47 protein-coding genes, 1 pseudogene and 1 riboswitch are annotated in these 55,548 nt (G+C 76.1%); of the genes and pseudogenes, 23 read left to right on the top strand and 25 right to left on the bottom strand.

Annotated elements, in window-relative coordinates; genetic code table 11:
- Positions 1–325: 325 nt before the first annotated feature.
- Positions 326–4,060: pseudogene (gene pulA, locus VER05_RS05025) on the top strand (pullulanase-type alpha-1,6-glucosidase); the annotation flags it as partial.
- A gap of 63 nt (positions 4,061–4,123) precedes the next feature.
- Positions 4,124–5,353: an ROK family transcriptional regulator gene (locus VER05_RS05020; RefSeq protein ID WP_324844296.1), complete on the top strand. Its 1,230-nt coding sequence runs from the start codon at positions 4,124–4,126 to the stop codon at positions 5,351–5,353.
- A gap of 12 nt (positions 5,354–5,365) precedes the next feature.
- Here VER05_RS05020 and VER05_RS05015 read toward each other — a convergent pair whose 3' ends face one another.
- Genes VER05_RS05015 through VER05_RS05005 form a run of 3 tightly spaced genes read right to left on the bottom strand, consistent with a single transcriptional unit; the run spans position 5,366 to position 7,013 of the window.
- Entirely contained in the window at positions 5,366–6,370 is a 1,005-nt protein-coding gene (locus VER05_RS05015; protein ID WP_324844295.1) for a zinc-binding dehydrogenase, read from the bottom strand.
- Positions 6,367–6,594: a helix-turn-helix transcriptional regulator gene (locus tag VER05_RS05010; protein ID WP_324844294.1), complete on the bottom strand. Its 228-nt coding sequence runs from the start codon at positions 6,592–6,594 to the stop codon at positions 6,367–6,369. The genes VER05_RS05015 and VER05_RS05010 overlap by 4 nt, the downstream gene beginning before the upstream one ends.
- Complete coding sequence (locus tag VER05_RS05005; protein ID WP_324844293.1) at positions 6,588–7,013, bottom strand: hypothetical protein; 426 nt, start codon at positions 7,011–7,013, stop codon at positions 6,588–6,590. The genes VER05_RS05010 and VER05_RS05005 overlap by 7 nt, the downstream gene beginning before the upstream one ends.
- Before the next feature lie 232 nt (positions 7,014–7,245).
- Between VER05_RS05005 and VER05_RS05000 the strand changes: the two genes are divergently transcribed.
- The 6 genes from VER05_RS05000 to VER05_RS04975 all read left to right on the top strand — a co-directional run bounded on the left by VER05_RS05000 (position 7,246) and on the right by VER05_RS04975 (position 16,273).
- Positions 7,246–8,604 carry an extracellular solute-binding protein gene (locus VER05_RS05000; RefSeq protein ID WP_324844292.1) on the top strand — a complete coding sequence of 453 codons (1,359 nt, stop codon included), beginning with the start codon at positions 7,246–7,248 and terminating at the stop codon, positions 8,602–8,604.
- A complete protein-coding gene (locus VER05_RS04995) occupies positions 8,604–9,533 on the top strand; it encodes a carbohydrate ABC transporter permease (RefSeq protein ID WP_414647555.1) in 930 nt (309 codons plus the stop codon). Before VER05_RS05000 ends, VER05_RS04995 begins: the two co-directional genes overlap by 1 nt.
- The gene (locus tag VER05_RS04990; protein WP_324844291.1) at positions 9,533–10,438 is read left to right on the top strand and encodes a carbohydrate ABC transporter permease; all 906 of its coding nucleotides are present in this window, start codon (positions 9,533–9,535) and stop codon (positions 10,436–10,438) included. Before VER05_RS04995 ends, VER05_RS04990 begins: the two co-directional genes overlap by 1 nt.
- Positions 10,439–10,513: 75 nt before the next feature.
- On the top strand, positions 10,514–13,612 hold the full coding sequence (locus VER05_RS04985) for an alpha-mannosidase (protein ID WP_324844290.1): 3,099 nt from the start codon (positions 10,514–10,516) through the stop codon (positions 13,610–13,612).
- 309 nt (positions 13,613–13,921) lie between these two features.
- A complete protein-coding gene (locus tag VER05_RS04980) occupies positions 13,922–15,028 on the top strand; it encodes a thioredoxin domain-containing protein (RefSeq protein ID WP_324844289.1) in 1,107 nt (368 codons plus the stop codon).
- Positions 15,029–15,037: 9 nt separating this feature from the next.
- Positions 15,038–16,273, top strand: a complete 1,236-nt coding sequence (locus VER05_RS04975; protein WP_324844288.1) for a VanZ family protein — start codon at positions 15,038–15,040, stop codon at positions 16,271–16,273.
- A gap of 40 nt (positions 16,274–16,313) precedes the next feature.
- On the opposite strand, the gene VER05_RS04970 is transcribed toward VER05_RS04975, so the two are convergent.
- On the bottom strand, positions 16,314–17,648 hold the full coding sequence (locus tag VER05_RS04970; RefSeq protein ID WP_324844287.1) for an FAD-dependent oxidoreductase: 1,335 nt from the start codon (positions 17,646–17,648) through the stop codon (positions 16,314–16,316).
- Between the two features lie 114 nt (positions 17,649–17,762).
- Between VER05_RS04970 and VER05_RS04965 the strand changes: the two genes are divergently transcribed.
- Positions 17,763–18,200: a DUF3017 domain-containing protein gene (locus VER05_RS04965; protein WP_324844286.1), complete on the top strand. Its 438-nt coding sequence runs from the start codon at positions 17,763–17,765 to the stop codon at positions 18,198–18,200.
- 69 nt (positions 18,201–18,269) lie between these two features.
- Here VER05_RS04965 and VER05_RS04960 read toward each other — a convergent pair whose 3' ends face one another.
- Positions 18,270–19,424 carry an MIP/aquaporin family protein gene (locus VER05_RS04960; protein WP_324844285.1) on the bottom strand — a complete coding sequence of 385 codons (1,155 nt, stop codon included), beginning with the start codon at positions 19,422–19,424 and terminating at the stop codon, positions 18,270–18,272.
- A 208-nt stretch (positions 19,425–19,632) separates the two neighbouring features.
- Between VER05_RS04960 and VER05_RS04955 the strand changes: the two genes are divergently transcribed.
- The 3 genes from VER05_RS04955 (at position 19,633) to VER05_RS04945 (ending at position 23,022) form a co-directional block, all read left to right on the top strand.
- Positions 19,633–20,850, top strand: a complete 1,218-nt coding sequence (locus VER05_RS04955) for an NADP-dependent isocitrate dehydrogenase (RefSeq protein WP_324844284.1) — start codon at positions 19,633–19,635, stop codon at positions 20,848–20,850.
- 95 nt (positions 20,851–20,945) lie between these two features.
- Complete coding sequence (locus VER05_RS04950; protein ID WP_324844283.1) at positions 20,946–22,190, top strand: ROK family transcriptional regulator; 1,245 nt, start codon at positions 20,946–20,948, stop codon at positions 22,188–22,190.
- A 46-nt stretch (positions 22,191–22,236) separates the two neighbouring features.
- Entirely contained in the window at positions 22,237–23,022 is a 786-nt protein-coding gene (locus tag VER05_RS04945) for an ATP-binding cassette domain-containing protein (RefSeq protein WP_324844282.1), read from the top strand.
- 10 nt (positions 23,023–23,032) lie between these two features.
- Here the strand turns inward: VER05_RS04945 and VER05_RS04940 are convergent, their stop codons facing one another.
- The 3 genes from VER05_RS04940 to purU all read right to left on the bottom strand — a co-directional run bounded on the left by VER05_RS04940 (position 23,033) and on the right by purU (position 24,849).
- Complete coding sequence (locus tag VER05_RS04940) at positions 23,033–23,344, bottom strand: hypothetical protein (protein WP_324844281.1); 312 nt, start codon at positions 23,342–23,344, stop codon at positions 23,033–23,035.
- A 97-nt stretch (positions 23,345–23,441) separates the two neighbouring features.
- Positions 23,442–23,921, bottom strand: coding sequence for a nucleotidyltransferase domain-containing protein (locus VER05_RS04935; protein ID WP_324844280.1), 480 nt, complete (start codon positions 23,919–23,921; stop codon positions 23,442–23,444).
- Positions 23,922–23,976: 55 nt separating this feature from the next.
- A complete protein-coding gene (purU, locus tag VER05_RS04930; RefSeq protein ID WP_324844279.1) occupies positions 23,977–24,849 on the bottom strand; it encodes a formyltetrahydrofolate deformylase in 873 nt (290 codons plus the stop codon).
- Positions 24,850–24,985: 136 nt separating this feature from the next.
- Between purU and VER05_RS04925 the strand changes: the two genes are divergently transcribed.
- From VER05_RS04925 to VER05_RS04915, 3 genes are all read left to right on the top strand, one after another.
- The gene (locus tag VER05_RS04925; RefSeq protein WP_324844278.1) at positions 24,986–25,492 is read left to right on the top strand and encodes a GNAT family N-acetyltransferase; all 507 of its coding nucleotides are present in this window, start codon (positions 24,986–24,988) and stop codon (positions 25,490–25,492) included.
- Between the two features lie 71 nt (positions 25,493–25,563).
- Positions 25,564–25,651, top strand: a riboswitch (ZMP/ZTP riboswitch).
- Positions 25,652–25,715: 64 nt separating this feature from the next.
- Positions 25,716–27,005, top strand: a complete 1,290-nt coding sequence (gene glyA, locus VER05_RS04920) for a serine hydroxymethyltransferase (protein ID WP_324844277.1) — start codon at positions 25,716–25,718, stop codon at positions 27,003–27,005.
- Between the two features lie 13 nt (positions 27,006–27,018).
- The gene (locus VER05_RS04915; RefSeq protein WP_324844276.1) at positions 27,019–27,897 is read left to right on the top strand and encodes a bifunctional methylenetetrahydrofolate dehydrogenase/methenyltetrahydrofolate cyclohydrolase; all 879 of its coding nucleotides are present in this window, start codon (positions 27,019–27,021) and stop codon (positions 27,895–27,897) included.
- A gap of 406 nt (positions 27,898–28,303) precedes the next feature.
- Here VER05_RS04915 and VER05_RS04910 read toward each other — a convergent pair whose 3' ends face one another.
- Both VER05_RS04910 and VER05_RS04905 read right to left on the bottom strand, forming a co-directional pair.
- Entirely contained in the window at positions 28,304–29,020 is a 717-nt protein-coding gene (locus tag VER05_RS04910; RefSeq protein ID WP_324844275.1) for a cysteine hydrolase family protein, read from the bottom strand.
- Positions 29,017–30,573: a purine-cytosine permease family protein gene (locus VER05_RS04905; RefSeq protein WP_324844274.1), complete on the bottom strand. Its 1,557-nt coding sequence runs from the start codon at positions 30,571–30,573 to the stop codon at positions 29,017–29,019. Before VER05_RS04905 ends, VER05_RS04910 begins: the two co-directional genes overlap by 4 nt.
- 111 nt (positions 30,574–30,684) lie before the next feature.
- Here VER05_RS04905 and VER05_RS04900 point away from each other — a divergent pair, with 111 nt between their 5' ends.
- Positions 30,685–31,494 (top strand): phosphotransferase family protein, encoded by an 810-nt coding sequence (locus tag VER05_RS04900; protein WP_324844273.1) that lies wholly within the window; start codon positions 30,685–30,687, stop codon positions 31,492–31,494.
- Positions 31,495–31,545: 51 nt separating this feature from the next.
- On the opposite strand, the gene VER05_RS04895 is transcribed toward VER05_RS04900, so the two are convergent.
- Positions 31,546–32,355 carry an ABC transporter permease gene (locus VER05_RS04895; RefSeq protein WP_324844272.1) on the bottom strand — a complete coding sequence of 270 codons (810 nt, stop codon included), beginning with the start codon at positions 32,353–32,355 and terminating at the stop codon, positions 31,546–31,548.
- Entirely contained in the window at positions 32,352–33,269 is a 918-nt protein-coding gene (locus VER05_RS04890) for an ATP-binding cassette domain-containing protein (protein WP_324844271.1), read from the bottom strand. Before VER05_RS04890 ends, VER05_RS04895 begins: the two co-directional genes overlap by 4 nt.
- Before the next feature lie 86 nt (positions 33,270–33,355).
- Here VER05_RS04890 and VER05_RS04885 point away from each other — a divergent pair, with 86 nt between their 5' ends.
- Positions 33,356–34,618 carry a helix-turn-helix domain-containing protein gene (locus VER05_RS04885; protein ID WP_324844270.1) on the top strand — a complete coding sequence of 421 codons (1,263 nt, stop codon included), beginning with the start codon at positions 33,356–33,358 and terminating at the stop codon, positions 34,616–34,618.
- A 58-nt stretch (positions 34,619–34,676) separates the two neighbouring features.
- The gene (locus tag VER05_RS04880) at positions 34,677–35,489 is read left to right on the top strand and encodes an exodeoxyribonuclease III (RefSeq protein WP_324844269.1); all 813 of its coding nucleotides are present in this window, start codon (positions 34,677–34,679) and stop codon (positions 35,487–35,489) included.
- A 27-nt stretch (positions 35,490–35,516) separates the two neighbouring features.
- Here the strand turns inward: VER05_RS04880 and VER05_RS04875 are convergent, their stop codons facing one another.
- Positions 35,517–36,755 carry a hypothetical protein gene (locus VER05_RS04875; protein ID WP_324844268.1) on the bottom strand — a complete coding sequence of 413 codons (1,239 nt, stop codon included), beginning with the start codon at positions 36,753–36,755 and terminating at the stop codon, positions 35,517–35,519.
- Between the two features lie 67 nt (positions 36,756–36,822).
- Entirely contained in the window at positions 36,823–38,136 is a 1,314-nt protein-coding gene (locus VER05_RS04870; protein ID WP_324844267.1) for an MFS transporter, read from the bottom strand.
- A gap of 57 nt (positions 38,137–38,193) precedes the next feature.
- Between VER05_RS04870 and VER05_RS04865 the strand changes: the two genes are divergently transcribed.
- Complete coding sequence (locus tag VER05_RS04865; RefSeq protein ID WP_324844266.1) at positions 38,194–38,733, top strand: winged helix-turn-helix domain-containing protein; 540 nt, start codon at positions 38,194–38,196, stop codon at positions 38,731–38,733.
- Between the two features lie 25 nt (positions 38,734–38,758).
- Here the strand turns inward: VER05_RS04865 and VER05_RS04860 are convergent, their stop codons facing one another.
- From VER05_RS04860 to VER05_RS04825, 8 genes are all read right to left on the bottom strand, one after another.
- Entirely contained in the window at positions 38,759–39,961 is a 1,203-nt protein-coding gene (locus VER05_RS04860; protein ID WP_324844265.1) for an ABC transporter permease, read from the bottom strand.
- On the bottom strand, positions 39,958–40,746 hold the full coding sequence (locus VER05_RS04855) for an ABC transporter ATP-binding protein (protein WP_324844264.1): 789 nt from the start codon (positions 40,744–40,746) through the stop codon (positions 39,958–39,960). The genes VER05_RS04860 and VER05_RS04855 overlap by 4 nt, the downstream gene beginning before the upstream one ends.
- Positions 40,743–41,768, bottom strand: a complete 1,026-nt coding sequence (locus VER05_RS04850; RefSeq protein WP_324844263.1) for a secretion protein HlyD — start codon at positions 41,766–41,768, stop codon at positions 40,743–40,745. Before VER05_RS04850 ends, VER05_RS04855 begins: the two co-directional genes overlap by 4 nt.
- A gap of 257 nt (positions 41,769–42,025) precedes the next feature.
- Positions 42,026–43,288, bottom strand: a complete 1,263-nt coding sequence (gene galK / locus VER05_RS04845; protein WP_324844262.1) for a galactokinase — start codon at positions 43,286–43,288, stop codon at positions 42,026–42,028.
- Between the two features lie 5 nt (positions 43,289–43,293).
- Positions 43,294–44,109, bottom strand: coding sequence for a DeoR/GlpR family DNA-binding transcription regulator (locus VER05_RS04840; protein WP_324844261.1), 816 nt, complete (start codon positions 44,107–44,109; stop codon positions 43,294–43,296).
- Between the two features lie 70 nt (positions 44,110–44,179).
- The gene (locus tag VER05_RS04835; RefSeq protein ID WP_324844260.1) at positions 44,180–45,346 is read right to left on the bottom strand and encodes an Mrp/NBP35 family ATP-binding protein; all 1,167 of its coding nucleotides are present in this window, start codon (positions 45,344–45,346) and stop codon (positions 44,180–44,182) included.
- 49 nt (positions 45,347–45,395) lie between these two features.
- Complete coding sequence (locus VER05_RS04830; protein WP_324844259.1) at positions 45,396–45,959, bottom strand: DUF1003 domain-containing protein; 564 nt, start codon at positions 45,957–45,959, stop codon at positions 45,396–45,398.
- The gene (locus VER05_RS04825; protein WP_324844258.1) at positions 45,952–47,292 is read right to left on the bottom strand and encodes a magnesium transporter MgtE N-terminal domain-containing protein; all 1,341 of its coding nucleotides are present in this window, start codon (positions 47,290–47,292) and stop codon (positions 45,952–45,954) included. The genes VER05_RS04830 and VER05_RS04825 overlap by 8 nt, the downstream gene beginning before the upstream one ends.
- A 161-nt stretch (positions 47,293–47,453) precedes the next feature.
- Here VER05_RS04825 and VER05_RS04820 point away from each other — a divergent pair, with 161 nt between their 5' ends.
- Positions 47,454–48,206 (top strand): general stress protein, encoded by a 753-nt coding sequence (locus VER05_RS04820; RefSeq protein ID WP_324844257.1) that lies wholly within the window; start codon positions 47,454–47,456, stop codon positions 48,204–48,206.
- A gap of 60 nt (positions 48,207–48,266) precedes the next feature.
- Here VER05_RS04820 and VER05_RS04815 read toward each other — a convergent pair whose 3' ends face one another.
- Positions 48,267–49,835 (bottom strand): aminopeptidase P family protein, encoded by a 1,569-nt coding sequence (locus VER05_RS04815; protein ID WP_324844256.1) that lies wholly within the window; start codon positions 49,833–49,835, stop codon positions 48,267–48,269.
- A gap of 88 nt (positions 49,836–49,923) precedes the next feature.
- On the opposite strand from VER05_RS04815, the gene VER05_RS04810 reads away from it, so the two are divergent.
- The 3 genes from VER05_RS04810 (at position 49,924) to VER05_RS04800 (ending at position 52,422) form a co-directional block, all read left to right on the top strand.
- Positions 49,924–50,766: a PHP domain-containing protein gene (locus VER05_RS04810; RefSeq protein WP_324844255.1), complete on the top strand. Its 843-nt coding sequence runs from the start codon at positions 49,924–49,926 to the stop codon at positions 50,764–50,766.
- Complete coding sequence (locus tag VER05_RS04805; protein WP_324844254.1) at positions 50,763–51,386, top strand: MarC family protein; 624 nt, start codon at positions 50,763–50,765, stop codon at positions 51,384–51,386. Before VER05_RS04810 ends, VER05_RS04805 begins: the two co-directional genes overlap by 4 nt.
- Before the next feature lie 160 nt (positions 51,387–51,546).
- Positions 51,547–52,422 carry an oxygenase MpaB family protein gene (locus VER05_RS04800; protein ID WP_324844253.1) on the top strand — a complete coding sequence of 292 codons (876 nt, stop codon included), beginning with the start codon at positions 51,547–51,549 and terminating at the stop codon, positions 52,420–52,422.
- Between the two features lie 270 nt (positions 52,423–52,692).
- Here the strand turns inward: VER05_RS04800 and VER05_RS04795 are convergent, their stop codons facing one another.
- Both VER05_RS04795 and VER05_RS04790 read right to left on the bottom strand, forming a co-directional pair.
- Positions 52,693–54,435, bottom strand: coding sequence for a DEAD/DEAH box helicase (locus VER05_RS04795; protein ID WP_414647554.1), 1,743 nt, complete (start codon positions 54,433–54,435; stop codon positions 52,693–52,695).
- 299 nt (positions 54,436–54,734) lie between these two features.
- The coding region (locus VER05_RS04790) for an MFS transporter (protein WP_324844252.1) at positions 54,735–55,548 on the bottom strand (814 nt) is incomplete at its 5' end.

Genomic DNA, 55,548 nt, shown 5'->3' with positions numbered 1-55,548 from the left:
AGCCGGGCGGGTCGGTCCGGGACGAGGAGGTCGTCGCCGCGGCCGCCGCGGCCGGCGTGACGCTCTACCTGACGGGCACCCGCCACTTCGCGCACTGACGCGCGGGCGGTCCCGCACGAGGCCGACGGTTTCCGACCGCGCCTCCCGAGATCTCGGGGGGCCGCGCCGGAAGCCGTGGGCCTCGCGTCGTCGTGGGCGCGGTCAGTGTCGTGCAAGTCGTTGCAGCGCCTTTCTGCAAGCCGATACAGTCGCTGGTAGCCGCGCTGCTGAGCCTCACCCCCGACGATGGAGTCCTGTGATGACGCACGCCCGCAGGCGCCCTTCCGTGGCGCCCCGGACACCCCTCGAACCCCGCGGCGCCCGGCGCGGCGTCCTGGCCCTGCTGGCCGCCGGAGCGCTGCTCGTCTCCGGCGCGCCGACGGCCGGGGCGGACGACCTCGCCGACCCCGGCGACCCCGCCGCCGCCGACCCGCCCCCCGCGATCACGTCCGTGTCCGTGCCCGGCAGCCACAACACCGCCATGGGCTGCACCGGCGACTGGCAGCCCGACTGCGCCGCGGCGCAGCTCGAGGAGCGCGCCGACGGCGTCTGGCAGGGCACCTTCGCGCTGCCGCCGGGCGACTACGCGTACAAGGTCGCGATGGACGGCACCTGGGACGTGTCGTACGGGCTCGGCGGCGTCGTCGGCGGCGCCGACGTGACCTACACGGTCCCGGGCGACCCGGCGGGCGCGCCCGTCGACATCACGTTCTACTGGGACCCGGTGTCCGGCGACTTCCAGAACACCGCGCAGGGCCCGGTCGTCACGCTGCCCGGCTCCTACCAGGCCGCGGCCGGCTGCCCCGGCGACTGGGCGCCCGACTGCCTCGCCACCTGGGCCAAGGACCCGGACGGCGACGGCGTGTACGCGTGGTCGACGACCCGGATCCCGGCAGGCTCGTACCAGGTCAAGGTCGCCCACGGCATGTCCTGGGACGTCAACTACGGCCAGGGAGGCGCGATGGGCGGGGACAACTACACGTTCGCGACGTCCGACGGCGAGCAGGTGTCGTTCGCGTACGACGTCGCGACCCACCTGCTGGAGATCACCGTCGAGAACCCGCCGCTCACCGGCGTCGGGCAGCAGCGGGCGCACTGGGTGCGGGGCGACCTGCTCGCCTGGCCGCGCGACCTGCTCGGCGGCGCCGACCCGGCGGACCTGACCTGGGCGCTGCACCACGCGGCCGAGGGCGGCATCGGCGTGACCGACGGCGCCGTGACCGGTCCCGCCGGCGCCGGCGAGGTCCCGCTCACCCACGACCCCGCGGGCCTGCCCGCCGACGTCCGCGCCGACTTCCCGGCGCTCGCGGGCGCGGTGGCGCTCCGGGTCGCCCCGGGCGCCGACGCGGCCGCGCTGCTCGCCGGCGAGGTCCAGGTGTCCCAGGCGGGCGCCGACGGCCTGACCGCGCTCACCGGCGTCCAGGTCCCCGGCGTGCTGGACGACCTGTACGGCGCGGCGGCCGACGCCGACCTCGGCACCACCTGGGCCGCGGGCGCCCCGACGTTCCGGCTGTGGGCGCCGACCGCCCGCGAGGTCACGCTGCTGACCTGGGCGCCCGGTGCCGACCTCGGCACCGCCCCGACCCGCGTCGCCGCCGACCGCGCCGCCGACGGCACCTGGTCCGTCACGGGCGACCCCGCCTGGGCCGGCGTCCGCTACCAGTACGAGGTCGAGGTCTACGTGCCGGCGACCGGCCGGGTCGAGACGAACGTCGTCACCGACCCGTACGCCGTGGCGCTGACCGTGAACTCGACGCACGCCGTCGCGGTCGACCTGGCCGACCCGGCGTACCGCCCGGCGCTGTGGGCGGACACCGCCCAGCCGGTCGTCGAGCGGGCCGTGGACCACACGATCTACGAGCTGCACGTGCGTGACTTCTCGATCGCCGACCAGACCGTGCCCGCGGCCGAGCGCGGCACCTACCTGGCGTTCGCGCGGAACTCCGACGGCACCGCCCGGCTCCGCGAGCTCGCCGACGCCGGGCTGACGACGGTGCACCTGCTCCCGACGTTCGACATCGCGTCGATCGAGGAGGACCGCACTCGGCAGGCGACCACCGGCGACCTGACCGGCTTCGGCCCTGCGGGCACGGAGCAGCAGGCCGCGGTCGGCGCGATCCGCGAGCGGGACGGCTTCAACTGGGGCTACGACCCGTGGCACTTCACCGCGCCCGAGGGCTCCTACGCCACCGACCCGGAGGGTGGCGCCCGCGTCGCCGAGTTCCGCACCATGGTCGGCGCGCTGCACGAGATGGGGCTCGGCGTCGTCCTGGACCAGGTGTTCAACCACACCGCGGCGAGCGGCCAGGACGCGAAGTCGGTGCTGGACCGGGTCGTCCCGGGCTACTACCACCGGCTCGACGGCACCGGCCAGGTGCAGACCAGCACCTGCCAGAACGTCGCCACCGAGCACGCGATGGCCGAGAAGCTCATGGTCGACTCGGTGGTCACCTGGGCGCGCGACTACCGGGTCGACGGCTTCCGGTTCGACCTGATGGGCCACCACTCGAAGGAGAACATGCTGGCCGTGCGGGCGGCGCTGGACGCGCTGACCGTCGAGGCGGACGGCGTCGACGGCTCGGCGGTGTACCTGTACGGCGAGGGCTGGGACTTCGGCGAGGTCGCCGGCAACGCGCTGTTCGAGCAGGCCACGCAGGGCCAGCTCGGCGGCACCGGGATCGGCACGTTCTCCGACCGGCTCCGGGACGCGGTGCACGGCGGGTCGCCCGTCGAGGGCTCGTCGATGTTCACCCAGGGCTTCGGCACCGGCCTCGCCACGGACCCGAACGGGCAGCCGGCCCAGCTCGGCGACGCGTCGACGGTCAACACCGGGTCGGCCGCGGAGTTCGCGGACCTGGGCCTCGCCACCGACGTCGTGCGGCTCGGGCTCGCCGGCAACCTGCGGGACTACGAGCTGACCACGCACACCGGCGAGGTGCTGCGCGGCGACGAGGTCGACTACCGCGGGGCGCCCGCCGGGTACGCGGACTCGCCGGAGGAGGTCGTCAGCTACGTCGACGCGCACGACAACGAGACGCTGTTCGACCTGCTGACCATCAAGCTGCCGCAGAGCACCTCGATGGACGACCGGGTCCGGATGAACACGCTGTCGCAGGCCACCGCCGCCCTCGCGCAGACCGTGACGTTCTGGCACGCCGGCACGGACCAGCTCCGGTCCAAGTCGCTCGACCGGGACAGCTACGACTCCGGCGACTGGTTCAACGCGATCGACTGGACCGGCCAGGACAACGGCTTCGGCCGCGGCCTGCCGGGCGCGTGGGCGAACCAGGAGAAGTGGGACGAGATGCGTCCGCTGCTCCAGGACGCGGCCCTGAAGCCGTCCGCCGCGGACATCGCGAGGGCCCGCTCGGCGGCGGACGACCTGCTGCGGCTGCGGTTCTCGACGCCGCTGTTCCGGCTCGGCGACGCCGACCTGATCAAGCAGAAGCTCACGTTCCCGGACGCCGGGGCGGACGCGACCCCGGGCGTGATCGTCATGCACGTGGACGACACGGTGGGCCCGGACGTCGACGCCGACCTGGACGGGCTGCTGGTCGTGTTCAACGCGTCGCCCGACGCCGTGACGCAGGAGCTCCCGGGTCTGGCCGGCGCGGCGTACGCGCTGTCGCCGGTGCAGGCCGCGGGGGGCGACGACGTCGTCCGGACGACGACCTGGGACGCCGCGAGCGGGACCGTCACGGTGCCCGCGCGGACCGTCGCGGTGCTGGTGCAGGCCGCCGACGGCGCGGCGCCGGTCGACCCCGGCCCGGGCGCGCCCGGCACGCCGGGCGACGGCGACCCGGCCGGCGACCCGGGCGCCCCGGGCGCCGACCCGGCCGGCGGCGGCGACCCCGCGGCGGCCGGCACCGGCGGCGACGTCCTCGCCGTCACCGGCGCGCACCTGCTGCTCGGCCTGCTCGCGGCGCTCGCCGCGGTCGGCGGCGGCACGTGGCTCGTCCGCGCGCGGGCCCGGGCGGCGGCGGCCGCCGGGCGCGAGGGGGCGGCCGACCGTCTGCCATGATGCGACCAGCCGACCGGGGCGCGACGTCGCGCCCCGGTCGCCCGGTGGACGGACGGAGGCACGATGCGTCGCGGGACCAACCTGCCGCGGATGGGCGACTTCAACCAGACGGTCGTGCTCGACGTGGTGCGCCGCGCGGGCGGGGGCCTCGCCCGCGCCGAGGTCGCCCGGCGCACGGGGCTCTCTCCGCAGACCGTGACCAACGTGGCGCGCCGTCTGCTCGACCTCGGCCTGGTGGTCGAGGAGGGCGAGGCGGCGCGCCGCGGCCCCGGCCGGCCCGGCACGCTGCTGCGGCTCGACGCGGGCAGCCGGTTCGCGGTCGGCGTGCACCTGGACCCGGCCACGATGACCTTCGTGCTGCTCGACCTGTCGGGCGCGGTCGTCGCGCGGGCGCAGGTGCCGACCCCGGTCCCGGAGGACCCGGAGGCGGTCGTCGCGGGCCTCGTCGCCGAGATCGAGGGGCTGATCGCCCGCGCCGGCGTGGACCGCGACCGGGTGCTCGGCGTCGGCATCGCGGCGCCCGGGCCGATCGACGTCGACGCCGGCGTGGTGCTCGACCCGCCGCACCTGCCCGGCTGGCACGACGTCCCGCTGCGGGACGCGGTCGCCGAGCGCACCGGGCTGCGCGCGGTCCTCGACAAGGACGTGATCGCCGCCGCGAGCGCCCACCTGTGGCACCCCGGCGAGCACGCGTCGGACTTCGTGTTCTTCTACCTCGGCACCGGCGTGGCCACCTCGACCGTGCTGCACGACGAGGTGGTGCGCGGCGTGTCCGGCAACGCGGGGGAGTCGGGGCACCTGGTCGCCGACCCCGACGGGGCGCGCTGCTGGTGCGGCCGGCGCGGCTGCCTCGGCGCGGTGCTCCGGGCGGAGGCGCTCGCGGAGCAGGGCCGGGCCGCGGGCGTCGACCTGCCGGGCTGGGGCGACGGCACCGACCCGCGCGCCGTCGACGACGCGGTGACCGCCCTGTGCGCGGCCGCCGACGCGGGTCACCCGGGCGCGCGCGCGGTGCTGGCGCTCGCGGGCCGGCGGGTCGGCATGGCCGCGGGGGTGCTCACGGACCTCCTCGACGTCCCGGCCGTGCTGGCCGGCGGCCCGCTGTGGGACCGGATCGCCCCGCACGCCGCCGCGGCGCTGGCGGAGGAGATCGCGGCGCACGTGGTCCCGGGCGGCCACGCGCTGACGGTCGCGTCCTCGGCGTTCGGGGCGCAGGTGGGCGCGGTCGGCGCGGGGTGCATCCTGCTGGCCCGCGCGTTCACCCCGCGGCCGACCGACCTGCTGCTGGTCAGCTGACGGGCGCCCGCGTCAGCCGACCGTCAGCACCACCTTGCCGCGCGCGGCGCCCGACGCCACGTGGTCGATCGCGGCGCCCGCCGCCGCCAGCGGGAAGGTGCGGTCGAGCACCGGTGCGAGCGCGCCGTCGGCCAGCAGGTCCCGCAGGTGCGCGAGGTCCGCGGGGTTCTCCCGGGACACCACGCTGCGCAGCCGCTGCCGGACCCACGGGTCGAGCGCCGCGGCGCGCGCCTGCCGGGCGAGCCCGCCGCCCACGACCCGGCCGCCGCCCTCCGCGCCGACGAGGACCAGCGACCCGCGCGGCGCGAGCAGCCGGCGCAGGTCGCGCAGCGGCGTGAGGCCACCGGTCACGAGCACGGCGTCGTACCCGGACCCGAGCGCCGCCGCGCCGGCGGACCGGTCCACGACCGCCTCCGCCCCGGCCGCGGCGAGCGCGTCGGCGAGCCCGGCCCGGGCCGTCGCCGCCGTGACCCGGGCGCCCGCCAGCACCGCGAGCCGCACCGCCAGCGTCCCGACGCCGCCCCCGGCGCCGAGCACCAGCACCCGGGACCCCGCGCCGACCCGGCCGGCGCGCAGCGCGTGCAGGGCGGTCGTGCCGCTCGTCGGGACCGCCGCGGCGACCTCGGCCGGCACGTGGTCGGGCAGCGCGGCGAGCCGCCGCTCCCGCGTGACGGCGACCTCGGCGAACGCGGCCCGCCCGCAGCCGAGCACCCGGTCGCCCGGCCGCAGGCCCGCCACGTCGGGCCCCACCGCCGCCACGGTCCCCGCGAGGTCCAGGCCGATGCCGGGCTCGCGCGGCGCGCGCAGCCCGGTCACCAGCCGCATCACCGACGGCAGCCCCGTCGCCAGGTGCCAGTCGCCCATCGCGACCCCGGCGGCCGCCACCCGCACGTGCACCTGGTCGCCCGTCGGCGGCGGCAGCGTGCGGTCGGCCACCCGCAGCACCGCCGGGTCCCCGTACCGCTCCCGCACGACCGCCCGCACCGTCGACCCCGTCCTCCCCGCCACCGTCGTCATGACCCTCCTCCGTCCGGCTCGTACGCGAACACCTCGTCGATGGACCGCCCGAGCGCGCGGGCGATCTGGAACGCCAGCTCGAGCGAGGGGGAGTACCGGCCCTGCTCGACGGCGATGACCGTCTGCCGGGTCACGCCCAGCACCTCCGCCAGCTGCGCCTGGGTCAGCCCCCGGTCCGCGCGCAGCGCCCGGATCCGGTTGGTCACGGCGGTCGGCCTCACCACGGGCCCACCCCCCGGCGGAACGCCACGAGCCGCGCGGCGGCCGACAGCAGGGCCGACAGCACGAACCCGAGGTAGAGCGCGTTGGCGATCCAGAACCAGTCCGCCTCGAGCAGGGCGAGCACCAGGCCGCCCAGCCCGCCGAGCACGAGGAACGACTGCCCCACGCGCTCGCCCATCCGCTCGATCTCGCGCTCCCGCTCGTCGCGCACCGCGCGGTCCCGCGACGTGGCCCCGAGCACCATGCCGGCGACGATGCCCGCGAGCACCGCGCCGCCGATCGAGGCGAGCATCGGGCCGGCGTACGCGACCTCCGTCAGGGGGCCGCCGGCCGCCCGGGACAGCACCACCGCCAGGTACGTGCCGTACCCGAGCACGGCGATGACGCCGTACGCCCAGGTGTTCTTCTCCTGGAAGGACATGGCCCCTCGCTCCCGTCCGCGTGCCTGATGTCAAAGATGTTTGACATCGCGACCGTACGGCCGCGCGGCGCGCCATGTCAAACATCTTTGACATCACGTCGGCCGGCGCGGCGACGTCACGGTTGCATCTCGGGACGAACCGGACTCTTGACACGAATTCATCCAGACGTTGTAGTTATCGGGTCCGGGGCAGCGCCGCCCGGGGCCGTGCACGTGGAGCAAAGGAGCATCCATGCGTCTGCAGAGGACCGTCATCGCAACCGGGGCCGTCGTCGCGCTCGGTCTCACCGCCGCGTGCAGCAGCGGGGGTGGCGACAGTGCCGCCGACGACTCGACGATCACCGTCGCGTACCAGAAGACCGCGCAGTTCGTGCAGCTCGACGACCTGCTGCAGAAGGCCAAGTCCGAGTACGAGGCCGCGAACGACGGCATGACCGTCGACCTGGTGCCGATCGAGGCCGAGCAGGACCAGTACTTCACCAAGCTCGCGCTGATGAACGGCTCGGCGGACACCGCGCCGGACGTCATCTACGAGGACACGTTCCAGATCCGCTCGGACGCCGCCGCGGGCTACCTGCAGCCGATCGACGAGTACGTCGAGGCGTGGGAGGACTGGGACCAGTTCCCGGACACCGCCCGGCAGGCCGGCCTCGGCGACGACGGCAAGGTCTACGGCGTCTCGATGGGCACCGACACCCGCGGGCTCTACTACAACAAGGACCTGTTCGAGCAGGCCGGGCTGCCGACGGACTGGCAGCCCGAGAGCTGGGACGACATCCTCTCCGCGGCCCGGACGATCAAGGAGAAGCTGCCCGACGTCACGCCGATCAACGTCTACGCCGGCAAGGCCGCGGGCGAGGCCACGACGATGCAGGGCTTCGAGATGCTGCTCTACGGCACCGACGACGAGCTGTACGACGCCGACAGCCAGAAGTGGATCACCGGCTCGCAGGGCTTCACCGACTCGCTGGCGTTCCTCGAGACGATCTACGGCGAGGGCCTCGCCCCGTCGCTGGACATCGCGCTCGACGCGTCGGTCGGCGCCCGCGTCGCCACCGAGCTGCTGCCGCAGGGCAAGCTCGCGATGGCGGTCGACGGCTCCTGGCTGCCCGGCGGCTGGATCACCGGCGACAACGCCTGGCCCGAGTGGGAGGACACCCTGGGCATGGCGGCCATGCCGACCCAGGACGGGCAGGAGCCCGGCTTCACCTCGATGTCCGGCGGCTGGACCCTCGCGGTCGGCGCGCACGCCGGCGACCCGCAGGCGGCGTTCGACTTCATCGCCACCGCGCTGAACAAGGAGAACTCGCTCAAGTACGACACCGAGAACAGCCAGATCGCGGTGCGCACCGACGTCGCGGAGGACCCGGAGTACCTGGGCTTCAACCCGTCGTTCGAGTTCTTCAGCTCGCTGGTCGACTACACGCACTTCCGCCCGGCGACCCCGGACTACTCGCAGATCTCGTCGAACATCCAGGTCGCGGCGGAGTCCGTGGCGACCGGGCAGGCCACCGCGGAGGAGGCGGCGGCCACGTACGACGAGGGGCTCGTGTCCATCGTGGGTGACGACGCGACGCAGGCCGCCGGCTGATGACGGCCGCCACGCCGGCCCTGCCGGCGGCCGGGGGCGGGTTCCGCCGCCCCCGCCGCCGGCCCGGCCGGACCGCGCTGCGGCTGCTGCCGCTGCTGCCCGCGGTCGCGCTCATGCTCGTGTTCCTGGCCGGTCCGGTGCTGTGGTCGTTCTACGGCTCCCTGACCAACCAGGCGCTGACCGGCTACAAGGCGGCGAACCCCGAGTTCGTGGGCCTGGACAACTACGCCGAGCTGCTCACCGACGACGGGTTCTGGAAGGCCGTCGTGCTGACGGTCGTGTTCGTCGGGGCGTCGGCCGTGATCGGGCAGAACGTGCTGGGCATGGCGCTCGCGCTGCTGCTCCGCGCCGCCGCCAGGCCGCTGCGCGCGGTCGTCTCGGCGCTGGTCGTCGTGGCGTGGGTGCTGCCGGAGATCGTCGCGGCGTTCGCGCTGTACGCGTTCTTCTCCACCGACGGCACGCTCAACCAGGTGCTGGGCTGGTTCGGGCTCGAGGGTCCGACCTGGCTCATCTCGGTGCCGATGCTCGCGGTGATCCTCGCGAACATCTGGCGCGGGACCGCGTTCTCGATGATGGTCTACGGCGCCGCGCTGTCCGAGGTGCCGCCGGACGTCACCGAGGCCGCCGCGATCGACGGCGCCACCGGCCCGCAGCGGTTCTTCCGGATCACGCTGCCGATGATCCGCCGGTCGATCTCGACCAACCTCATGCTCACGACCCTGCAGACCCTCGCGGTGTTCACCCTCATCTGGGTGATGACCGGCGGCGGGCCCGGCACGGACTCCTCGACGCTGCCCGTCCTGGCCTACCAGGAGGCGTTCAAGTTCGCGCAGGTCGGCTACGGCACGGCGATCGCGACCGTGACGCTGCTGGTCGGGGCCGTGTTCTCGATCGTGTACATCCGCGTGCTCAAGCCGGAGGTGGACTGATGACCGCGCTCACCGCCCCCACCGCGCCGGTGGCGTCGTCGGCCCGCCGGCGGGGCAACCGCCCGGTGCCGTCGGTCGCGTCGCCCCGGCGGCGCACCGGCCGGCTGCTGGTCACGCTCGCCCTGGTGCTGGTCGGCATCGCGTTCCTGGTGCCGCTCGCGTGGATCGTCCTGGCGTCGCTCGACCCGGCGGCGACCGTGTCGGTGAAGCTGCCCGAGTCGATCACGACGGACAACTTCACCGAGATCCTCACCTGGGAGGCGACGTTCCGGCCGCTGTGGAACTCGCTGGTGCTGTCCCTCGGCACCGGGGTCGTCACCGTGCTGGCGTCGGTGCTCGCCGCCTACCCGCTGTCCCGGTACCAGATGCGGTTCCGCAAGCCGTTCCTCTACTCGATCCTGTTCGGCACCTGCCTGCCGATCACCGCGATGATGGTCCCGGTCTACGCGCTGTTCGTGTACCTGGGGCTGCTCGACTCCGTGCCGGGCACGATCTTCTTCCTCGCCGCCACGTCGCTGCCGATGGCGATCTGGATGACCAAGAACTTCATGGACTCCGTCCCGGTGTCCCTGGAGGAGGCCGCCTGGGTCGACGGCGCCGGGTCCATGACCGCGCTGCGCCGGATCGTCGTCCCGCTGATGCGCCAGGGCATCGCCGTGGTGTTCATCTTCGTGTTCACGCAGGCGTGGGGGAACTTCTTCGTCCCGTTCGTCCTGCTGTTCTCGCCCGCCAACCAGCCCGCCGCCGTCGCGATCTACAGCTTCTTCGGCACCTACGGGACGGTCGCCTACGGCCGGCTCGCGGCGTTCTCGATCCTCTACTCCGTCCCCGTGCTCGTGCTGTACCTGCTGGTGCAGCGGTTCTCCGGGGGCTCGTTCGCCATGTCCGGCGCCGTGAAGGGCTGACGCCGCCGCGCCCCGGCGCAGCGCCCCGCGCCCCGACCCCGACCCGATCACCGCACGCCGTCAGGAAGGTCCACCATGCCCGTCGAGCACTCCGCCGCCGTCGTCCAGCGCGTCCAGCGGTTCCTGCACGAGCGGCTCGCCCCGGCGGTCGTCGCCGGCCGCGCGCCGCTCGACGTCACCGCCTGGACCGCGCCGGGGGAGCCGGTGCCGTTCGCCGAGGCGACCGCTCAGGCGTACGCCGCCGCACCGCCCGGGACGCCGTGGGGCGCGCCGTGGAGCACGACGTGGTTCCGGATGACCGGCGACGTCCCCGCGGGCTGGCTCGGCTCCGACGAGGTGCGCGCCGGCCGGCACGCGGTCGAGCTCGCGATCGACCTCGGGTTCACCACCACCCAGCCGGGCTTCCAGGCGGAGGGCCTCGTGCTGCGGCCGGACGGCGTCGCGGTCAAGGGGCTGTCCCCGCGGAACCAGGCGGTGCCGTGGGCCGAGCCGCGGGTCGACGTGTACGTCGAGGCGGCGGGCAACCCGGACGTCGGCAGCAGCACCTGGTACGGGCCGACACCGCTCGGCGACCCGCTGACCGCCGGCACCGACCCGCTGTACGCGCTCCGGTCCGCCGAGGTGGTGCTCCGGGACGTCGAGGTGTGGGAGCTGTGGCAGGACCTGCTCGCCGTGCTCGGGCTGGTCGAGGTCGTCGACCCGGCGTCCACCCGGTACGCCCGGGCGGTGCGCGCGCTGGACCTGGTCGTCGACGCGGTCGACCCGGCGGACGTCGCCGGGACCGCGGCGGCCGGGCGGGCGGTGCTGCGGCCGGTGCTCGACGTCCCGGCCGCGCCGGGCGGGCACCGGGTGCTGGCGACCGGGCACGCGCACATCGACTCGGCCTGGCTGTGGCCGGCGCGGGAGACGGTGCGCAAGTGCTCGCGGACCTTCGCCAGCGTCGTCGCGCTGATGGACGAGCGGCCGGACTTCGTGTTCGCGTGCTCGTCGGCGCAGCAGTACGCGTGGGTGGCGGAGCGGCACCCGGAGCTGTTCGAGCGGATCCGCGCGAAGGTGGCCGCCGGCCAGTTCGTGCCGGTGGGCGGCATGTGGGTCGAGTCGGACACCAACATGCCCGGCGGCGAGGCGCTGGCGCGGCAGATGGTCGAGGGCAAGCGGTACTTCCTCGACGAGCTCGGCGTCGAGACCGAGGACGTGTGGCTGCCGGACTCGTTCGGCTACACCGGCGCGCTGCCGCAGATCGTCCGCGCCGCCGGGTCGCGGTGGTTCCTGTCGCAGAAGCTGTCCTGGAACGACACCAACCGGATGCCGCACCACACCTTCCACTGGGAGGGCATCGACGGCTCCCGGGTGCTCGCGCACTTCCCGCCGGTCGACACCTACAACTCCGACCTGTCGCCGAAGGAGCTCGCGCACGCCGAGCGGAACTTCGCGGACAAGGACGTCGCCACGGAGTCGCTGGTGCCGTTCGGCTGGGGCGACGGCGGCGGCGGGCCCACGCGCGAGATGCTGGCGGCGGCGGACCGCGCCCGGTCGCTCGGCGGGCTGCCGGAGGTCGAGCTGGGCTCGCCGAACGCGTTCTTCGCGCGGGCCGAGGCGGAGCTGGCCGACGCCGGCGGGCCGCCCGCGGTGTGGTCCGGCGAGATGTACCTGGAGTACCACCGCGGCACGTACACCTCGCAGGCGCGGACCAAGCGCGGCAACCGGCGCAGCGAGCACCTGCTGCGCGAGGCCGAGCTGTGGGCGGCCACGGCGTCGGTGCGGACCGGGGCGGCGTACCCGGCCGAGGAGCTGCGCGCGCTGTGGCGGGTCGTCCTGCTGCACCAGTTCCACGACATCCTGCCCGGGTCGTCGATCGGCTGGGTCTACCGGCAGGCGGAGGAGGCGTACGCCGACGTCGAGGCGCGGGCCGGCGCGCTCGTGGACGCGGCGCTCGCGGCCCTCGTCGGGGAGGGGGACCGGACGGTGCGGCTGAACGCGGCGCCGCACGCGCGGGACGGGGTGCCGGCGCTGGGCGGTTCCGTGGCGTCGGACGACAGCGCGGCGGGGCCCGGCGCCGGGTCGGTCGAGGTGCTGCGCGAGGGCGACGCCCTGCGGGTGCGGACCGACGCGCTCGACGTGCGGCTCACGCCGGGCGGGCAGCTCGCGTCCGTGCGGGACCTGGCCGCGGGGCGCGAGGCCGTGGCGCCCGGGCACCTGGCCAACCTGCTGCAGGTGCACCGCGACGTGCCGCGGCAGTGGGACGCCTGGGACATCGACGCCGAGTACCGGCGGACCGTCGAGGACCTGCTCGACGCCGACACCGTCGAGGTCGTCGCCGAGAAGCCCGACCGCGCCGTGGTCCGCACCTCGCGCACCCTCGGCGACTCGACGATCGTGCAGGAGCTGACCTTCCGGCCGGGCACCCGGGCGGTCGAGATCGTCACCGAGGTCGACTGGCACGAGCGGCAGCGGCTGCTCAAGCTCGCGTTCGGGCTGGACGTGCACGCCGACCGGTCCGCCGCCGAGACCCAGTTCGGCCACGTGCACCGCCCGACGCACACCAACACGTCCTGGGACGAGGCGCGGTACGAGATCTGCGCCCACCGCTGGCTGCACGTCGGCGAGGCCGGGTACGGGGTGTCGGTCGCCAACGACGCGACCTACGGCCACGACGTCACCCGGGCGGTCGGCGAGGACGGCGGCACCGCCACGGTGGTCCGGCAGTCCCTGCTCCGGGCGCCGCTGTTCCCGGACCCGGAGGCCGACCAGGGCCGGCACCGTTTCCTGTCCGTGCTGCACGTCGGCGCGGGCATCCCGGAGGCGGTCGTGGACGGCTACCGGGCGAACCTGCCGGTGCGCGAGGTGCGCGGCGGCCGGGACGTCGCGCCGCTGGTGGTCGTCGACGGGCCGGGGGCGGTCGTCGAGGCCGTGAAGCTCGCGGACGACGGGTCGGGCGACGTGGTCGTGCGGCTGTACGAGGCGCACGGCGGGCGGGCCCGGGCGACCGTGACGGCGGGGTTCGACGCCGCCGGGGTGGCCGAGGTGGACCTGCTGGAGCGCGAGGTCGAGCCGCGGGCCGTGGTGCCCGGGGCCGGCGACGGGGCCGCTGGGGCGGCCGGGGCGGCGGGCGCGGCGGTCGCGCTCGACCTCCGGCCGTTCCAGCTCGTCACCCTCCGCTTCCGCCGGGCCTGACGGGGGCGGCGGCCTCGCCGCCCTCGCGCCCTGCCGCCCTCCCTCCCACCCGCCCGCTGCGCCGAGATAGGGCCTCCGCGCCGAGAGAGGGCCCGCCGCGGCCCTATCTCGGCGGAGGGGTCCTATCTCGACGTCGGCGCGCGGCGGCGGGTCGGCGCGCGGGCGCGGGGCGGGCGTCGGACGCACAGGTCGCGCCCAGGTGCGGCCCAGCGTCCCGGCAGGTCCGGGCGGGAGCGTCGGCGCAGGTGGGCGCGGCGCCGCGGGTGCGGCGGCGCGCCCCGACGCCCGACCCCGCACAGGAAGCGACCGATGAGCTCACGACCCCTGGCCCAGGAGAAGCTGCCCAAGAAGGACCGCAAGGCGCTCGCCCGGGAGCTCGCCCGCCTGGAGCGCGAGCGCCAGGCGCAGCGCCGGCGGCGCAACAAGCGGCTCGGCTGGGCGGGAGCCGGGACGGCCGTCGTCGCCGTCGGGGTGATCGCGGCGCTCGCGGTGCAGGCGTCGGTCCGCGCCGGGCAGGTCGGGCCGCACAACATGCTGTCCGACGGCCTCGTGCTCACCGGCGACGGCAGCGCGGTCGCCGCGAGCCGCACCAGCGCGCTCGACCCGGGGGAATCGCCGGTCGCGACCGTCGTGGACCGGAGCAGCGGCGTGCTCGACCTCGTGCTGTACCTGGACTACCGGTCGCCCGAGGCCGAGACGTTCTGGGCCGCGAACTCCGCGTCGATCGAGCAGTGGGTGACCGCGGGCTACGCGACGCTGGAGATCCACCCGCTGGCGCTGCTCGACGGGGCGACGGTCGGCACGGGGTCGGGCGCGTCGGCGTCGGCGTCGGCCGCTCCGTCCGCCGCCGCGTCCGCCGCGCCGTCCGCGTCCGCCGCGCCCACCGCCGACGGCTCGCTGCTGGGGACGATGCAGACGACCGGCGACTACTCGGCCCGCGCCGCCGGGGCGCTCGCGTGCGTGGCGGACACGGCGCCGGACAGCGCCCTCGCCGTGCACGACGCCCTGCTCGCCGCGCAGCCCGACCTGGACGAGGACGGCCTCGCCGAGGACGACCTGGTCGCGCTCGTGCAGAACGCCGGCGTCACCGACGAGGCGGTGGCGGACTGCGTCACGGGCGGCGACTTCACCGACTGGGCCCAGGCGGCGACGACCCGGGCGGCGGAGTCCGTGCCGTACGACGTCGGCAGCGTCACCACCAGCCCGGTCCTGCTGGTGGGCGGCCAGGAGTACACCGGCGACCTCGGCGACGCGGACGCGCTCCTCGCGTTCATCGAGGAGGTGAGCACGCAGCTCGCGGCCGAGGCGGCGGAGGCCGAGGCGTCGGCGTCGCCGAGCGCGTCCCCGACGGAGTCGCCCGCCGCGGGCGCGTCGGAGGCGCCGTCCGCGCAGGCCACGGAGCCGACCGCCCCCTAGCGTGGGGGCATGGACCGCTGGACCTGGCCCGCGTGGGTGGGCGTCGTGGGCGGGGTCGCGGCCTTCGTCGTGCTCCTCGTGCCCGTGCTCGTCGTGCAGAGCCGGCGGTACGGCCGGCTGAGCGGCCCGAGGCTCCTGGGCGCCGCGGCCGTCGCGGTCTACGGCGTCGCGCTGCTCGCCTACACGCTGCTGCCGCTGCCGTCCGGCGACCTCGCGGCCTGGTGCGCGCGGTACGGCGTCGGCGGGCCGCAGCTGCGGCCGTTCCAGTTCGTCGCCGACATCCGCCGGGACACCGCGGGCCTGGGGCTCGGCGCCACCCTGCGCAGCGCCGCGGTGCTGCAGGTCGCGTTCAACGTCCTGCTGTTCGTGCCGTGGGGCGTGCTCGCCCGCCGCTACCTCGGCTGGGGCGTGCTCGGCAGCACCCTGTCGGCGGCGGGCGCGTCGCTGCTGGTCGAGACCACGCAGACGACGGGGATCTTCGGCCTGATCGGCTGCGCGTACCGGCTCGGCGACGTCGACGACCTGCTCACGAACACGCTCGGCGGTCTGGTCGGGGCCCTGCTCGCGCCGCTGGTGCTCGGCTGGATGCCCCGCTCGGGCGACCTGGCGGCCGGGCGGGCGCTGCCGCGGCCGGTCACGTCGGCGCGCCGCTGGCTCGGCATGCTGGTGGACGCCGCGCTGGTGACGCTCGTCGGGTACGGGATCACCGTGGCCTACCGGGTGCTGCTCGTGGCGACCGGCCGGCCGGTCCCGGTCGACGGCGACCCGGTCGAGCTGCTCGTCGGCACGGTGCTGCCGGTCGCGGTGCTGCTCTGGCTGCCGCCGCTGCTCGGGAGCGGGGCGTCGCTCGGGCAGCGCGCGATGTGGCTCGAGCCACGGTGGCGGCGGGCCGACGGCACGGCCGGGCGCGGGCCGCTCGCCGCGCGCGCGGCGCGGGGCGCGCTCGGGGCCGGGCTCTGGGGGCTGCTGACCGTGCTGGCGGGGCTGCCGGACGCGTGGCCCGGGGGTGCGGGCGCCGGCGCGGGCGGGGTGATCGGCGTCGTCGGCGCGGTGGCCGCGGTCGCGCAGCCGGTGCTCGTCGTCGCGTGGGTGCTGGCGGTGCCGTGGAGCCGGGGCCACCGCGGGCTGTCGTACGCGCTCACCGGGGCGGAGCTGGCCGACGCGCGGGACGGCGCGGGCCGCGCGGCGGGCCCCGGCCCGGGCGCGGGCGAGGTCGGCGTGCGCGCGGGGGACCGGCTCGGCTGACCCGGCCGGCTCGCCCCGCGGCCGCTCGGCCCGTGGCGGCTCAGCCCGCCAGGGCCTTCGCGAGCGGCACGGCGGGGTCCGCGGCCCGGGCGCGGTCGAGCACCGGCAGCGCCGCGCCCGCGAGCAGCCGCCGCGCGCCGCCCACGTCGCGGGGGCGGTCCACCGCGAACACCGCCGTGAGCGTGCCGGTCCCCGGGGCGAACCACAGCGCGGTCCAGCCGTCCTCGCCGGCCGGGTCGCCGCGCAGCACGACGTCGTCGTCGGCGCCGGGCAGGCCGTAGAGCGCGAGCTCGTGCCCGAGCTGCGTCGAGAACACGTACGGCGCGAGGTCCGCCTCCGCGGCCTCCCGGCCGAGCAGCCCCGCGACCGCGACCGCCGGGCCGCGCAGCGCCGCGTCCCAGTGCCCGCCGGGCACCCAGCCGTGCCGGGCGGACCGGCGCCGGGCCGCGTCGCCGACCACCCGCGCCCGCCACGACCCGCCGACCGGGGCGTGCCGCTCGTCGACCGGCACCGACCCGTCCGGGTCGAGCGGCAGCGCGCCCGCCAGCCAGCCCGTCGCCGGGCGCGCGCCGATCGCCGCCAGCACCGCGTCCGCCGGCAGCACCGTGCCGTCGGCCAGCCGCACCGCGCCGGGCTCGACCGCCGCGACGGCCGCGCCCGTGCGCAGCCGCACGCCCGCCCGGGCGAACCAGGGGGCGGTGAGCGCGCCGACCCGCCCGCCCAGCGCCGTCATCAGCGGGGCCTCGCGGGCCTCGACGACCGTGACGTCGACGCCCGCGGCCGCGGCGACGGTCGCCACCTCGGCGCCCACCCAGCCCGCGCCCACCACGACGAGCCGCCGGGCGGCGGGGTGCGGGCCGGGGTCGCCGGACCCCGCGGCGCCGGGGGCCGCGAGCCCGTGCGGGAACCCGAGCGCCGCGCGCAGCCGCTCGGCGTCCGCGGCGGTGTGCAGCGTCAGCGCGTGCTCCCACGCCGGTGGCCGGACGGCGGCGGCCCCGGTCGCCGCGACCACCGCGTCCGCGGCCACCTCGCCGTCCGCCGTGCCGACCCGCACGCCGTCGTCGTCCACCGCCAGGCCCGTCGCCGGCGTACCCAGCCGCACGTCGTCCGCGGCGGCGAGCGCGTCGGCGCCGAGCTCGTCGGCCAGCCACGCCGGCGCCGGGCGGTCGAGCAGGTGCTTGGACAGCGGCGGCCGGTCGTACGGGGCCACCTGCTCGGCGCCGAGCAACGTCACCCGGCCGTCGAAGCCCTGGGCCCGCAGCTCGAGCACCGTGCGGGCGCCCGCGATGCCGGCGCCGACCACGACGACCGAGCGGGGCGCGCGCGGCGGGCCGGGCGTGGCGGGACGGGCGGCGACGGGTCCGGCAGCAGGCACCCGGCCACCGTAGCCTGCGGCGACGCGGGGCGGCCCGGCGGCGAGGGGCGGGCGCGGTAGCCTCGTCGGTGACGGTGCGCGACCCCTCGACGCACCGCGGGGAGGGAGACGCGCGTGAGCCAGGACGGGGCCGTGACGCCCGCTGCGCCGACCGCGTCGACCGGTCCGGCGCCGGCCGCCCCGTCGGCCGCGCTCCCGCCGCTGACCCCGCCCGCCGACCGTCCGTCGCCCGAGGACGAGCGGTTCGGCCCCGACGGCGAGCCGCTCGACCCGCGCGCCATCGCCCGCGCCTCGCTCGCCGCCGACCGGAACTGGTCGCTGTGGGTGATCGTGGGTGCCGTGCTGTTCTGCGTCGCGCTCGCGCTCGCCGCCGGCACGCCGACGGGCGCCCTCGCGCTGGCCGGCTTCCTCGCGTGCTGCGCGGTCGTGCGGGCCGTCGTCCGGAAGTCGCCGGCCGCGCTCGTCGTGCGCCGGCGCGCGGTGGACGTGCTGACCCTCGGCGGGCTCGCCGTCGCGATCGGCGTGCTCTCGCAGGTCGTGCCCTCGCCCTGATCGTCCCGAGGACGACGCAGGGGCGGCGACCCGACCGGGTCGCCGCCCCTGCGCGGGAGCGTGCGGGCGTCAGCGCGCCGGCTGCACCTCGACCTCGACCTCGTCGATCTCCAGGTCCTCGTCGAGCAGGTCGTCGTCGGCCGGGGCGGTCGCGAACGCGCGGTACAGCAGCGCGGCGAGCGCGGCGCCGACCAGCGGCGCGACCCAGAACACCCAGATCTGGCCCCAGGCCCACGACTCGGAGAAGATCGCCGCGGCGGTCGAGCGGGCCGGGTTCAGCGAGCCGCCGGTGACCGGGTAGGCCACGAGCATGCCGAACGCCACGGTGAGCCCGACGGCGAACGCGGCCTGCTGGCGGGTCCGGCCGCGGCGGTCGGTGGCGCCGAGGTACACGCCGACGAGGATCGCGGCGAGCACGCCCTCGAGCAGCAGCGCGGCGACCATGCTGAAGCCCTCGCCGTTCGTCGACTGCGCGATGGGGGAGTGCGCCCCGTAGCCGTTGGCGGTGCCGCTGAAGAACGTCCGCTCGTTGCCCTCGAGCGCGGGCAGCGACGTCGCCGTCACGAACAGCACGGCGGACGCCAGCGCGCCGCCGACGAGCTGCGCCAGCCAGTACGGCACCAGGTGCGCCCACGGCGTGCGGCCGGCGAGCGTGCTGCCGAGCGTGATCGCCGGGTTGAAGTGGCCGCCCGACACGTGCGACACCGCGACGAACGCCGCGATGGTGCCGAAGCCGAAGCCGAGCGCGATGCCCACGGCGCCGGCCCCGCTGACCGAGGCGAACAGCGCCGCGCCGACGCCCGCGAGGACGACGACGAACGTGCCGAACAGCTCGGCGCCGAGGCGGGCCACCAGCGACGGGCCGGTCAGGGTGGCGCGGACGGCCTCGATCTCGATCTCGTCCTCGTCCGCGACGACCGCCGAGGCGGTGCCGTAGCCGCTGGCCGCGCCGTACCCGACCGGGATCGCGGCGGGGGCCGGCGCGGCCGCGGGGGCCGGGGCGGCGGTGGGGGTCGCCGGCGTGGCGGCGGGCGCCCCGGCGTTCGGGGCGGGGGCGCTCGCCGGGCCGGGAGCGGGGACGGCCGCGCCGGCGGGCGGCGCGGACGGCGTCGGGGTCACGGGGGAGCCGGCGGCCGGGGCCGCGGCCGGGGTGCCCTGCTGCGAGTCGGTCGCGCCGGTGGGCGCGTCCGGGGCCTCGTCGGGCTCGGGCTTGTCCTGCGACATGATCATCCGTTCGTCCGGGTGCGATGACGGGCGCGGGCCGCGCCGTACGGCGGCCCCGCACCGGGTCCGACCTGCGGGCGCGCAGCGCGCAGCCCCGGTCGGGCACACAGATCGAGCATGCCACCGATCGCTGTGCGTCGCCTGGATGCGCCCCCTACCCGGCCGCGCCCGCCCGCGAAGTCTCTCGACGTCAAGTAATCTGGCCCGCATGGCGAAGATCAAGGTGGTTGGACCGGTCGTCGAGCTCGACGGTGACGAGATGACGCGGATCATCTGGCAGTTCATCAAGGACCGCCTGATCCATCCGTACCTCGACATCGACCTGCGCTACTACGACCTGTCGATCGAGAACCGCGACGCGACGGACGACCAGGTCACGGTGGACGCGGCGAACGCGATCAAGGAGCACGGCGTCGGCGTCAAGTGCGCGACGATCACACCGGACGAGGCCCGGGTCGAGGAGTTCGGCCTCAAGAAGATGTGGCGCTCCCCGAACGGCACGATCCGCAACATCCTCGGCGGCGTGGTCTTCCGCGAGCCGATCATCATCAGCAACATCCCGCGCCTGGTGCCGGGCTGGAACAAGCCGATCATCATCGGCCGCCACGCCCACGGCGACCAGTACAAGGCGACCGACTTCACCGTGCAGGGCGCGGGCACGCTGACCCTCACCTTCACCCCGGCGGACGGCTCCGAGCCGATCCAGACCGAGGTCGTGACGTACCCGGACGACGGCGGCGTCGCGATGGCCATGTACAACTTCGACGAGTCGATCCGCGACTTCGCGCGCGCCTCGTTCGCGTACGGCCTGCAGCGGCAGTACCCGGTGTACCTGTCCACCAAGAACACGATCCTCAAGGCCTACGACGGCCGGTTCAAGGACCTGTTCCAGGAGGTGTTCGACGCCGAGTTCTCGGCGGCGTTCGCCGAGGCGGGCCTCACCTACGAGCACCGCCTGATCGACGACATGGTCGCCTCCGCGATGAAGTGGGAGGGCGGCTACGTCTGGGCCTGCAAGAACTACGACGGCGACGTCCAGTCGGACACCGTCGCGCAGGGCTTCGGCTCGCTCGGCCTGATGACCTCGGTCCTCATGACCCCGGACGGCCAGACCGTCGAGGCCGAGGCCGCGCACGGCACCGTCACCCGGCACTACCGCCAGCACCAGGCCGGCAAGCCGACGTCGACCAACCCGATCGCGTCGATCTTCGCCTGGACCGGCGGCCTCAAGCACCGCGGCAAGCTGGACGGCACCCCCGAGGTGACCCAGTTCGCCGAGACGCTCGAGGACGTCGTCGTCAAGACCGTCGAGAGCGGCAAGATGACCAAGGACCTCGCGCTGCTCGTCGGCCCGGAGCAGGAGTGGCTGACCACCGAGGGCTTCCTCGAGGCGCTCGACGAGAACCTGGCCGCGCGCCTGGGCTGACCCCCGCGCCGCACGACCCCACGGCCGCCGCCCGCACCCGCGGGCGGCGGCCGTCGCGGTGCGCGGGGTCGCCCGTGCCGTCACCTCTCGAACGCATGCGGGGGCACCGCGCGCGGCGTGCCGAGAGGGCTCGCGGCCCCTGTATCCTCGGCTACGTGGGCACTGAGAGAGTGACCCCGGGATCGCAATCTTCACTGCGTGAAGCCAACCGTGCCCGGATCGTGAGTGCCGTCCAGCAGCGTGGCTCACTCACGCAGGTCGAGCTGGCCGGTGTCACGGGGCTGTCACCCGCCACGGTGTCGAACATCGTGAAGGAGCTCACCGGCGCCGGCGTGCTCGCCACGGCGCCCACCTCCCGCAGCGGCCGCCGCGCCCAGCAGGTCACCCTCGCGCGCAACCTCGGGCTGGTCGGCGGCATCCACTTCGGCTCGCGCTCCCTGCGGGTCACGATCGCCGACGTCGCCCAGCGGGTCGTCGCGGACCAGCGCATGCCGCTGCCGCCGGACCACCGCGCGGACGCCGGCCTCGAGCGCGCGTCGCTGCTGCTCACCGAGCTCGTCGACTCCGTCGGCGCCACCATGTCCGAGGTGCTGGCGGTCGGGGTCGGGGTGCCCGCGCCGGTCGACCCCGGCACCGGCCGGATCGTGTCCGTCGGCGTGCTGCGCGGCTGGGACGGCGTGTCCGTCCCCGAGGTGCTGGAGCGCCGGCTCGGCGTGCCCGTGCAGGTCGACAACGACTCGAACCTCGGCGCGCTCGCCGAGCTGCGGCACGGGGCCGCCCGGGGCAAGCGGCACGTCGCCTACCTCAAGGTGTCGCACGGCGTCGGCAGCGGCCTGATCGTCGACGGGCGCGTGTTCCACGGTCGAACGGGCGCGGCCGGCGAGTTCGGGCACATCACGATCGACGACAACGGCCCGATCTGCCGGTGCGGCAACCGCGGCTGCCTGGACGCGCTCATCGGCGCGCCGGCCCTGCTGCGGATGCTCGAGTCCAGCCACGGGCACCTCACGCTGTCGGACGTCATCGCCCGCGCGCAGGACGGCGACCCCGGCTGCCGGCGGGTGATCTCGGACGCCGGCCGGCTGCTCGCCGTCGCCGCCGCCAACACCTGCAACCTGTTCGACCCGGAGCTCGTCGTCGTGGGCGGCCGGCTCGCCGAGGCGGGGCCGATCCTGCTGGACACGTTCCGGAGCGTGCTCGCGCAGCGGACCCTGCCGAGCACCGCCGGGCCGGTCGAGGTCGTCGTCTCCGAGCTCGGCACCGCCGCGGAGGTCCGGGGGGCGCTGGCGCTCGCGCTGGACCACGCCGGTATTGCCCAGTCCATGGCGGTGGCAGGATGAGCCGGTGCAGCACGGCACGCGGCAACGACGCAGCGGAGGAGGACCGATGACCAGGGCACCGGGCACCCCCGTCCTGTCCGTGCGGGGCGTCTCCCGCAACTACGGCGCCGTGCGCGCGCTCGTCGACGTGGACCTGGACATCCACGCGCACGAGGTCGTGGCGATCGTCGGCGACATCGGCGCCGGCAAGTCGACGCTCGCGCGGGTGATGTCGGGTGCCCTTGCGCCCGACTCCGGCCACATCGAGGTCGGCGGCGTCCCCGTCACCATGCCGTCGACGCGCGCCGCCCGCGAGCTCGGCATCGCCGCCGTGTTCCAGGACCTGGCGCTCGCCGAGAACCTCGACGTCGTGCAGAACCTGTTCCTCGGCCAGGAGCTCCGCCGCGCGGGGATCCTCGACGAGCGGAAGATGGAGCGCCGCGCCTGGGAGGTGCTGGGCCAGCTCGCCGCGCGCGTGCCGTCCGTCAGGGCGCCCGTGCGCGCGTTGTCCGGCGGGCAGCGGCAGGCCGTCGCGGTCGCCCGCACGCTCGTGGGGAACCCGCGTGTCGTGGTGCTGGACGAGCCGCTGGCCTCGCTCGGCATCTCGCAGACCGCCGAGGTGCTCAACATGGTCGAGCGGCTCCGCGAGAGCGGGCTGGGCGTCGTGATGATCAGCCACTCGATGGTCGACGTGCAGGCCGTGGCCGACCGGATCGTCGTGCTGCGGCTCGGGCGGATCAACGGCGACTTCGACGCGGAGCACGCGTCGTACGAGGACCTGATCGCGGCGATCACGGGGATCACGCCGACCGGGCGGGCGGCGCGGCCGACGACCCGGCCGGCGACGCTCTGACGGGAGGCGCTCAGAGGCCGAAGCGGGGGAGCGCCGCCACCAGCCGGCCGGCGGAGCCCGTGACGTCGCGGGCGACCTTCGCGGTGACGTCGGCGCCGTACTGGGCCTGGGTCTTCTGCGCCGTGAGCCGCGCGAGGCGGTGCGCCAGCGGGGCGCCGTCCGCCACCTGCGCGAGGAGCGCCGCCGCCTCGCGGTGGTCGCCGCCGCTGCTGCGATGCCCGAGCGCGCGACCGCAGATCGCGTCGGCAGCCGCGATGGCCGCGCTGATCGCGTTCGACGCGGCGACGCTCGCCTCGCTGGACGGCCCCTCCGAGCACCCCACCAGCCGTTCCTCCGCGACCCGGAGGTGCGCACGGGCGATCTCGGCGCGCTCGCGACAGGAGGCCGGGGTCATCCGGGTCGTCCGTGGCGGCACCAGGTCACGCTCCGTGGGTCTGCAGCAGCTCTCTCAGGTCCGGGCCGCTGATCGTCGTCGCATCCTCGAGCCACGACCGAACCATCGGGTCGACGGCGCGGACAAGGTCGACGAGGCGATCTGTGGACAGCTCGTAGACCGAGCACGCGTTGCCGGTCCAGCGCTCGACGCCGGCGGTGATCCCCAGGGCCAGGTGCTCGACCTCGTCCGGGGTGACGTCGTCGGGGGTGAGCACGACCAGGTCGACGTCGCTGCGCCGGTCGCTCGTGCCGCGCGCGACGGACCCGTACAGCGCGACGGTGGTCCGGGCGGCGCGGGCGGAGCCCAGGCGCTCGACGACCCGCCGGGGTTCGACGCCCCCGGGACGAGATCGGCCACGCGCGAGCCGGTCAGCGGCGTGGCCGCCCGGTCCAGGACGACGAGGACGCGACCCTCGAGGCTCGGCACGACGGCGGAGACCGGGTTGCTCAGGTCCACGTCGCACCTCGCCGATTCTGATGCTTTCTCATCAGGTCTGATGAAAAAGTATCAGGACGGGCTCAGCGGAAGACGATCGTCCGGTGCCCGTCCAGGAGCACCCGGTGCTCCGCGTGCCAGCGCACCGCCCGGGCCAGCGCCCGGCGCTCCACGTCCTGGCCCAGCGCGACCAGGTCCGCGACCCCGCGGGTGTGGTCGACGCGCTCGACGTCCTGCTCGATGATCGGGCCCTCGTCGAGGTCACCCGTGACGTAGTGGGCCGTCGCGCCGATCAGCTTCACGCCGCGGTCGTGGGCCTGCGCGTAGGGTCGCGCCCCCTTGAACGACGGCAGGAACGAGTGGTGGATGTTGATGACCCGGCCGGCCAGCGCGCGGCACAGGTCGTCGGACAGGATCTGCATGTACCGCGCCAGCACGACGAGCTCGACGTCCAGCTCGTCGACGAGCTCCAGCAGCCGCGCCTCGGCGGCCGCCTTCGTGTCCTTGGTGACGGGCACGTGGTGGAACGGGATGTCGTAGAACGCCGCCAGGTCGGCGAGCGCGGTGTGGTTCGACACCAGGCCGACGATGTCGATCGGCAGCCCCTCGGAGCGCTGCCGGAACGCCAGGTCGTTCACGCAGTGCGCGGCGGTCGAGCCGAGCAGGAGCGTGCGGACGCGGCGGCCGGCGACGTCGAGCGACCAGTCCATGGCGAACCGCGGGGCGAGCGCGGCCAGCGCCTGCTCCAGCTCCTCGCGGCTCCGCTCCGACGCGACCTCGACGCGCATGAAGAACAGCCCCGACAGCGGGTCGCCGAACTGCTGCGACTCGGTGATGTTCCCGCCGTGCTCGGCGAGCAGCCCCGCGACGGCGGCGACGATGCCGGGCTGGTCGGGGCAGGACAGCGACAGCACCCAGGAGGTGGCTGCGCCGGGCGTCGATGTCGGGGTCGTCACGCAGGGGAGGGTACCCGCGCGCGGTGCGCGGCCGCCCGGGGCGTCCGCGCGCGGGGGTGTGTCCACCGGGTGGAATCCGGGGCGCATCGGGACCTCCGGGCTGCCGAGGGGGCCGACCTCCTGAGACGATGGGGGCATGAGCGAGACCGAGGTGACCATCCGTCCGATCGCCGACGCCGACGCCGGCGAGCTCCTGACGCTGCGCCGCGCCGCGTTCGTCACCGAGGCCCAGCAGTACGACGACCCGCACATCCCGCCGCTGACCCAGACGCTGTCGGAGCTGCGCGCGGACATCGCGGCCGAGGGCGTCGTCACGCTGGGCGCCTGGGCCGGTCACCGCCTGGTCGGCTCCATCCGCGTCGTGCTTGAGGGCAAGAAGGCCACGCTCGGCCGGTTCGCCGTCGCCCCGGACCAGCAGGGCCACGGCATCGGGACCCAGCTGCTGCTCGCGATCCTGCCGCACCTGCCGGAGGACGTGGAGGAGATCTGGGTGTTCACCGGGCGCGACTCCGTGCAGAACCTCGCGCTGTACGAGAAGCACGGCTACACGCACGAGCACGACCAGACCGTCGGGGACCTCACGTACGCGTACCTGCGGCGGATCCTCGGGGACGCCGACGCGGAGGCGCCCGCCTCGGCGTGAGGCCGGCGGCGCCCGCTCACGGGACCGGTCCGCGGACAGCCCGCCCCGCCGCGGCGGCGACGTTGCTAGGCTGACCCGGTCGCGACTGGCGCACAGGTGGGTCACCACCGGGGAGCGACGCAGCAGCACGACGTCGGGTCGGACGCCTGGGCCCCGCGGTCACCCCACACCATCGATCGGTGTGCGGTCGACAGACCGCGCCCGCCGACTGCCGAGGAGACGCATGAGCGCCGAGAACACGCCCCTGCTCGACCAGAACCTGTCCCACGTGGACCCGGAGATCGCGGCGGTCCTGGACGGGGAGCTCGCCCGCCAGCAGGGCACGCTCGAGATGATCGCGAGCGAGAACTTCGTCCCGCGCGCCGTCCTGCAGGCCCAGGGCTCCGTCCTCACCAACAAGTACGCCGAGGGCTACCCGGGCCGCCGCTACTACGGCGGCTGCGAGCAGGTCGACATCGCCGAGACCCTCGCGATCACCCGCGCCAAGGAGCTGTTCGGCTCCGAGCACGCGAACGTCCAGCCGCACTCCGGCGCGACCGCGAACGCGGCCGTGCTGCACGCCCTCGCCAACGCCGGCGACCGCATCCTGGGCCTCGAGCTCGCGCACGGCGGCCACCTGACGCACGGCATGAAGATCAACTTCTCCGGCAAGCTCTACGACGTCGGCGCGTACGGCGTGAACCCGGACACCTTCCTCATCGAGCCCGAGGCGATCCGCGAGGCCGCGCTCAAGCACCGCCCGCAGGTCATCATCGGCGGCTGGTCCGCGTACCCGCGGCACCTCGACTTCGCCGCGATGCGCGAGATCGCCGACGAGGTCGGCGCGAAGCTCTGGGTCGACATGGCGCACTTCGCCGGCCTGGTGGCCGCGGGCCTGCACCCGTCGCCCGTGCCGCACGCGGACGTCGTGTCGTCCACCGTGCACAAGACCATCGGTGGCCCCCGCTCCGGCTTCATCCTGAGCCGCGAGGAGTACGCCAAGAAGATCGACTCCGCCGTGTTCCCGGGCCAGCAGGGCGGCCCGCTCATGCACGTCATCGCCGCCAAGGCCGTGTCGTTCAAGATCGCGGGCGGCGAGGACTTCAAGGACCGGCAGCAGCGCACGATCGACGGCGCGCGGATCATCGCCGACCGCCTGGTCTCGCCCGAGGTCGCCGCCGCGGGCGTGTCCGTGCTGACCGGAGGCACCGACGTGCACCTGGTGCTCGTCGACCTGCGGAACTCGCAGCTCGACGGCCAGCAGGCCGAGGACCTCCTGCACGACGTCGGCATCACGGTGAACCGCAACGCGGTGCCGTTCGACCCGCGCCCCCCGCGCGTCACCTCCGGCCTGCGGATCGGCACCCCGGCGCTCGCGACCCGCGGCTTCGGCGACGCCGAGTTCACCGAGGTCGCCGACATCATCGCGACCGCGCTGACCGCCGGCGCGTCCGCCGACGTCGAGGGCCTGCGGGCGCGGGTGGCCAAGCTGGCCGACGCGTTCCCGCTGTACCCCGGCCTTCAGCAGTACTGATCGGGGCCGCGACATGACGGCGAAGACGCTCGACGGCAAGGCCACGGCCGCCGCGATCAAGGACGAGCTCACGGCGCGGGTGGCGGTGCTCGCGGAGCGCGGCATCACGCCCGGGCTCGGCACGCTGCTGGTGGGGGAGGACCCGGGCTCGGTGTCCTACGTCGCCGGCAAGCACCGGGACTGCGCGGAGGTCGGCATCGCCTCCATCCGCGAGGACCTGCCCGCCGACGCCTCGCAGGCGGACATCGAGGCCGCGGTGCAGCGGCTGAACGAGGACCCGGCGTGCACCGGTTTCATCGTGCAGCTGCCGCTGCCCCGGGGCATCGACACCAACCGGGTGCTCGAGCTCGTCGACCCCGACAAGGACGCCGACGGCCTGCACCCGACCAACCTGGGCCGCCTGGTGCTGCGGGTCAACGAGGAGATCGACTCCCCGCTGCCCTGCACGCCGCGCGGCATCATCGAGCTGCTGACCCGGCACGGGGTCGACCTGGCCGGCGCCGACGTCACGGTGATCGGCCGCGGCACGACGGTCGGACGGTCGATCGGGCTGCTGCTGACCCGGCGGGCCGTGAACGCGACGGTGACGCTCACGCACACCGGCACCGCCGACCTCGGCGAGCACACCCGGAACGCCGACGTGATCGTCGCCGCCGCGGGCGTGCCGGGGATCCTCACGGCCGACCTGGTGAAGCCGGGCGCCGTGGTGGTCGACGTGGGCGTGTCGCGGGTGGCCGACCCGGAGACGGGCAAGAGCCGCATCGCGGGCGACGTGGACGCCGGCGTGGCCGAGGTGGCCGCGTGGGTGAGCCCGAACCCGGGCGGTGTCGGGCCGATGACCCGCGCGATGCTGCTGGCCAACGTGGTGGAGTCCGCCGAGCGCCAGGCCTGACGCGCGCGGCGCGCCGCCGACGACGCCCGGGTCGCGCCGGTCCCCGTGGGGGCCGGCTGCGGCCCGGGCGTCGCGCTGCCCGGGGCGGTGCGACGTCGTGCGCGGGGGTGCGCGGGCGCCGTCAGCCTGCGGCGCGCGGCGTGAGGTCGCGGCGGGAGGTCGCGGCGCGCGGTGTGAGGTCGTCACAACGGGACGAGGTCGTCACTCGTTTCCGCCGATCTCGCGCGGATGTGACGACCTCATGCGTCGGCCGTCGAGGTCGGCGGTTGCGGCCACGGCGACCGGTGCGCAAGCGGCGACCTCGGGCGGAACCGCCGACCTCGCGTGGCTGCCGGGCTCGCGTGGCTGCCGGGCTCGCGCGGGCGCGGCGGAGCCCGGCGCGGGGTTCGCGCCGGCGCGGTCCGCGTCAGGCCGGCGGGGCCGTCGTCGTCGCCAGGATCGCGCCCGCGGTCGTCGCGTCGATGACGTCGGCCAGCGGGGCGTAGAGCCGGATCGCGTCGAGCGCGCGTGCGTGGCTCTCGTCGTCGGCGCCCGCGCACGCCTCGGCGACGACGCGCACGGCCACGCCGGCGTCCGCCGCGGGGAGGGCGGTCGAGAGCACGCAGCAGTCGGTCGAGACGCCGGCGAGCAGCATCGTGTCACCCGGGCGGACGTGCGCCGCGAGGTCCGAACCCCACTTGCCGAACGTGGTGGCCGTGACGACGGCGGCGTCCGCGGCGAGGTCGGCGAGCTCCGGGACGACGGCGTACGCCGGGGCGTCCTCGGGCTGCAGGGCGAACGGCCAGTCGGCGTAGTACGCGACCCAGGCGCCCTCGGGGTGCTCGGGCGCGACGAACCGGGTGAACACGGTGCGGTCGGCGCCCGCCCGCTCGGCCAGCGCGCGGACGACCGGCAGCGCCTCCGCGAACCGCGGCGCGGCCCACGGGCTGCCCGGCTCGGCGAACACGGGCTGCATGTCGATCACCACGAGCACGGCGCGGCCGGGCGTCGCACCGACGGCGCCGTCCGCTCCGACGGCGCCCTCCGCTCCGACGGCGTCGGTCGAGCCACCGCCGCCCGTCGAGCCGACTCCGCCCGCCGCTCCGACGGACCCGGTCGAGCCCATCGCGTCCCCCTCGCTCACCGCACGACCTCCGCCTCGGCGACGGTGCCCACCGACGGCGGCAGCGCCTCCTGGCGCCGCACCGCCCCGCGCCGCAGCAGCAGCGTCCCGAGGAACCCGACGGCCAGCGCCACCAGCACCCCGAGGTTCGCGTACGCCCAGGCGCCCGAGGTCCCGCCGAGCCCGACCGGCCCGAGCAGGTACCCCTGCCACGCGAGCCAGCCCGCGGACGCGTTCGTGACGAGCCCCCAACCGAGCACGGTGCCGACCGCGAGCAGCGTCAGCGGCACCCCGGCGGCCCGGCCGTACCGGCCGCGCGGGTCGAACAGGTCGAGGTCGTCGTAGTCGCGGCGGCGGAGCAGGACGTCGGCGATCATGATCCCCGCCCACGCCGCGATCGGGACGCCGAGCGTGATGAGGAAGCCCTGGAACACGCCGAAGAAGGTGTCGGAGCCGAACACGATGTAGATCGTGCCGAGCACCATGATCACGCCGTCGATCCCGGCGGCGACCGGGCGCGAGATCGGCAGCCCCGTCGACACGAGCGCGAGCCCGGACGAGTAGATGTCCAGCACCGCCCCGCCGATCAGCCCGAGCACCGCCACGACCGCGAACGGCACGAGGTACCAGGTCGGCAGGATGGTGGTGAGGGCGCCGATCGGGTCGTCGCTGATCGCCGCGCGCAGCTCCGGGTCCGAGCCCGCGAGCAGCAGGCCGAACAGCAGCAGCACCACGGGCGCCAGCGAGGCGCCGAACGTGGTCCAGCCGACGACGCCGCGGCCGGAGGTGTGCCGCGGCAGGTACCGGGAGTAGTCGGCGGCCATGTTGACCCAGCCCAGGCCGAACCCGGTCATCATGAACACGAGCGCGCCGATGAACGCCTGGGCGGTGCCGGAGGGCAGCGCGGTGACGGCGGCGGTGTCGATGTGGTCGAGGACCAGCAGCACGTACCCGACGGTGAGGACGGCGGTCACCACGGTGATGACGGTCTGCATCCGCATGATGAGGTCGAACCCGAAGACGCCGCCGGCGATGATGAGCGCCGCGACGACGACGAGCGCCACGACCTGCACCCCGGTGCCGCCGCCCCAGCCCAGCGCCTCGACGACGGTCGCGGTGGCCAGGGTGGCGAGCGCGGTGAGGATCGTCTCCCAGCCGACGGTGAGCAGCCAGGACAGCACGGCGGCGACCCGGTTGCCCTGCACGCCGAGCGCCGCGCGGGACAGCACCATCGTGGGCGCGGACCCGCGCTTGCCGGCGAGCGCGACGATCCCGCAGAGCAGGAACGAGAACACGATGCCGACGACGCTCGCGACGACGGCCTGGGTGAAGGACACCCCGAAGTCGAGCACCCACGCGCCGTAGGACAGGCCGAGCACGGACACGTTGGCGGCGAACCACGGCCAGAACAGCTGGCGCGGGGTGCCCTTGCGGTCGCGGTCGGCGATGACGTCGACGCCGGCGGACTCGACGGCCAGGGCGCGGCCGGGCGGCACGGCGCCGCCGGGCTCGGCGTCGGGGCCGGTCGCGGGGGCGGGGCCGGGCGCGGCGCCCGCCGGGGGAGGGACGGTCATGCGCCCATCCCACCACCGACGACGCCGCCGGTCACCCCCTGCGTGCGGGTCTGGGGACGACGCCGGGCGCGGCCGGGCTGAGACGATGGTCGGGTGTCCGGAGGAGGGGCCGTGGACGAGGTGCTCGCGGCGGTGCTCGGGCCGGGCGCGCGGACGACCGCCGCGCTCCCCGGCGCCGGGGGCGCGTCGGTGCGCGCCGTGATGGGTCCGCGCGGTGAGCCGCTGGTCGTGAAGACGGCGCCGGCGGGCGCGGCGCCGGACCTGCTGCGGGCGGCGCGCGCGCAGGAGTCGGCGCGGGCCGTCGGGGTGCCCGTCCCGCGCACCGTGGCCGCCCGGGTGGTGGTGGGGGTGCAGGTGCACGTCACCGAGCGGGTGGCCGGGCGCCGGTGGTGCGACGTGCACCCGCACGCGGGCGACGCCGCCCGCGGGGCGGTGCTGCGCGAGCTGGCGTCCGTCCTGGTGCGGCTGCGGACGGTCGAGCAGCCCGCGTTCGGGGAGCTCGGTGCCCGGGGCGGGTCGGAGCTGGGCGCGCTGCGGGCGCGGACCCGGGCGCGGGTCCCGGCCGGGTGGCGGTCGGACGCGGCCGAGCTCGTGCTCGACCGGTCCGGTCCGCTGTTCGACGGGGCCGCCGGCGCCGTCCTCGTCCACGGGGACCTGCACCACGCGAACGTGCTGGTGCGGCCCGCGGGGCCCGGGTGGCGGCTGGCCGCGGTGCTCGACTGGGACAGCGCGTGGGCCGGGCCGGCGGACGCCGACGCGGCGCGGGCGGCGTTCTGGGACGGCATGCCCGGGTCGCCCGGGGACGCCGACGAGCGGGCGGCGGTCCAGCAGCTGCTGTGGTGCCTCGAGTACCGGGACGCGGGCGGCCGGCACCGCGCGGACACCGCGCGGCTCGCGGCGCGGCTCGGGGTCCCGCTGTGACGGCGGGGGCCGCCGGCACGGTCGGCCGGCGGCCCCGGGCGGTGCGACGGGTCAGCGCGCCGCCCGCCGCCGGAACAGCCAGGCGGCCGTGAGCCGCGCGACCACGAGCAGCCCCGCGCACCACGCCACGGCGACGAGCGGCTGCCCGCCCGGGGCGCCGATCAGCCAGGCGCGCACCGTGTCGGTCACCGGCGTGACGGGCTGGTGGGTCGCGATCCACTCCAGGACCCGCGGCATCGACTCGGGCGGCACGAACGCGCTCGACACGTACGGCAGGAACATGATGGCGAAGGTGAACCCGTTGGCCGCCTCCGGGCCGGACGACACCATCCCGATGCAGACCGCGGTCCAGGTCAGCGCGAGGACGTAGAGCAGGACGAGGCCCGCGACGGCCAGCCACTCGCCGAGGCCGGCGGTGGGCCGGAACCCGGCGAGGTACGCGACACCGACGACGAGCGCGGTGGACACCGCGTTGCGGGCGACGGACTCGACGACGTGCCCGGTGAGCGCGGCGACCGGCCGCACGGGCAGGGTGCGGAACCGGTTCATCAGCCCGCCGGTCATGTCGGACGCCACGGACACGGCCGTGGTGGCGGCGCCGTACCCCGCGCACAGCAGGACGATCCCGGGGACGACGTAGTCGACGTAGGCGGGCTGCCCGGTCCGGATCGCGCCGCCGAACACGTAGACGAACAGCAGCATGAGGATCACCGGCAGCGCGATGCCCATGATCAGCGTGTCGGGCGTGCGCAGCGACCGGCGCAGGCTGCGCCCGATCATCGCGGCGGTGTCCTGCAGGGCCCAGCCGCCGGTCGGCGGGCGGGTCGTCGCGCGCGCGGGCGCGAGGGCGGTGGCGGTCACGAGGCCTCCCGGTCGAGCAGGCCCGCGTCGGCGGCCGGCGCGGCGTCCGCGGCGCGGCCGGTGAGGGTGAGGAAGACGTCGTCGAGCGTGGGCACGGCGACCCGCCAGGACGCGACGGGCAGCCGGCGCAGCTCGACGTCGGCGAGGATGCGGCGCACGTCCGGCACGGAGGCGTCGGTCGCGACCCGCTCGGTCCGGCCGTCGGCGAGCTGCAGCTCGACGTGCGCGGCGCCGACCCCGCGCTTGAGCTCGGCCGCGGTGCCCTGCGCGATGACCCGGCCGTGGTCGAGGACCGCGATCCGGTCGGCGAGGGCGTCGGCCTCGTCCAGGTACTGGGTGGTGAGCAGGACCGTGGCGCCCCCGGCGACGACGTCGCGGATGACCGCCCACAGGTCGGAGCGGCTGCGCGGGTCGAGCCCGGTCGTGGGCTCGTCGAGGAACAGCACGGCGGGCCGGGTCAGCAGCCCGACGGCGAGGTCGAGCCGGCGGCGCATCCCGCCGGAGTACGTGCGGACGAGCCGGTCGGCGGCGCCCTCGAGGTCGAACAGCCCGAGCAGCTCGTCCCCGCGGGCGCGCCCGGCGGAGCGGGGGAGGTGGGCGAGCCGGGCCATCAGCCGGAGGTTCTCCCGGCCGGTCAGCAGCTCGTCCACCGCCGCGTACTGGCCGGTCAGGCTGATCGCCGCGCGCACCCGGTCGGGCTCCCGCACGACGTCGTGCCCGGCGACGGCCGCCGTGCCGCCGTCGGGGCGCAGCAGCGTGCTGAGGATCTCGACGGTCGTGGTCTTGCCGGCGCCGTTCGGCCCGAGCAGCGCGAGCACCTGGCCCTGCGGGACCGCGAGGTCGACTCCGGTGAGCACGGTGGTCGACCCGAACGCCTTGCGCAGCGCGCGGGTCTCGATCATCGGGGTGTCCATCGCCGGCTCCTTTCTGTCTATGTCGTACACGGATGATGCGGTGTGTATGTTGTACACAGTTGTCCCGCCGACGGTCAAGGAGTCCGATGCAGCCCGACGACGCGCCGCCTGACGCACCCGAGGACGCCGCCGCGCGCAAGCACGCCGAGGCGCTGCGCCGCGACCGCGAGAAGGCCGCCCGCGCCGCGCAGAAGGAGGCCGCCCGGGCGGAGAAGGACCGGGAGCGCGCCCGCCGGGACGCGGAGAAGGCCCGGCGCGACCGGGACCGCGCCGCCCGCGCGGCCGAGAAGGAGACCGAGCGGCTGCGCGCCGAGCAGGAGCGCGCGGTGCGGGAGGTCGAGCGCGAGGCCGACCGCGCCGAGCGCGAGGCGCAGCGGGCGGCGCTGGACGCGGACCTCGCGGCGCAGCGGGCGGCCCGCCAGGTCGAGCGGGCGCGGCTGCGGGCGGAGGCGGCCCGCGAGCCGGGCGACGAGGAGGGGGCCGCGGACCTCCCGCCCGGCCTGGCCGTGCTGTGGCGGGCCGCGCCGGTGGGTCGCCGCGGGCCCAGGCCCGGGCTGACGCTCGCCGGGATCGCGGACGCGGCGATCGCGCTGGCCGACGCGGACGGCCTCGCAGCGGTGTCGATGGCGCGGGTCGCCGAGCGGCTCGGCGTGACGACGATGGCGCTCTACCGGTACGTGTCGAGCAAGGACGACCTGCTGGCGGTGATGCTCGACGCGGCCCTGGCGGAGGCGGTCGACGCGGCCGGACCGGGTGACGCGCCCCCGGTCGTCCCCGACGGCACCCCCGCCTGGCGCGCCGCGCTCGAGCGCTGGTGCCACGACCAGCTCGAGCTGGCCCGCCGGCACCCGTGGGCGGTCCAGACGCCCGCGGCCGCCGCGCTGCCGGGCCCGGCCCGCGTCGCCTTCCTCGAGCGCGGGCTGCGCGCCCTCGACGGCACCGCGCTGACCTGGCCGGAGCGGACCGCGGTCGTCGGGCGGCTGTCGCTGCACCTGCTCGCGGAGGGCCAGGTGGTGGCGGCCGAGGCGCAGGCCGCGCGGGCGTCCGGGGCGGCGGGGCGGGACGACGGCGGGTCCGGGGACGGCCCGGGCGGCGCGGGTCCGGCCGCGCACCCCGCGCTGGTGGACTACGCCGCGCTGCTCCGCGCGGTGACGGACCCCGCGGTGCACCCGGTGCTGGCGCAGGCGCTCGACGCGGGGGCGTTCGACGACGACGCGGTCGCGGAGGACGACGACGGGCGCCCGGACTGGGGGCTGCGGCTGGTGCTCGACGGCGTGGCCGCGGTGGTCGCGCGGGCGGAGGCGCGCGAGGCGGCGCGGGCCGCGGTGCGGAGAGGCGGGGACGGCTGACCCCCGGTGCCGCCGGCGGGGTCCGTGCGTGTCGGTGGCATGGGGTTGGATGGTCCGCGTGCTGACGGTAGCGAGTGTCAACGTGAACGGGATCCGGGCCGCCTTCAAGCGGGGCATGGCCGACTGGGTCGAGGCCCGCCGGCCGGACGTCCTGCTGCTGCAGGAGGTGCGCGCCTCGGACGAGATCCTGGGCGACCACCTGTCCGCGGCGGACTGGCACCTGGCCCACGAGGCCAGCGAGACCAAGGGGCGCGCGGGCGTCGCGATCGCCTCCCGGCTGCCGATGCGCGCGGTCCGGATCGGGATCGGCACGGGCGTGCCCGCGGACAGCGGCCGCTGGGTGGAGGCGGACCTCGAGCTGCCGGCCGCCGACGGCGCCGGGCCGCGGGTGCTCACCGTCGTGTCCGCGTACGTGCACTCCGGCCAGGCCGGCACCCCGAAGATGGACGAGAAGTTCGCGTTCCTCGACGTCATGACCAAGCGGCTCGCCGAGCTCGCGGGGGAGGGCGCGGACGTGGTCGTCGCGGGGGACCTCAACATCGCGCACCGCGAGGTCGACATCAAGAACTGGCGCGGCAACCGCAAGGCCGCGGGCTTCCTGCCCGAGGAGCGCGCGTACCTGGACACCTGGTTCGACGAGCAGGGCTGGCGCGACCTCGGCCGCGAGCACGGCGGCGAGGGCCCCGGCCCGTACACCTGGTGGTCGTGGCGCGGGCAGGCGTTCGACAACGACTCCGGCTGGCGGATCGACTACCAGCTGGCGACGCCGTCGCTCGCGGAGCGCGCCCGGACGGTGGAGATCGACCGGGCCGCGACGTACGACGCGCGGTTCAGCGACCACGCCCCGGTGGTCGTCACCTACGACGTCTGACCGGCGCGGGCGCGGCGGCCCGCGGCCTCAGCCGCCGTGCGCCGCCTCCCACGCCTCCGCCGGCGACCCCGGCCGCCCGCCGTGCATCGACACGACGGTCCCGGTCGCGTCGGCGGTGAGGTAGGCGTCGTAGTACTCGTCGCTGACCCAGAGGTGGAACTCCACCGGGGTGGCGACCGCCACGTCGGTCGCCCGCCGCACGAGCACGGACGGCCCGCCGGGCGCGGTGATCCCGGTGAGCTCCGGCACCTGGGCCACGAGCGGCTCGACCAGCGACCAGTCGACGGTCGTGACGTCGAACAGCTCGTCCGGGAGGTCCTCGGGCTCCGGCTGGATCGGCGCGGCGCCGTCGCGGGTCGCCTCGCCGCCCCGCCAGGTGTACCGGTCGGTGGTCGGCTCGCCCGGCGCGGTGAGCCCCTCGGCCACGATGTAGTCGCCGTAGATCCCGACCTCGGTGAACTGCGAGCCACCCGCCACCGCCACCAGGTCGTCGATCGCCGGGCGGGTGTGCGCGGCGCTGAACAGGTCGACCGCCGGGGCGGGCTCCTCCCCGTCACCGGTCGCCGGTCCGACGCCCGCGGCCGCGGCCGCCTCGGCCTGCACCTCCGCCAGCGGCGTGCCCTGCACCAGCGCGAGCGCCTCGTCGCGGACCGGCCAGACCCGCGCGCCGAACCCGACCAGCGCGAGGACGAGGAACAGCACGGCCGGGACCCGGACGAGCCCGCGGCGGTCGCGGCCGCGCGCGGGTCCGGCGTCCCAGACCGGCGCCTCGGGCAGGTCGCGCACGTGGGTGTCGCGGTCGGCGATGTCCTGCCAGTCCGCGGGCGCCGGGTCCAGCAGCGCGACGTCCGGCCGCTCGGCGTCGAGCTGCGCGACCACCACGACGGCGCCGCGCTGCAGCCCGGGCAGTCGCCCGAGGTTGACGATGCTCCGGGTGGTGGTCGTGTAGGCGGGCCGGGTGCGGGAGGCGACGACGAGCCGGATCTCGCACAGCGGCTGGTCGTTGATCGAGGTGCCCGTGGCCCGGGTCTCGAGCACCTTGGCCAGGCTGACCCGGTTCTCGCGGACCGCGGCGTCGACGTCCTGCGGCCGGGCCTGCCGCGCGCCGGCGAACGTGCGCCCGATCGACACCAGGATCATCAGCGGCACCATGACGCCGAGGGAGACGCCGAACGCCCACTCCCACCCGGCGTCCAGGTCGGCGACCCGGAGGACGACCGAGGCGACGAAGAACCCGATGACGGCGGACAGCAGCAGGCGGATCACGACCCCACTCTGCCCAAGGTGCCCGAAGCAACTCAAACCGGGCGTGTCGCTGACGTGCGGGAACGCGTCACTCCGGGGTCGGCGCGCCCGGCAGCTCGCGCATCCGCAGCAGCGGCGAGAACAGCACGGGCAGCGCGGCGACGACCGCCCCGGCGGCGCCGACCCAGAGCGTCGGGGTCGCGCCGAAGGTGTGCCCGAGCCAGCCGCCGAGCAGTCCGCCGATCGGCGTGGTGCCCCACACGATGAACCGCACGGAGGCGTTCATCCGGCCGAGCAGCGGCGGCGGGCACACCCGCTGCCGGAAGCTGACCTGGGCGACGTTGTAGACCACGACGGCGAAGAAGAACAGCGCGCCCCCGACGATGAGCGTGGCCTGCGGCGGGAACGGCAGCACCGCCGCGAGCGGCGTGAGCGCGGCGGCCGGCGCGAAGGCGAGCGCGGACAGCGGGATGACCCGGCCCTCGCCGAACCAGCGCACCAGCCGGTCGGAGCTGACCGCCCCCAGCAGGCCGCCGACGGCCGAGGCCGACAGCACGGTGCCGTACGCGGCCTCGTCGAGCCCGAGGGTGCGCAGCGCGAAGATCACCGTGACGGCGCCCGCCGCGGCGGTGAACAGGTTGCCGATCGCCGTGCAGGCGACGATCCGGCGCAGGAGCGGCTGCCGCACGACGAACCCCAGGCCCTCGGCGATCTCGTCCTTGAGCGGCCGCCGGTGCTCGCGGGGCGGCAGGTCCTCGACCTTCCGGATCCGGGACAGCGCGAGCGCGGACACGAGGTAGGTCACGACGTTGACCGCGAGCAGCGCCGGCGCGACCACCACCCGGAGCAGCGCGCCGCCGAGCGCGGGCCCGGCGACGCCGGCGACCGACTGGGTGGCCTGGAGCTTCGCGTTGCCCTCGCCGATGTGGGCGAGGCCGACCAGCCCGGGGACGTACGACTGGTGCGCGACGTCGAAGAACACGGTCGCGACGCTCATCACCAGCGCCCCGGCGTACAGCACCGCCATGGAGGCGTGCCCGGTGAGCGCGAGGACCACGACGACCGAGAGCGCCGCGGCCCGGACCAGGTCGGCCGCGATGAGCACCCGCCGCTTCCGCATCCGGTCCACCCAGGCGCCCGTCGGGAGGCCGATCACCAGGAACGCGGCGGTCTCGGCCGCGGTGAGCAGGCCCATCTGCCACTCGGTCGCGGCCAGGTCCCGCACGGCGAGGACGGGCAGGGCGATGCTGGTCAGCTGGAAGCCGAGCTGGCCGAACGCGTCGCCCACCCACAGCCGGCGGAAGTCCGGGTGCCGGGCGAGCGAGCGCCGCTTGCCGGGTGGGTCCGGCTCGGTCGGCGCGGCGGCGCCGAGCGGCGGGCCGGCGGGCGTGGGGGTCGACATGGCACCAGGGTGGCGCCACTGATTGGGAGAAGTCAATCAGTGGGTAGGATCGGCCGCATGGCACCAGCCCCCGACGCCGAGCCGGACTCCGCGACGGACCCCGCCGACCTCGACGCCGACGCCCGCGCCCTCGCCTCGACCGTCCGGCTGCGCATCCTGCGGCTCTGCCTCGACGAGCCGCTGACCAACCGCGAGATCGCCGACCGGCTGGCCAAGAACCCCGCCACCGTGCTGCACCACGTCCGCACCCTCGTGGACCGGGGCTTCCTCGCCGCCGACCCGGTCCGCCGCGGCGCGCGCGGCTCCCGCGAGGTGCCGTACCGGGCGACCCGGAAGTCGTGGCGCGCGCCCGACTTCCCGGGAAAGTGGCAGCTCATGCTGTCCACGTTCCTCGAGGAGGTGGCCGAGGCCGACCCCGAGTCGGTGCGGATGACCCGGCTCGGGGTCCGGCTCGGCGCGGCCGAGCACGACGAGCTCATGTCCCGGGTGGACGCGTTCTTCGGCGAGCTCGCCGCGCGCCGGCCGTCCGCCGACGGGCGGCCGTACTCCATCCTGTTCGCGCTGCACGAGGACGCCGGCCGGCTCCCGCGCGGGTAGCCCCGCGCCCGGAGCCCGGCGCGGGTCAGTACCGGATCGCGTCGATCACCTTGACCCGCACCGCCCAGACGGCGGGCAGCAGCCCGGCGAGCGCGCCGACGCCCGCCGCGCAGGCGAGGCCCGTGAGCGCTGCCGACAGCGGGAACGCCGGGCGGTCCTGCAGCACGGTCCCGAACATCCGGTCGACCGGCAGCAGGTCCAGCGCGACGACGGCCAGCGCGACCCCGACGGCGCCCGCGACCAGCGTCGCGACCACGGACTCGAGCAGCACCCCGAAGAACACCCGGCCCGACGTCGCCCCGAACGACCGGCGGATGCCGATCTCCCGGATCCGCTGCCGCACGGTGACCAGCGCGATGTTGAGCAGCCCGAGGCCGCCGAGCAGCAGGGCGAACCCGCTGACCGCGAGCACGACCCAGCGCGAGGCCGCGTCCAGCACCGCCGGGCTGCCCTCCGAGGTGTAGGCGTCGACCTGGAAGCCGGGCAGCGCCGCGGTCAGGTCGGCCGTCACCCGCTCGCGCAGGGCGTCGACGTCGGCGGGCGGCACCCAGAGCTCCAGGGTCGGCGGCTGCGTCCCCTGGCCCCACGGGTCGACCGCGAGCCCCCACCGGTCGGCCTGGTCGATCAGCACCGTGTACGCGGGCTGCTCGCCGGAGTACTGGTCCGGCACCACCCCGATCACCTCGGCCGTCACGGGCTGCTGGCCCTGCAGCACCACGGTGGGGCGGCCGGACAGGTCCTCGGCGCCGAGCGCGGCGAGGAACGCCTCGTTGACCACGAGGGTCGGCGCGAGCCGCTCGGCGTCGCCCGGCGCGAAGTACCGGCCCTGCAGCGGCGCGATGCGGTGGATGATCCCGTACGCGGGGTCGACCATCTGGCCGTTGAGCACCTGCGCGCCGCCCGGCAGCTCGGCCGCGACCTGGCCCCAGGTCGTGCGCGAGGCGTAGGTGACCGCGTACCGGTCGACGACGTCGAGCATCGCCGCGGAGGCGGCCGCGCCGTCGCCGGAGCCGGTCACCGGCCACGCGGTCACGCTGATCGTGGTGTCCCGGCCGTTCCACCGCTCGGTCTGCTCCCGCATCGCCTGGCCGAGCATGTCGACCGCGGCGGTGACGCCGGTGATCGCGGTGACCGCGGCCGCGACGCCGATCAGCGACAGCAGGACCCGCAGCTTGTGCACCCGCAGCTCGTCCCAGGCCTCGACGAGCGCGCCGGCGATCCCGGTCACGCGGCACCGCCGGGGAGCGCGCGCGCGGCCTCGGCGGTCGCGCCGAGCGTGGGGACGTCGCCCACCCACTCGGCGAGCGAGCCCGGCCGGTCGGGCGCCACCAGGGTCACCGGGACGAGCACGCCGTCCGCCAGCCGGTAGTGCCGGCTCGACCGCGCGGCGACCGCGAGGTCGTGCGTGATCGTGACCAGCGCCGCGCCGGACTCGCGCGCGATGTCGTCGAGCAGCGTCATCACCGCGCCGCCGGTGTCGACGTCGAGCGCGCCCGTCGGCTCGTCGGCGAGGATCACCCGCGGCCGGCGGACCAGGGCCCGGGCGATCGCGACGCGCTGCTGCTCGCCGCCCGACAGCTTGTCGGGCATGTCCTCCAGCCGGTCGCCCAGCCCCACGCGCTCCAGCATCTCGGCCGCGAGCCGGTTCCGGGACCAGAACTGCCGGCCCCGGGCGTACAGCAGGGGCGCGGCGACGTTCTCCAGGACCGTGCGCCCGGTCAGCAGGTTGAACTGCTGGAACACGAAGCCGAACGACGCGCCGCGGAGCCGCGCCCGCCGGCGGCCGGACAGCCGCCGCGTCGAGGTGCCGTCGAGCAGGTACTCGCCCTCGGTGGGCGAGTCGAGCAGCCCCAGGAGGTTGAGCAGCGTCGACTTGCCGGTGCCGGAGCGCCCGACGACGGCGACGTGCTCGCCCGCGTCCACGCTGAGCGTGACGCCGCGCAGGATGTGCAGCACCCGGTCGTCGGCCAGGCGCACGGACCGGGTGACGTCCGTCAGCTCGAGGAGGCTCATCCGCCGCACACGCCCGGGTCGGCGGTGGCGGGGTCGGTGCAGTCGACGTCGGTCAGGTTCGACACCGGGGCGTACTCGAGGACGGTGTCGCCCTCGGCCAGCCCCTCGGCGATCTGCACCTGCTTGCCGTCGGTGAGGCCCAGGACCACGGCGCGCTGCTCGCTCGCGCCGTCGGCGCCGACCACCCACACGTTGCCGTTCTGCACGGAGCCCTGCACGGCGGTCACCGGCACGACGAGCGCGCCCTCGGCGGTGCCGTTGACGATCTCGATGTCCGCGCCGAGGCCCGGGAACGCGGTGACCTCGGCCGGCACGGCGCAGGACACGGTGCCGGAGGCCGAGGCGGTGGCGTCGGCCTCCGGGTCGGCCGGGTCGTCCTGCGCGGCGGCGCCGATCCGCAGGCCGGTGCACGTGAACGGCGCCGGGCCGCCCTTGAGCGTGACGGTCGCCTCGCCCGGGGCGTCGATCAGCCGGTACTGCTGGTCCGGGGTCAGCGTGCCCTGCACGGACAGCGAGCCGGGGGTGACGGTGCCGACGGAGTCGCCGACGGAGACGACCTGGTCCTTCAGCACCGACAGCCGCAGCGTGCCGGCCGTCCCGGCGAGCACCGTCTGCCGGGTGACCTTCGGCTTGTTCTCGGTCACCGTCTGCATCCCGGTCTCCGGGTCCGTGGTCACCGTGGGGTCGACCGGGGTCTCGGCGCGCAGCTCGAGCACGGGGGTGTCCGCGGCGACCGCCTGGCCCTCCTCGGCGAGCAGGCGGTGCACGGTGCCCGCGAGCGTGGCCCGCACGGGCCTCGGCGGGTCTGCGACGACCGACGCCGACACGGTGACGGCGTTGGTGATCGTGCCGGTGGCGACCTGCACCTGCGGCTCGGTCACCTGCGCGGACGGCTGCAGCGGGTCCTCCGCCGCGGTGACCCGGTCGGCGCCCGCGAAGGCGATCTTCGCGAGCGCGACGGCGATGACCGCCCACAGGACGATGCGGATCGCGGGGAACACGATCCGGCGTGTGACGCCCACGGCGCCTCCTCGGGTCCGGGCGCGCGGTCCGGTGCGCCGCGCGCTATCTCGCGACGAACGCTACCGCGCGAAGCGGACTACCGGGCGCGATTCGGCGGTCGACTTCCCCCGGGGGACGAACCGGGCGCGCGCGCCCGCGCGGGTGCGGGCGCCCGGGACGCCGAGATCGGTGCTTCCGCCCGAGATCGGTGGTTCTGAGCACCGATCTCGGCGAGAAGCACCGATCTCGACGGGGGCGGAGTAGCCCCGCCGTCGGGTCAGGCCGCCGGGGCGCTCGCGGTCGCCACCAGGAACGCCGGCGCGTGCAGGCCCTCGGCCGCGAACGCCGCCGCCACCGCCGCCGCCACCGCGTCGACCGCGTCGGCGCGCACCAGCGCGATCGCCGAGCCGCCGAACCCGCCGCCGGTCATCCGGGCGCCGAGCGCACCGGCCTCCCGCGCGGACTCGACCGCGACGTCGAGCTCGCGGCAGGACACCTCGTAGTCGTCGCGCAGCGAGGCGTGCGAGGCGTCCATCGCGGCGCCGACCTCCTCGACGCGGTCGTCGTCCAGCAGCCCGACGAACTCCTCGACCCGCGCGATCTCGGTCACGACGTGCCGGACCCGGCGGACCAGCTCCTCGACCTCGTCGCGGCCCTCGCCGACCGGGCCGGTGCCGTGCGCGAGCGCGGCCAGCGCGTCCCCGAGCCCGTCCAGGTCGATCTCCCGCAGGGTCGCGATCCCGAGGCGGGACGCCGCCTCCTCGCACGCGGCGCGGCGGGCGGCGTACTGCCCGTCGACCAGCGCGTGCTCGGCCTTGGTATCGATGACGAGCAGCGCGAGGTCGTGCGCGGACAGGTCGAACGGCACCTGCCGGGTCGACCCGTCGCGGCAGTCGAGCAGCAGGGCGTGCCCGGCCTCGGCGCGGAGCGACACCGCCTGGTCCATGCCGCCGGTGCTGGCGCCGGCGATCTCGTTCTCGGCGCGGATGCAGGCGTCCGCCAGCGCGGCGCGCCCGGCGTCGTCCGGCTCGTCGGCGGTGCCGGCGAGCCCGAGCCCGTGCAGCGCGTCGAGCGCGACGGCCGCGGCGCACTCGAGCGCCGCCGACGAGGACAGGCCCGCGCCGTAGGGCACGCACGAGTCGACGGCGATGTCGAAGCCGCCGACCTCGTGGCCGGCCTCGCGCAGCGCCCAGGCGACGCCCACGACGTACGCCGGCCAGCCGCTCACGGCGCCGGGCGCGACCTCGGACAGCGCGACCTCGCGGACGCCGGTGCTCTCCTGCGCCGACACCAGCCGCACGGTGTCGCCGTCGGTGCGGCGCACGGCGACGTACGTGCGGTGGGGGAGCGCGAACGGCAGGCAGAGCCCGCCGTTGTAGTCGGTGTGCTCGCCGATGAGGTTGACCCGGCCCGGCGCGGACCAGGTGCCGTCGGGCTCGGCGCCGAACCGGTCGGCGAACAGCGCGCGCACGCGCTCGGCCCCCGCGGCGGGCTCCCAGGCCTCGACCCACACCGGGGTGTCCTCGTGCTGCTGCTCCATGCGCGTCATCGCTCCTCGGGCTGGTGGTCGGTCGGGGCGAGCAGCGCGCAGCCGGCGTCGGCCAGCACCGCCCGGGCGGGCTCGGGGAGGCCGGCGTCGGTCACGACGACGTCCACCTCCTCCAGGGACGCGATCCGGGCGAGCCCGACCACGCCCCACTTCGTGTGGTCGGCGAGCACCGTCACGGCGGCGGCGCACCGGAGCAGGGCGCGGTCGGTCGCGGCCTCCGCGAGGTTCGGGGTCATCAGACCCGACTCGTCGAGCCCGTGCACGCCGAGGAACAGCCGGTCGACCCGCAGGGTCGCGAGCGCGGTGTCGGCGACGGGGCCGACGAGCGCGTCGGACGGGGTGCGGCTGCCGCCGGTGAGGATCACGTCGAGCGCGCCGCCCGTGGCGCCCGCCGCCTCGTGCAGGGTCCGCGCGACCGGCAGCGAGTTGGTGACCACGGTCAGCGGCCGCAGGGCGGGGTCGGCGGCGATCTGCTGCGCCAGCAGGTGCACGGTCGACCCGGCGGACAGCGCGACGGCCTGCCCGGGCTCGATGGTCCGGGCGGCGAGGGCGGCGATGTCCCGCTTCTCGGCCGTCGCCCAGGTGCTCTTCTCGGCGAAGCCGGGCTCGTCGGTGGGCCGGCCGGCCCCGCCGTCCGCGGCGACCGCACCGCCGTGCACCCGGCGCACCAGGCCGGCGCGGTCGAGCTCGGTGATGTCCCGGCGGACGGTCATCTCGGAGACGTCGAGCCGGTCCACCAGGTCGGCGACGCGGACGGCTCCGTGGGCGCGCACCTCCGCGAGGATGCGGTCCTGACGCTGGCTCGCGAGCACCGCGACAGTATCCACCACGACCGCACAGGAACCAACATCGGCGCCCCGGCGGCGGCGGACGCCCCGCGCGTCAGCGGCCGACCGGGGTGAGCCCCAGCGACTTCCCGGCCAGCCCGCGGGACCGCGCGGTCAACGCCGTCGCCACCCCGCGCAGCGCGACCGCCGCGGGGGAGTCCGGGTCGGTGAGCACGACCGGCGTGCCGCCGTCGCCGGCCTGGCGCAGCCGGATGTCGAGCGGCACCTGGCCCAGCACCGGCACCGTCGTGCCGGTCGACCGGGACAGCCCCTCGGCCACCCGCGCGCCGCCGCCGGAGCCGAACAGCTCGAGCCGCGACCCGTCGGGCTGCTCCAGCCAGGCCATGTTCTCGACCACGCCGACGACGCCCTGCCGGGTCTGGGTGGCGATCGACCCGGCGCGCTCGGCGACCTCGGCCGCCGCGAGCTGCGGGGTCGTCACGACGACCAGCTCGGAGCCGGGCAGCAGCTGCGCGACCGAGATCGCGATGTCCCCGGTCCCGGGCGGCAGGTCGAGCAGCAGCACGTCGAGGTCGCCCCAGAACACGTCCGCGAGGAACTGCTGGAGCGCGCGGTGCAGCATCGGCCCGCGCCACACGACCGGCTGGCCCGGCGGGACGAACATGCCGATCGAGATGACCTTGACCTCGTGCGCGATCGGCGGGAGCAGCATCTCGTCGACCCGGGTCGGCGGCTGGGTCACGCCGAGCATCCGGGGGATCGAGAAGCCGTAGATGTCCGCGTCCACGACGCCGACCCGCAGCCCCTGCTGCGCCATCGCCACGGCGAGGTTCGCGGTGACCGACGACTTGCCGACGCCGCCCTTGCCCGACGCGACCGCGAACACCTTGGTCAGCGAGGTCGGCTTGCTGAACGGGATCACCGGCTCGGCGCCGCCGCGCAGCCGCTCGGTCAGGGCCGCGCGCTGCTCGGGGCTCATCACGCCCAGCGCCATCCGCACGTCGGCGACGCCCTCGACGGTCCGCACCGCCGCGGTGACGTCCTGGGTGATGGTGTCGCGCAGCGGGCAGCCCGCGGTCGTCAGGTCGATGCCGACGGTGACGAGCGCGCCCGCGGCGGGGGTGGTGTCGACGTCGACCGACCGGACCATGCCGAGGTCGGTGATCGGCCGCCGGATCTCCGGGTCGAGCACCCGGGTGAGGGCCTCCCGCACGGCGGCGGCGACGGCCTCGGGGTCACGGGTGTCCAGGGCGGGCGACATGCCGTCCATCGTAGGTGCGCCCGCGGGGGCACCCGCCGGGACCTGCCCCCTACGGGGTCGGGGTCGCGCGGTCCCGCTCGCGGGGGCGGTCCCGGTCGCGCGGGTCGGCCGCGTCGTCCGCGGGCTCGCGCTCGGCGGCCGCCTCCCGCTCCTCGGCCAGCTCCTCCAGCAGGTTCCGCAGCTCGGACCGGACGAAGTCGCGGGTGGCGACCTCGGACAGCGCGATGCGCAGCGCCGCCATCTCGCGCGCCAGGAACTCGGTGTCGGCGAGGTTCCGCTCGGCGCGCTGCCGGTCCTGCTCGGCCTGCACCCGGTCGCGGTCGGTCTGCCGGTTCTGCGCGAGCAGGATGAGCGGCGCCGAGTAGGACGCCTGCAGCGACAGCATGAGCGTCAGGGCGGTGAACCCGTTCGCGGCCTTGTCGAACCGCAGCTGCTCCGGGCCCCAGGAGTTCCAGATCAGCCAGGCCGCGCAGAACAGGCTCAGCCAGAGCAGGAACTTCGGCGTGCCCATGAACCGGGCGATGCCCTCGGAGACCTTGCCGAACGCGTCGTCCTCGAGCTTGGGCAGCAGGCTGCGGCGCGCGGTCTTCGGGGTGTCGAGGCGGTCAGCCACGGCGGCCTCCCCTCGGGGTCGGGCGTGCCGGAGGGCGGGCGGCGCGGCCGACGGCGGGCACCTCGCCCGTCGGGACGGGCTGCACCTCCTCGTCGGTCTCGCGCCAGTCCTCGGGCAGCAGGTGGTCGAGCACGTCGTCGACGCTGACGGCGCCGAGCAGGCGGCGGTCGTCGTCGACGACGGGGATCGCGAGCAGGTCGTAGGTGGCCAGCCGGCGGGTCACCGCGAGCAGCGGGGCGTCGGCGGGCACCGGGTCGATGTCGGTGTCGACGAGGGCGCCGATCGCCTCGTGCGGGGGCTCGCGCAGCAGGCGCTGCAGGTGCACGACCCCGATGAACCGGCCGGTCGGGGTCTCCAGCGGCGGGCGCACCACGAACACCATCGACGCCAGGGCGGGCGTGAGGTCCTTGCGGCGGACGTGGGCGAGCGCGGCGGCGATCGGGGTCTCGGGCCCGAGGATCACCGGCTCGGTCGTCATGAGGCCGCCCGCGGTGTTGTCCTCGTACGCGAGCAGCCGGCGGACGTCCCGGGCCTCCTCGGGCTCCATCAGCGCGAGCAGCTCGGCCTGCTGGTCGTCGGGCAGCTCGCCGAGCAGGTCGGCCGCGTCGTCGGGCTGCATCGCCTCGAGCACGTCGGCGGCGCGGGTCCGCTCCAGGTGGGACAGGATCGCGACCTGGTCGTCCTCGGGCAGCTCCTCGAGCACGTCGGCCAGCCGCTCGTCGTCCAGCGCGGCCGCGACCTCCATCCGCCGCGTCGAGCCCATGTCGTGCAGCACGTCGGCGAGGTCCGCGGGCTTGAGCTCGTCGTACTGGGCGAGCAGCAGCGCGGCACCCTGCGCGTCGGCGGCCGTGCGGGCGAGCCCGGCGATCTCGTCGATGTCGAGCAGCTCCGGCACCCCCCGGCGGCGCAGCAGGCCGCCGCGCCCGCTGTCCTTGCGGACGAACACCTTCGCGACCAGCCAGTCGCCGTTGCGCTGCCGCTCGATCGCGACGTCCTCGACCGTCGCCGACCCCGAGCCGTCGGCCAGCTGCACGGTGCGGTCGAACAGCTCGCCGACCACGAGGGTCTCGAACGGGCGCTGCTCGAACCGGCGCATGTTGACCAGGCCGGTCGAGATGACCTGGCCGGCGTCGATCGCGGTCACCCGGGTCAGCGGCACGAACACACGACGCTTGCCCGGCACCTCGACGACCAGGCCGACCGCGCGGGGCGCGCCCTTGGGGCGGAGCAGCACGACGACGTCGCGGACCCGCCCGACCTGGTCGCCGATGGGGTCGAAGACGTTGGTGCCGGCGAGGCGCGCGACGAAGACTCGGGTCCCGGTGCCGCTCACGGTGGTCAGCGTAGACGGCGCCCGGCCGTGCGGCGCGCCGCGACGCGGGTGGTCCCGGGGCGCGCGCGACCCTGGCCGGCGCCTGGACGCGGGCCATGAAACCCCTGCGTATCGGCCGTGCCGCCTGGCGCCGCGACCCCCCGCGGGGCGAGGATGGACGCATGTCGTTCACCGGCGGTGCCCGCATCCCCCAGACGCCCACCCTGCCGCAGGGCGAGACGGTCGCGTCCTACGGCACGTACCTCGAGGCGCAGAAGGCCGTCGACCACCTCTCGGACCACCAGTTCCCGGTGCAGATGGTGACGATCGTCGGCACCGACCTGCGCATGGTCGAGCGGGTCACCGGCCGGCTGACCTACGCCCGGGTCGCGATGGGCGGTTTCGGGTCCGGCGCCTGGTTCGGCGTGTTCATCGGCCTGCTGTTCCTGCTGTCCGGCGGCTCCTCCGGCATCCTGTTCGCCGCGGTGCTGTTCGGCGGCGCGGCAGGCCTGCTGCTGGCGGTGCTCGTCTACGCGACCAGCCGCGGGAAGCGCGACTTCACCTCGCAGAGCCAGATCGTCGCGGCGCAGTACGCGGTGCTGTGCCGGGCCGAGCGCGCGCACGAGGCCCGGCAGATGCTGCGCGAGGTCGGCGGTGTCCGGGTCGGCGCGGCGACATCGGCGCCGCCCGCGGCCCCGATGGGCGCGCGCCCGTCCGACCCGACGGCCGCCTACCCGCAGGCCGCGCCGGGGCAGCCGGCGCCGGGCCAGCCGCCGGTCGCGCCCGGCCAGCCGCCGGCCCAGCCGCGGTACGGCCAGCTCGCGCCGCAGCCGCCGGCCGAGCCGCGGTACGGGCAGCTCGCGCCGCAGCCGCCGGTCGCCCCGCCGCCGGGCTCACCCGAGACCGGGCAGCCGGGCGCCGACAAGCAGGACTGACGACCGACGGCCCGGTCCCCCTCGCGCGGAGGGGGACCGGGCCGTCGTCGCGTCCGCAGGTCAGCGGGCGAGCAGCCCCGCCATCCACGCCTCGACGTCCTCCGGCGTGCGGGGGAGCGCGGCGGACAGGTTCTCGTTGCCGTCCGCCGTCACCAGCACGTCGTCCTCGATCCGCACGCCGATGCCGCGCAGCTCCGCGGGGACGCGCAGGTCGTCGACCTGGAAGTACAGGCCCGGCTCGATCGTGAACACCATGCCCGGCTCGATCACCGCGTCCAGGTACATCTCGCGGCGGGCCTGCGCGCAGTCGTGCACGTCCAGGCCGAGGTGGTGGCTGGTGCCGTGCACCATCCAGCGCCGGTGCTGCTGGCCCTCGGGGGACAGCGACTCCTCGACCGGCACCGGCAGCATGCCCCACTCGCCGAGCCGCGCCGCGATGACCTCCATCGCGGCGGCGTGCACGTCGCGGAACCGGTTGCCCGGGACCGCGACCGCGAACGCGGCGTCCGCGGCGTCCAGCACGGCCTGGTAGACCCGGCGCTGCGGGTCGGTGAACGTGCCGTCGACCGGGAGCGTGCGGGTGACGTCCGCGGTGTAGAGCGAGTCGACCTCGACGCCGGCGTCGATCAGCACGAGCTCGCCCTCGCGGACCTGCCCGTCGTTGTCCGTCCAGTGCAGCGTGGTGGCGTGCGGGCCGGCGGCGGCGATCGTCTCGTAGCCGACGTAGTTGCCCTCGACCCGCGCCTGCGACAGGAACGTGCCCTCGATGACGCGCTCGCCGCGGCGGTGCGCGACCGCCTCGGGCAGCCGGCGCACGACCTCCGCGAAGCCCTCGGCCGTCGCGGCGACGGCGCTGCGCAGCTCGGCGACCTCGTGCTCGTCCTTGACGAGCCGGAGCTCGGAGAGCGCCTCGACCAGCGCGGCGTCCCGCTCGCCGGCGTCCTCCGCCGCGCGGATCTCCTCGACGACGGCCTCGACGGCCTCGTCCACACCGGGCACCACCAGCACCCGCACGCCGTCGGCGCCCGCGTCCTTGGCCAGCGCGTCGCGCAGGTCGTCGCTGTGCGCGGTCGCGATGCCGGTGACCGTCGCCATGTCCTCGAGCGTCGGGCGCGGGCCGACCCAGAACTCGCCGTACCGGGCGTCGGAGAAGAACTCCTCGGTGTCCCGGCCCGCGAGGGGTCGCAGGTACAGCACGGCGCGGTGCGTGGACCGGCCGCCGCCGGGCAGCGCGTCGCCCTCGCCGTCGGCCGCGGGGTGCAGCACCAGGACCGCGTCGGGCTCCTGCTCGGCGCCGAGGCCGGTCAGGTGCGCGAACGCCGAGTGCGGGCGGAACCGGTAGTCGGTGTCGTTCGACCGGACCTTGTACGCGCCGGCCGGGACCACCAGGCGCTCGCCCGGGAACGCGGCGGCCAGGCGCGCGCGCCGGGCGGCGGTGAACGGGGCGGCGGCGCCCGGGACCGCGGTGCTCGCGGGGCGGTCGGCCCAGCCGGACGTCACCCAGTCGAGGAACGCGGCCGACTGGGGGCGCTGGCTGCGGTTCGAGCCGCGGTCGGCGAGGGTCTGCTCGCCCTCGGCGGGCTCGGACAGGGCGGGCGCGGGGGTCTCGGGCGTGGGGTCGGTGGCCATGGGCCCAGTCTGGCACCGGCGGCGCGGGGCGCGGGTGCCGGGGCGGCCCCGTGCGTCCAGGACCGGTACCGGTGAGTAGCCTTGCGCGGTGCGCATCGACCTCCACACCCACTCGTCGGTCTCCGACGGCACCGAGACCCCGGGGGAGCTGGTCGCCTCGGCCGCCGCGGCCGGCCTCGACGTCGTCGCGCTGACCGACCACGACACCACCGCCGGCTGGGCCGAGGCGTCCGACGCCGCCCCGCGCGTCGGCGTCGCCCTCGTCCCCGGCACGGAGGTGTCGGCGCTGTCGCGCGGCGTCAGCGTGCACCTGCTGTCCTACCTCCAGGACCCCGCGCACCCGGCGCTCGCCGACGTGATCGCGCGGACCCGGGAGGCGCGGCTGCACCGCGGGCGGGCGATCGTCGAGCGGCTGGCGGAGGACCTCCCGATCACCTGGGACGACGTGCTCGCGCAGCAGTCGCCGGGCACCGTCGTCGGCCGGCCGCACATCGCGGACGCGCTGGTGGCGCTCGGGGTGGTCGCGGACCGGACGGCGGCGTTCGCGGACCTGCTGTCCGCGCGCGGCCGGTACTACGTGCCGTACTACGCGCCGGAGGCGGTCGAGGCCGTCGAGGCGGTCCTCGCGTCGGGCGGGGTGCCGGTGTTCGCGCACCCCGGCGCCGACGGGCGCGGGCGGGTCGTGCCGGACTCCGACGTCGAGGAGCTGGCGGAGGCGGGCCTCGCGGGGCTCGAGGTGCACCACCGGGACCACACCCCGGAGCAGCGCGCGCGGCTGACGGCGCTCGCCGACCGGCTGGGGCTGCTGGTCACGGGGTCGAGCGACTACCACGGGACGGGGAAGGACAACGTGCTCGGCGAGAACACGACGGCGCCGGAGGTGCTCGCGGAGATCGAGCGCCGGGGCCGCACGGCGGTGGTGCGCGGATGAGCGCGGTGCTCGACTGGCGGCTGCTGTCCGAGGTCTTCATCACCCTGTTCGTCATCATGGACCCGCCCGGGACGGTGCCGATCTTCCTCGGGCTGACCGGCGCGATGACCCGGCAGCAGCGGAACCGGGCCGCCCGGCAGGCGATCCTCGTGGCGTTCGGGGTCGTGCTCGCGTTCGCCGTGTTCGGGCAGAGCCTGCTGTCGTACATGCACATCTCGCTGCCGGCCCTCCAGGCGTCCGGCGGCCTGCTGCTGCTGCTCGTCGCGATGGAGCTGCTGACCGGCAAGTCCGAGGAGCCGCAGCCGTCCGGGAACTCGAAGGTCAACGTGGCGCTGGTGCCGCTCGGGACGCCGCTGCTCGCGGGGCCGGGCGCGATCGTCGCCGTGATGGTGTTCGTGCAGCAGAGCGACGGCACCCTGGCCGACTGGGTCGCGATCGCGGTCGGCATCGTCCTGGTGCACGTGTGCCTGTGGCTGGCCATGCGGTTCGCGGGGGTCATCCACCGGCTGCTGGGCGACTCGGGCACGACGCTGGTCACCCGGATCGCGGGCCTGCTGCTGGCGGCGATCGCGGTGCAGCTGGTGGCGGACGCGGTGATCGCGTTCGTCAAGGCGGCGTAGGCGGGTCGGACGCGCTCGAGTGCCTACGAGACGTGCCGAGCGCCTATCCGCCGGGTAGGCGCTGGACGCGTCCGGTAGGCACTCGGCGGGCGCGCGGGGGCGGGCGCGCGGGGGCGGGCGCGCGGTCGCCGAGCGGCGCGCGCGGGGCGAGGATCGGCGGGTGAGCACTCCGTCCCTCCGCGGCCGGCTCGGCGACGAGCTGTTCGCGCGCGTCGCCGGCCCGCGCGGCCCCCAGGTGCGCGACCGCATCCACCTGACCCCCGGCCCGCGCTGGTTCGGGCCCGACGACGCGATCCGGCGGGTGCACGGCGACGCGTCGATGTTCGTCGGCGGGCTGACCGCGCTGCTGCTGCAGTCCTGGCACCCGCTGGCGATGGCGGCCGTCGCGGCGCACTCGGGCTACCGCGGCGACCCGTGGGGCCGGCTGCAGCGCACCAGCACGTTCCTCGCGGTCACGACGTTCGGCACCGCGGAGCACGCGGAGCAGGCGGTCGCGACGGTGCGGGCGATCCACGAGCGGGTCACCGGCGTCACCGAGGAGGGCGAGCCGTACGCCGCCGCCGACCCGCACCTGCTGCGCTGGGTGCACATCACCGAGGCGCACGCGTTCCTCACCGCGCACCAGCGGTACGGGGCGCGGCCGCTCGACGCGGCGGGCTGCGACGCGTACGTGGCGCAGTCGGCGCGGGTGGGGCGCGCGCTCGGGGCCGAGGACCTGCCCGAGACGGCCGCGGGGCTGCGCGCGGCGCTCGACTCGTACCTCCCGGAGCTGCGCGGGACGCCGCAGGCGCGGGAGGCCGCGGAGTTCCTGCTCGCCGACCCGCCGCTGCCCGTGCCGGTCCGGCTGCCGTACGGGGTGCTGGCGGCGGCGGCGATCGCCGGCCTGCCGCGCGCGGCCCGTGCGCCGCTGGGCCTGCCCGACGTGCCGTGGCTGGACGCGACGCTGGCCCCCGCGGGCGGCCGCGCGATCACCCGCCTGATCCGCTGGGCCCTGGCGACCACCCCGGCCCCGCCGACGGCGGACGCGGCGGGCTGACGGGCGCCGGCGCCGCGCGGGTCCGGCGCCGTGGGCTGACGCCGATGGCCGGCTGCCCGCCCGTGAGGTCGTCACAAGCGGGTGAGGTCGGCGGAAACGAGTGCCGACCTCACCGCCATGTGACGACCTCACCGTCCCGCCGCGCACCCCGGCGCGCGCCGACGCCGGCCCCGACGCAGCCGAGTTCGCCTCCGGGCCCGACCCCGGGAACGACGCGAGGGCGCCCCGGCCGGGTGGCCGGGGCGCCCTCGTCGTCGTGCGTGCGGGAGGTCAGGCCTCCGCGGGAGCGGCCGGGGCCTGCTCGCCGGAGCCGCCGCCCTGGCCGCCGCGGGTGCGGCGGCGGTTGCGACGACGGCGCGGGGCGGCGCCCTCCTCGCGGCCCTCGGCGGGGCCGGTGGTCGACTCGGCCGGGCCGGTCGAGCCCTCGGCCGGGGCCGACGCCGCGGGGGCCTCGCCCGAGCCGCCGCGACGACGGTTGCGCGAGCGCCCGCCCTCGCCGCCCTCGGACCGCGCGCCGCCCTCGGACCGCCCGCGCCCCTCGCCGCGCGATCCGTCGCGGCCGCCGCTGCGCGAGCCGCCGTCGCGCCCGCCACGCCCGCCGTCGCGCGAGCCGGAGTCCCGGCCCGACGAGTGCCGCTTGCCGGTCTCGCCCAGGTCCTCGAGCACCTCGGCGTCCAGGCCCTCGCGGGTCCGCTTGGAGCGGGGGAGCCGGCCGGTGGTGCCCGCGGGGATGTCCAGGTCGGTGTACAGGTGCGGCGACGAGGAGTAGGTCTCCTGCGGCTCCGGGAAGCCGAGCTCCAGCGCCTTGTCGATCAGCGACCAGCGCGGGACGTCGTCCCAGTCGACGAACGTGACCGCGGTGCCCTTGTTGCCCGCGCGGCCGGTGCGGCCGGTGCGGTGCAGGTAGGTCTTCTCGTCCTCGGGGCACTGGTAGTTGACGACGTGCGTGACGTCGTCGACGTCGATGCCGCGCGCGGCGACGTCGGTGGCCACGAGCACGTCGACCTTGCCGTTGCGGAACGCGCGCAGCGCCTGCTCGCGCGCGCCCTGGCCGAGGTCGCCGTGCAGGGCGCCGGCGGCGAACCCGCGCTCGACGAGCTCGTCGGCGACCTTCGCGGCGGTGCGCTTGGTGCGGGCGAACACGATGGTCAGGCCGCGGCCCTCGGACTGCAGGATGCGGGCGAGCACCTCGACCTTGTCGAGCGCGTGCGCGCGGTAGACGACCTGCTTGATGTTCTTGACCGTCTGGCCGGCGTCGTCCGGCTCGCTGGCGCGGATGTGCGTCGGCTGGGTCATGTAGCGGCGGGCCATCGCGACGACCGCGCCCGGCATGGTCGCCGAGAACAGCATCGTGTGCCGCGAGGCGGGGGTGCGGGCCAGCAGCTTCTCGACGTCGGGCAGGAAGCCGAGGTCGAGCATCTCGTCGGCCTCGTCCAGGACGACGCACTTGATCCGCGAGAGGTCCAGGTGGCCCTGGTTCATCAGGTCGATCATGCGGCCCGGGGTGCCGACGACGACCTCGACGCCGCGCTGCAGCATCTCGATCTGCGGCTCGTACGCGCGGCCGCCGTACAGCAGCGAGATGCGGACGGAGCGGCGCTTGGACGCGGTCTCCAGGTCGCCGGCCACCTGCACCGCGAGCTCGCGGGTCGGGACGATGACGATCGCCTGCGGCTTGCCCGGCGCGGGCAGGGCGTCGAAGCCCTCCTCGCCGGGGGCGACGACGCGGTGCAGCAGCGGGACGCCGAAGCCGAGCGTCTTGCCGGTGCCGGTCTTGGCCTGGCCGATGATGTCGTGGCCGGACAGCGCCACGGGCAGGGTCATCGCCTGGATGGGGAACGGGGTGCTGATGCCGGCGTCGGCGAGCGCCTGGACGATCTCCGGGCGGACGTCGAAGTCCGCGAAGGTCACGTCGGCGGCCTGCACGGAGGCGGCGGTGGGGGTGTCGATGGTCTCCACCGCCACGTCCTCGGGCGCGAGGGCGTCGGTGGTGCTGGGTTCGGTCGAGGTCACGGACTGCTCTTCACTCGTGAAGGTGGCGTGCCGCGCGTCGCGCCCCGCGAGGGGGTCCGCGACGGGCATCGCCACAGGTGGTCCGGCAGCCGATCGTGCAAGTCAGCGTGAGCGGGCCGGGCGCCGTGGGCGCCGCGGTTCGCTCGGCGCACCGTGGTCGGGACGACCGGGCAACCGATGAACACGCCCGATGATACGCGCAGGGCCGCCCGGACCGCGGGGATCCGCCGGGCGGAGGGCGCGGCGGGCGGAGGCCCGGGCGGCGCGGGACCGCCCGGGCCGTCCGCCCGGCGCGCGGGTCAGCGCCCGGCCGCCGCCGGGACCTCGGCCTCGTCGGGCGCGTCCGCCGCGACGTCGTCCGCCGCCGGCGCGCGCCCCGCCGTCGCGACCGCGGCCCGGAGCCGCCGCTGCTGCGTCGCCGCGACCAGCAGCGCCACCGCGGTCGTCGTCACGGTGACCGCGAACGCCGCGGTGTGCCCGGACGCGTCGGCCAGGCGTCCCGCGATGCTCGACCCGAGGGCGTAGCCGACCCCGGTCGCCGAGGCCAGGGCCGTCATCGCGGCGCCGGTGCGCCCGGCGGGGACGACCCGCTCGCCCAGCGAGAACACGCCGATCATGTACGGCGCGACGGCGAAGCCCAGCACGGCGACCGCGGCGGTCAGCGCGGGCAGCGAGTCGACCAGCAGCAGCGGCCAGGACAGCGCGACCAGCGCGCACGCGGCGACGAGCACCCGGCGCTCCTGGCCGATCCGCGCGGGGATGAACGCGGTGCCGATGCCGGCGGCGGCGCTCCCCACGCCGAGCACCGCGTGGATGAGGCCCGCGAGGCCGGGCTGGCCGGCCTGGGTCGCGAGCACGGTGGTCCCGGTCTGGGTGGCGCCGAACAGCACGCCCACCGCGGCCTGCGCGACGACCAGCACCGCGAACGCCGGGGTCAGCAGCCGCCCGGCGGGGCGGGCGTGCGGCCCGGTCGCGGTGCGGCGGGCGGTCGGGTGCAGGGCGAACGCGGTGCCGAACACGGCCAGCAGCACGGCGGCGGTGACGAGCGCGCCGGCGGGGGACAGCCACACGGCGACGACGCCGACCAGCGCCGGGCCGATCGCGAAGGACGCC

The organism is Cellulomonas sp. (assembly GCF_035634735.1).
Lineage (GTDB): Bacteria > Actinomycetota > Actinomycetes > Actinomycetales > Cellulomonadaceae > Cellulomonas.
Note: the sequence above shows the minus strand (reverse complement) of the source record. Positions and strands in the feature narration are given on the sequence as shown.

Bases quoted from the DNA above. Each gene is read 5' to 3' on its own strand.
- VER05_RS05020 (WP_324844296.1), top strand. From the start codon at position 4,124: ATGCGTCGCGGGACCAACCTGCCGCGGATGGGCGACTTCAACCAGACG.
- VER05_RS05015 (WP_324844295.1), bottom strand. From the start codon at position 6,370: ATGACGACGGTGGCGGGGAGGACGGGGTCGACGGTGCGGGCGGTCGTG.
- VER05_RS05005 (WP_324844293.1), bottom strand. From the start codon at position 7,013: ATGTCCTTCCAGGAGAAGAACACCTGGGCGTACGGCGTCATCGCCGTG.
- VER05_RS05000 (WP_324844292.1), top strand. From the start codon at position 7,246: ATGCGTCTGCAGAGGACCGTCATCGCAACCGGGGCCGTCGTCGCGCTC.
- VER05_RS04995 (WP_414647555.1), top strand. From the start codon at position 8,604: ATGACGGCCGCCACGCCGGCCCTGCCGGCGGCCGGGGGCGGGTTCCGC.
- VER05_RS04990 (WP_324844291.1), top strand. From the start codon at position 9,533: ATGACCGCGCTCACCGCCCCCACCGCGCCGGTGGCGTCGTCGGCCCGC.
- VER05_RS04985 (WP_324844290.1), top strand. From the start codon at position 10,514: ATGCCCGTCGAGCACTCCGCCGCCGTCGTCCAGCGCGTCCAGCGGTTC.
- VER05_RS04980 (WP_324844289.1), top strand. From the start codon at position 13,922: ATGAGCTCACGACCCCTGGCCCAGGAGAAGCTGCCCAAGAAGGACCGC.
- VER05_RS04975 (WP_324844288.1), top strand. From the start codon at position 15,038: ATGGACCGCTGGACCTGGCCCGCGTGGGTGGGCGTCGTGGGCGGGGTC.
- VER05_RS04960 (WP_324844285.1), bottom strand. From the start codon at position 19,424: ATGTCGCAGGACAAGCCCGAGCCCGACGAGGCCCCGGACGCGCCCACC.
- VER05_RS04955 (WP_324844284.1), top strand. From the start codon at position 19,633: ATGGCGAAGATCAAGGTGGTTGGACCGGTCGTCGAGCTCGACGGTGAC.
- VER05_RS04950 (WP_324844283.1), top strand. From the start codon at position 20,946: ATGCGGGGGCACCGCGCGCGGCGTGCCGAGAGGGCTCGCGGCCCCTGT.
- VER05_RS04945 (WP_324844282.1), top strand. From the start codon at position 22,237: ATGACCAGGGCACCGGGCACCCCCGTCCTGTCCGTGCGGGGCGTCTCC.
- VER05_RS04925 (WP_324844278.1), top strand. From the start codon at position 24,986: ATGAGCGAGACCGAGGTGACCATCCGTCCGATCGCCGACGCCGACGCC.
- glyA (WP_324844277.1), top strand. From the start codon at position 25,716: ATGAGCGCCGAGAACACGCCCCTGCTCGACCAGAACCTGTCCCACGTG.
- VER05_RS04915 (WP_324844276.1), top strand. From the start codon at position 27,019: ATGACGGCGAAGACGCTCGACGGCAAGGCCACGGCCGCCGCGATCAAG.
- VER05_RS04905 (WP_324844274.1), bottom strand. From the start codon at position 30,573: ATGACCGTCCCTCCCCCGGCGGGCGCCGCGCCCGGCCCCGCCCCCGCG.
- VER05_RS04890 (WP_324844271.1), bottom strand. From the start codon at position 33,269: ATGGACACCCCGATGATCGAGACCCGCGCGCTGCGCAAGGCGTTCGGG.
- VER05_RS04885 (WP_324844270.1), top strand. From the start codon at position 33,356: ATGCAGCCCGACGACGCGCCGCCTGACGCACCCGAGGACGCCGCCGCG.
- VER05_RS04870 (WP_324844267.1), bottom strand. From the start codon at position 38,136: ATGTCGACCCCCACGCCCGCCGGCCCGCCGCTCGGCGCCGCCGCGCCG.
- VER05_RS04865 (WP_324844266.1), top strand. From the start codon at position 38,194: ATGGCACCAGCCCCCGACGCCGAGCCGGACTCCGCGACGGACCCCGCC.
- VER05_RS04855 (WP_324844264.1), bottom strand. From the start codon at position 40,746: ATGAGCCTCCTCGAGCTGACGGACGTCACCCGGTCCGTGCGCCTGGCC.
- galK (WP_324844262.1), bottom strand. From the start codon at position 43,288: ATGGAGCAGCAGCACGAGGACACCCCGGTGTGGGTCGAGGCCTGGGAG.
- VER05_RS04835 (WP_324844260.1), bottom strand. From the start codon at position 45,346: ATGTCGCCCGCCCTGGACACCCGTGACCCCGAGGCCGTCGCCGCCGCC.
- VER05_RS04820 (WP_324844257.1), top strand. From the start codon at position 47,454: ATGTCGTTCACCGGCGGTGCCCGCATCCCCCAGACGCCCACCCTGCCG.
- VER05_RS04815 (WP_324844256.1), bottom strand. From the start codon at position 49,835: ATGGCCACCGACCCCACGCCCGAGACCCCCGCGCCCGCCCTGTCCGAG.
- VER05_RS04805 (WP_324844254.1), top strand. From the start codon at position 50,763: ATGAGCGCGGTGCTCGACTGGCGGCTGCTGTCCGAGGTCTTCATCACC.